This is a genomic window from Pseudomonas sp. NBRC 111139 (assembly GCF_001753955.1).
In the GTDB taxonomy this organism is placed as follows: domain Bacteria; phylum Pseudomonadota; class Gammaproteobacteria; order Pseudomonadales; family Pseudomonadaceae; genus Aquipseudomonas; species Aquipseudomonas alloputida.
In genome coordinates this window covers 1-53665 of sequence record NZ_BCBP01000048.1, presented here as the reverse complement: position 1 = coordinate 53665, position 53665 = coordinate 1, and the positions used below count along the sequence as shown (strand labels likewise).

Sequence of the window (53665 nt, the reverse complement as noted above, 5' to 3'; positions counted from 1 at the left end):
CGGGCTTGGTCATAAGCTTTCGCCAGCTCTCCCGCTCGAGCATCAGCCCGTGTGAGCAGGTCGGAGAGCACCATGGCGGCGCGGGTGGCTGTCTCGCCTCTGGCGACAGCGGCGGTATCCGTGCTGGGGCAACTGACGGCGGCAGCGAGCTGGGCTGCATCACTGCGCAGCCGCTGGCCAGCAGCATCGGCGTCAGCAGCGCCAGCATCCGCAGTCGTTCTTTCTTCATGCCCTTTTACCCTCGCCTCTTGTTGCGCGTCTGCGCTCCGGTGTTCTTCCAGGCGCGCCGATCGTTCGCCAATGACTTCGGCCAATCGATCGCCGCTGTCCCGCTCCGCAGATTGCTGGCCGGCCTGGGCGAGCTCCACTGAACGTCCGTGCTCGTAGGCCACCCAGTGGGAAATCAGCAGTACCATCCCAGCTGCAGCGCCAGCCCACGGGCTCATGAAGCCAGGGCCCGGCGCACACCCTCGTCGATCACTTCCGACTTGTAAGGGTTGCCGCCGTTCTCATGAATGATGATGCCCAGGACAGCCTCACGCAGGACGGCGCGTTTGGAAATGTCGATGGAGTCTCGCACCCCGACCCCGAGCCGCTTGGCGATGGCCTGCGCATAAGCCAACGTGTTGTTCTCGCTGGATGGCGCCCACCGGCTGATGAACTCCAGCGGGGTATCGATTCCAGGGCGTCCTACACCGGGCATGCCATCTTTACCCCGGTAGTTGAGCAGAAGCTTGCCCAGGGCTCGGATACCGTTCTCGGCCTGGTCAAAGCGGGCGAAGCGCGGCTTGGCTACGCCAACCTCAACGCCTAGCTGGCCCTGCCATGCATTGCGCGGATTGAAATCAATGTTACCCGGGTTGTGGTTGCGGACGCCGCGAGGTGTGATCATGGTCTACTCCGGTCGAAAAAAATCCCGCAAAGATGCGGGGCTAGGTAGAATCCGAGGAATGGCTGCGGATGCGAGCCTTGGGAATGATTAACTGGCACTTAAAGGAGCGATCTTGAACAAGCACGAAGTTGCAGCTGCAGAACTTAACGAAGCGTATAAATCGGTCCGATCCGAGCTTTCTTCCAATGGCTACGAATCCGAAGAGTTTTCTACCGACGCTGGGCTAGTCGATTTTTTGTCCTCCTTGGAGCAGGAAGCAAATCGCACAGCAAGCCTGGCTCGACGACTGAGCCTTAAAATTCAAGCCGCAATTGAAAAAGAAGAGATTGCGGGCCCGCGCGCATAAAGAACAGATAGACCCATCTCTACCCGAATACAACTTCTGAGCGAAAAAGAATACAGACCTATGACCGCCATAGAAGAAATTGACATTTCACTATCCCCAAGATTCATTGGATGGCATGGCTCACGAAGCAACCCTCAGCGAAACAGAGTCATTCCTAAAAAGATATGGACGTACTGGAACTCTGAGGAAGCTCCTAAAACTGTCAGGGCCTGCATGAGATCATGGAAGGAAAAAAACCCTGACTATGAGATAACCCAGCTAAGCCCAAATAATCTGAAATCGTATGTAAAAGAAGTACCTGAACAATTCTATAGTGACACCCCCCAAAGGCAGGCTGACTGGGTTAGGCTAGCTGTTCTCCGGGAGCACGGTGGAGTATGGATAGATTCGACAACAGTCACGTTTGAGCGTCTTGACTTCCTTCACCAGATCCAGCAGTCGCACGGGAGTGAGCTGATTGCGTTCTTCAACAAACAGCACACCAGCAACCCTTTGTATCCAATAATTGAAAATTGGTTCATTGCCGCGCCTGAGAAAAGCAAGTTCATCAGCGACTGGTATGACGAATTTGGAAAATCAATCGCAAATGGTGCTGGAAAATATATTGAGCAGCTCAGCAAAGAATTCAACATTCACGAACTAGCTCAGAATCTCAAAAAACACAACTACTTCTCGATGCATATTGCTGCCCAAGCATTAATGAATCGTGAGAACAATTACTCATTGTCGCCAATACCAGCTGACAGCGATGCATTTAAGATCGCACGTCATTTTTCATGGAATCTCGAAAAGATAGCCGATGCAATGTGCAAAGTTGACAACCTAAATGTACCTTGCAATCTTTTCAAGATGACCGGAAAAGTTTGGGAACCAATCAATCAAATGCTCATTAGCGGTGACTACCTGCCGTCCTCAATCATGGGCAAGCTTTACGATTCGACCATTTAAAGTAATTGTTGTTGGGCGACTAATAATCGCCCAACTCACCCTTCTGGTTACACCGAGATGCCGAGCCGCTGCATTCTACGCCGAATTGCGCCGGCAACCTGGTCAGTCTCGGCATCCGTGAGATAGGTGGAATAGATCGCAGCAGCGGAGATATCTGACTCCCCGTTGTAATCAACGGTTCCACTGCCAATCCTGAACATCTGGGCGCACAGAATCCGCTTGGTGACATCAGCACCGGTGTTGGAAACGGCGTTGGTCAGGTCCATGATTTTTGACGAAGATCCTGTTTTGGATCGTGCACATAGCAAGCGCCAGCTGGTGGGCGCCCCACCTACCGCGTTCACCAGCTCAAGGTTGTAGGCCCCGCTGGTGGCCCTCGACATGCCGGAACTGATCACAGAGTTCGCGCGCAGGAAGATACTGGATCCGCCTGACGATCCTGGAAACTCGGGAGTTACCGACGTGCCGCGATACGAGGAGACCGGCGCCACGCCGTCAGTGTTCGACGTAGGAGCAACCAGGGCGCGCACCACAGCGAACAGTGTCACCTCATCAGTGTCGCGCGCCTGAGTGAGGATGTAGTTGGTATTGCCCTTGAACCGACCGTGTGTGGCGAAGGCGGTCGGGGTTCCGATGATGGTGCCGTTCGGCTTACCGATAGCGCGGTTGAACCCGAAGCGCGAAGCGTCGGTATCAAACGTGAACCATGCCTCAAGACCACGCGTCACCGGCGGCACCACTTTGGTGTTCCATGGGGCCAGGGTATCGTTGGCGATCATTTTCAAGCCCATGTGAGGCTCCTTGCTCAGATAATGTTGAGTGCCGCAGCCGCCAAGTAGGGGGCCAGGGTTTGATAGATTTCGACTCGCCCGGAGCCAACCGGGTGAACCGCGTCCGCCCAGTTACCGGAATAGAAGCCATCAGCACCGAGCGAGCCGGTGCTGTAGGCATACGCGCAGTCAGGGTTGGCCATCGCCCACACCGGCGCCACGGTAAGCTTGCTGTCTGCCAGGTTCGCGGCGGCATCAATAAGGGCCTGGATTACAACGGCCCGACTGTTCTGCCAAATCGCATTCGCTCCACCACTTACCGCTGACGGTGGCAAGGTTCGGATGATCTTCGCGGCCGGCCAAGCTGCCCGGATTTGCTTATGCATGAGCAGGTCATTGGAATAGACCTCGCTGTACAGCCCGCTGGCCGGACTAAAGCTCAGGGCGTCGTTTGTGCCCAGGGCGTTGATGACAATGTCGGGCGTATCGAGCCCGAACCGTGCCTGGTAGAAAGCCGGATCGAAGACGTACCCGTTGCGGACCACGCTTGGATCATCCGCGCCGGTGGCAACCCGCAGGAAAGGGTTACGCTCGCGACGCTGGGCCTTCGGCATAGCCAGGTAAGTCGCCTCAGACCCCGGTGAAAACGGGAAGGCTCGGTCGCTGACACTGTAAGTGAACTCTCCGGTCTTCCAGCCTGCATGGCACTCGCCTAGCGGGCCGGTGATGTCCCAAACATCGCTAACCGATGCTGAACCCTCGATGGTGCCGATGAACTGCGGGGTTAACCCAAGCTCCTGCAGGAACTGCTTGAGGTACATACCGCCCTGGCGGTCACCGATGCTGTCACCGATGAACAAAATCTTCGGGCTGCAGGGCACAGACTGCACCGGCACGTTATGCAGCTTCAGTGGCATGAATTTTCGGCTGTCTGGGTTCGCCAGCAGGCGGAGATTGAGTACAGCGTCCTGGCCATATCTGATAGCGCTGATCCCAACCGAGGGCCCAGTCTCGTTGGCCACAGCGGTCATGCTATGCACGGACATGGTTACGTCGGTCGCTAGCTCTCGACGGCGTAGCAGCCCTTGAGAATAGATCCGCCCTTCGTGCAGCGCGCCGGTCACGATGACAGGCGAGAACAACAGCCCGTCCGCAAAAGGCGAGGCTGCAGGCAGCAGCTCAGGCTGCGGCATCTCCAGACATGCGCCCTCAGGGTCGGTAATGTAAATCCCAGGCGCAGCAGTGCGATGCATTTCCAACTCGACCAGGATGACCCGTTTGTCGTCGGCGTACAGTACCTGGCTGCCCTCGGCGTCACAGATCGAGGTCACGCCGGCTTCAGTGGTAACTTCGAAGTTCGACACCTGAATGCGCTTGTCGGTCAGCGTGAAGTGCCTGGCCCCTTCCCCGTCAACGATGACGGCGATCTCCGTCTCTTGGGCCGCCGAGGAATAGTCCTGGATGAGCGAACTGACTTTCTCGATCGCCGCCCGATTAGGATACCGGTCAACTTCAACCGCCACCCCTGTATTGTTCCTATAGAGGATCAGGTACTCATCCTCCTCAACCGAAGGCACGCTGAAGTAGCCGCCCGATACGGTTCCTTCCAGCCCCAGAGAGGTGGACAAGTAGATCATCGCCCCGCTCATCTGGGCCGCTAGGTCGGCAACAGCCTTGGCATTCGTGGGGCGCATGACGCCATCCCCAACATCCATCATTTTGATTTGGTCAGACAGAAAGAGCTCATTTGCAGAGTCGATTGTCTGCGTGAGCCGCGCAAGTTCCGACGCAACTGTCATTTTTCCTCCGGTACTTCCAAAGCGCGGAAGCAAGACCGCCCGCGCAATGGCGGGCGGCATATTCCAGGCACAAAAAAACCGCTCAGCGGCGGTCGGGGTTTCTTTGCAGCGAAAATCTAGGCAGCTTCGAGAACGCGAATGCGCTCTTGTTGATCCGCGATAAGCGATCTGAGGTCAGCGATCTCGGTGTCAATGCGTTCATCTTGATTCGCGATGATCGATCGCAGGTAGGCCGCCTCGAAGACCAGGCACTGCTCATAGCGCAGGCCGAGACGCACCCCTGACGGCTCAGAGGCCTCAAACTCTTCCTCGTGATCCTCCATCACGGGGACCGAGTAGGTTCTCGTTCCGCCCCCTGCCTCTTCGACCGAGTTGCCTTGCTCATCAATCACAGGCAGTAGCTCAAACTGCGGCTGCAGTATTGGGCGCGTGATCTTTTTCACAACAGCCATGCCATCCTGAACCTCAATTTCCTCAATCGACTCCAGCACCTCCACAACCTTTTGCCGCTTGGTAACTCGGCGCTTTGTAACTTGGACGAAGACTTCATCCTCGCACCACAGTGCATATCGAGATGGGTCAAGGCCCTCTGCGATAAAGGCATCTTGGACATCCTGTGCAATGTAGCCAGCATGTAAGCGCGCAGCCTCCTCCCCCTTGGTCTCAATCATGTCGAGGAACTGGAAAACCTTAGTTTGAACCGTCGACCAGGCGCGAATTTCAGGATCGCTGAGAGCCCCACGAATCTTCTTCATGTTGCCGTCGGACGTGCTGATCGCGCCGGTGGCGGCATAAATCACACTGGGCCGACGTGATGCCGAGCCTATCGATCTGGCGTTGTCCTGAGATGGGTAAAGCGCTTCATCGTTGATCGCGAATCGGGATTGCCCGCCTGCAATCAGCGACAACGTATCGTTGCTATGCGTGTATGACATCCCTCCGGACTGCGTTGAACCGGGCCGCGCAAAGAAAATGTTGCCCGAGGCATCAGCCGGCGAGCGAAGGGTCATCCCCACGCCAACCGAGTTTTCGACGACGACGTCATCGGCCAGGCCGTGAGCAGACTCCTCTGCGCCAAAGTCATTGGTTCTGACGTGGAAGTTGCCCTTGATTCGACCTGGCAGAATGTTTACGCCAGCTGCGAAGTCGGTCAGGCGACCAGAGAGCAACGGCAGCGTACCGGAGGGGCCAAGGCAAAACACATTGGACAGTGTGCCACCGCCGATGCTGTTGCCCGCTCCGTGCCCGATCAAAATGCAGTCATTCAGTTCGGTGTAGTCATAGCCGGCAAACGGACCCAGAAGAGTGTTTCGGCTGCCGCGGATCGCATTGCCACCAGCGTTGTAGCCATAGAGGGCGTTACGCTCGCCTTCCTGCCAGAATCGACCCGCCATTGCGCCGGCGCCGACGGAATCCCGTAAGAACACGCCATCGCGAAACACGTCCGTGCCGAGGATGACCATATTCTCAATCGCGTAACACCCAGCACCTGCACGATAACCGATGGCTACGCAATTCCTCGCCATTACCGTGCCGTTGAGAGCATTTCGTCCACCGGCAACAGTTCGGCCACAGTCTGTGGGCTGGGTTGCGAAACCATTGTATGCCGCGATTTTCGCGCCGATCCCGGGGTTTCGGGTTTCCATGCCCTGATAATCCCAGCCAGCTTGCCCTGGGATGAAGCCTCCGGCATTGACGAACCATTCATGCTTGTCGCCCAGCGGGTCGTTGGATCCCAGCCATTGACAGGCAATGCTGCCGAAAGCAGTAACACGCTCGGCATAGCGGGCGTGCTGCATAACTCCGTTGCCGAACATCTCGCAGCGGTCGAGTGATATGGCCTTTTGAGGGGCTCCTGTCCCTACAATCGTGCATCGATTCAGGTTACCGGTTTTCTTTCCGCCAGGGCTGATCATCACCGTCAGGTTGCCTTGGCTGCCACCTGGGAATCCCACTTGCTCCGTATAGGACTCAGGGGTGCAGTAGAGGCTTGTGCGGAAAATGTCGTACAGCAGTTCCGGGCCGGTGAAGATCGCCGAGCCGATTCGGATCTTGCCCCCGCCAACCACCATCTTGGACGGGGTGTAGCCGGTATCGAGGGCATACGTCTTGCCCTCGGGAAGGCGCACCACATCTGACCCAGCCTCGGCGGCCATGTATCGCGAGGTGTCGTTGGCAACGCCGTCGCCTTTGGCGCCGAAGTCACCCGGAGTGCTGCCGATCTCGGCCAGTTTCTGGTTAGTCATCTGGCTTACGGCACCAGGCTGCCCGCTGTTGTGCGGGATCATCTTGGTGCCGAGGTTGTTTATGTCCTGGCGAAGTGCTGCATCGCCGCGCGACACCAGGTGCACTGAATCAGTCGCCCACACACCGGTCAGGGTATAGGGCGCCTCGGTCGCGGTAGCCAGGCCGTACAGCTCGCCCTGGTAGCGCACCACCTGGTTGTAGGTGGTGATAGTCACACCGGGAGCATACTCGCCGAGCAACTTGAAGCCGCTGTTGCGAACCGCGTACTTGAAGGCCTCGTCGCGATAGGACTGCGCTTCCCTGAATGCCACCTCCATCCCGAAGTAGCTGATGCGATATTCAAAGAAGCGATCAGGGTACCCCTGGGCCTTGCCATTCAAGAAAAAATCAAGGTTCTCGGCGTTGTCCAGAAGATCCTTGGCACTCATGGAGCCGAGCGGATTGCCCGTGGCATAGGTGGTCATTCATCAAGCTCCCGGCGCTCATACCACGCCTTCATGTCTTCGCGCACCCCGTCGTTTGCGAGAATGATCTGCGACGGGTCTTCGTGGAATTCGGGCCATTTATCATTCACCGCTATGTCGATGATGTCGGACCCCAAGATGTAGTCGGGCGCATCCGTTACCCACCCGGGAGGCAGAAGCGGACGCTTCAGCAGCTCAAGGCTGGCGGTGAACCGCCAGCTGCTGACCCCGATCAGCTCCGGGCCGCTGTAGATGTCAGCGAACCTTGCCTGGTAACGATCTAGGCCAAGCGGGGTCTTCAGTGGGCACTCGAACCACGAAACCCCGGCGCCGAGCACCTCTTCGAACCACGCCTCAAAAAACTGGGCCTGGGCATCACTCATGATCCAAGATACGGAGGCCACGGTAGGGACGCTTGTGAAGCGCCGCCGCTGGCGGACTCGACCGCTTCTGAGCTCGGACCTGATCAGCGGGCTCACTGGCGTGAACCCGTATCCCTCCCTCAAAGGCAGCGGTAATCCTTTGGGATATGCAAGCATTCCGCATTCCTCAAGTTGGGGCTAAGTTGTCATCGTCGGCGTACACCCGCACGTCGTAGTTCACACCTTCGACATCCGCCGAATAATCGCCAGGGTTTACCGAAGTAATGAGGACCGGGTAGCACCAGCGGGTTGATTCACCAAAGAGCAGGTGCGGCGGCTCAATGTCCCAGGACACATCAGGTTCGAAGTCGAGCAAGGGCACGGTCAGCCGGTAGTCATCGACGCGTGTTGCGGGCCATGGCCCGCTGACCGATCCATCGGGGCGCCGCAGACCAACCACATGGGATGCCCCGTCCTTCCACTGCAGGGGCTCGGAGCTTTCCAGAAGAGCCATCCCATTGCCGGATGTCATGCCCATCAGTACAGCGCTCTGGCCATAACCCGGGATGTCATCAGCCACGGCGCAGTAGCTCAGGTAACCGCTGTTCAGCGCATCCAGCTCAGTGCTCCAGCTGTAGCTCTTGTTCTGGTACAGCTGCATGCGGCGACGCCGGCGCCCATACCGCCAGGCCCTGTCTCGGCTTGTCACCCCTTTCAAGGTGATGGTCTGGACGGTTTGCTTGGTGTCTCCAGGCATGCTGCAGTCGACCGTTTCCTCCGCTCGAGTCACCCGGTCGATGTACTTCACCTCCACACCGTCGTAGTCATCGGGTGCCGGCAGAACGAAGCCGCGTTTAAGGTCTTCCGTGAAGTTCTGCGGGGTGTACATCTGTTCGAAGACAAGCCGCGGCTCATCCCGCACAGGGGTAACCCGGCCACGCTCCAGGGTGAACTCAGCAAAGCCGGCGAGCAGCGCATCGTTCAGGCACTCCTTCACGGTGCTGGCCTCTTCCACCTTGTAGTCGAAGTAGTCACCGCGCGACGCCCAGAGCGCGCCGTAGCGAGAGAACTCGTCAGTATCCATGTCATCGTCAGTGCCGCCCACCGATCGCATGACATAGTTCACCCACGGGCCGATCTCGCGCGTCGCCACCGGCTTGCTCCAGGAGCCGTTCACCAGCACCGGCAGCTTGCGGGTGGCCACCACCGACACCTGGCTCTGCGATTGCGCGGAGAGCTTGTCGCCGCCCTGCACGTACAGCGCCATGACTGTACAGCCGGCGTACCGGTTCGGTGCTTTGTCGATCCGGCCGCGCAGCCCATACCACTGCACGCGGTTGAACTTGAAGCTTTCTGTCGACTCGGCGCCGATCCGGCGGACCCGAACCTCTGGACGGATGTACTCCGGGGCCGTAATCCAGTCCGTGTACCCTTGCTGGTCTGGGCTCATGGCGTTGTAAGTGAAGGTCTTGCTCGTCCACGCGCCTGCTTTGTCGATGTCCCGGTACTGGACTTCGACCTTGGCCCAGTGCGAGCGGATGTTGCCGTTCTTTTCGGTGTACCGAACCAGGCCCTGCGGGAAGAAGAAATCGAATTCGAACCTCCGGACCTTCTCGCCGGGAGGACACACCGCAATCGGGCCGGCCCAGTCACCCTCGGTGGTCGAGTCATCCAAGATGATCCGGGCCGTATTGCTCTCGATGAAATCGAAGCCGGCCCAGTCCGCATCCTCGGCCCCGGTGTCAGTCAGCCGCGTGACCGTTATCGACGACGGCCCATGCTCCTGGCCTTCGGTATCGTCGTCATCATCAGCCACGGCGTTTATCCGGTACCGCAGGTCGCGGTAGCCGATGCTCGACCACAATTCCCCGGTCTGCAGGCCGATGGCGGGGGCGCCGCCATCATAGGCCAGGGTCATGCTGGCAGGGATGTACGGGGTGGCGGCGACGGTCTGCACGCCGGTTACCAACACCGGGACAGCACCGAAGAGGTCAGCCGTCGGACCGGAAAGCACGATCGGCTGGCCGCCAAACGGAGCTGCCTTCTCGGCAATCCGCAGCATCGAGCCGGCCGCGCTCGCCACCAGGTTGGACCCCGTCAGCTGGACATTGATAGCGGAGACCAGCCCCGCGAGGTTCGTGGTCGCTGTCGACAGCGTCAGCGTGTAGGTGCTCGCCCCAAGGCCCACCGAGAACTCCAGAGGCGCGACATCGAAGTCATACCGCGACGGAGCTGATCCACCCGTTGCTGTGGAGGCGCTGCCGGTCACGCCAGGTGTACCCGGATCTTCCGGCGTGTAGCTGGCCACGGTGTACTCACCCGCATTAGCGCCGGTGATTTCCAGCTTCATGCCCACAAACGCGCCGAGCATCGCCACATGCTTGCCGGTAATGACCGTAGCGCTGCCGTCAGTCGGAGCAACAAATGAATAGGGATACAGGGCTTCGATGCGGGCAATCAGCCCTGACGTCCAGCCCACCGGGAACCAGCCGGCCGACACAGGTACCGACACGGTAAACTCGTTGAACTGCACCGTCGGCGCATTGAGCTGCTGCTCGATATCGGTGGTGGTGGTGAGCGTAAGCCCAGCACTGCCTGTGGCGGTCGATCCGACTTCGTCAGAGTTGTGCCACCACAGCCGGGCAGGCTCAGCAGCCAAGGACTCGCCAGGGCCATAGATCACATACCGAGCGGTGTTGCCCAGCGAGGCGATCGGAGTTCCACCAATCCGCACCTGCCCCGGGGGAATGTCAAACTCCCCTACCCCGATGCACAGCAGCATTTCGACCCATTGCGACTTGGGATCGGAGCCGAAGTACCGCCGGGTCGGGGTCAGGTAGTCGGGGAAGATCTCGTTCTCGCCCGCGCACTCCCGGATGATGTCGCCCAGCTTCACCTGGTTGGCGGTGGTTTTCGCCAGGCCCAGCGACTTGCCGGCGCCGATGTTCGCTGAGCTCGGCATTGCCAGCGGCTTTTGAGCGAGCATCATCACGCCCACTGTAACGATTGCCGCCACCACCGCCCATGCCGCGATTTCCAGCCCGGTACCCTTAGGCTCAGGGTAAATCCGAACTAAATCGGAAGGTCCAAATTCAGCGGTCGACCAGTCAGCTGGATCGACCAGTCGGTCATTGACCTCGATGCTGATGGGGGGCGAATGGCGGGCCTGGTAGCTCGGCACATTGGCAATCAGCCAGCCCTCGACAGTCATCACGCGATCGGTCTTATGGCGCTCCAGCGGCTGCCCTTCCAGCTTGCTCGGGTAAAGTTCGATCACGGTGGTAGCTCACTGTCAAATATTGGTCTTGAAACTTCCGCAATGGCTTGATGGTTGCCCCGCAGGGCTTCATCTCCATTCCGTACAGGCGTCCTTCCACCTCCACGATCACGGCGACATGGATGCAGATCAGCCCTCGCCAGATGCAGGCAATCGCGCCACGTTCGGGCTGGCACCTCTCCATGGCGCCAACCACCTCGTTCGCCGCCTTGGTGAACTCCTTCGGCATGGTGTTGCGCACGCTTCCCCAGCTGGCCAGCAGTGGAAGGCCGTACACCTCATGGCGAACCAATCGGGCTAGCCCCCAGCAATCCAGGCGCGCATGGCTTCGCCCGCCGTCCTCGTAGGAAGCGCTTAGGTATTTTTCGAGCATTCAGATGTACCGAAGGCAGGGGGAGAACGCTAAGTCGTACTTGCGCCGCGGCCAGGCGAGATTGATCAGGTCGAAGTAGCCGGCGTTGAGTTGAACGCTTGCGCCCTGCATGAAGCCGCTCAGCACCGTCATCCGGTAAGGGCGTTCTGCGGGAGCAGATAAGTCGGACGAGATGAAAATCCGGAACACCAGAGTGATCCGCTCCCGCGCCTCAAGCGCCTGGTCGATCAACTGCTGCGCCTCTCCCGTGACGTTGTCGATAGCAAACGTCAGCGTCTGGTTGCCGCTGTTGTCCCGGGCAGGTAAGGCCGCGGCGAAGCCAGACGCGGTAAATTTTACCGCCAACCCGGCTTCAGTTCGGGCGGTGATGTCTTCGAACCCCTGGCACAGGTAGATCGGATAGGCCCACGCAGGACAGGTCAGTTCAAGCGTAGGGATAATGACCGCGGCCCCTCCCGACGCATACAGCGTCTCAAGTGCTGTCATCGCCCCCTCCGCTTCAGTCCATAGGTTTCTTCCAGAACCTTGGCTATGTCTCTCTGCCCCCTGATATTCGAAACGAACACATCGACAAGCTGTTTGCCGTCAGGCCCGGTTGAGGTCTTCACTTGCCCAGCTCGGCTGGAATCTTCGTAGATGTTCACTGCAGGTGCGGCCCCCTGCGTCGATGTTTTCGCCACGCTATCGAGTGTCCTGTCGAGCTTCGCGCTGGTTTCAGCCGTGGTTACCCGCTCACCCTTCTTCAGATTCCACGTACCATCCGCAGGGACGTAGTCGATGCCGTCGTGAGCTTGGCCATCAATTGCAGAGCCCACCGCCGTCATCAGCACGCCAGCGGCACCGGCGGCAGCGATCGCAGCGCCGGGCGCAATGGCGGGACCAACGAAGGGGACGCCGATCATTGCGGTGAATGCGCTGAGCGCGGCCATCGCCACCTGAGCAGCGGCGTAAGACAACAGGGCATGCCCCATGGATTGTATGAACGTCGAAGCAAAGCCCTGGACGTCCAGTTTCCCGGTCTCTGCCCACTGGGTCAGCGTGTCGGTGAGGTTTTGGAAGGTGTCGGCACCGACGTTCTGCATGGTGCCGTACAGATCCATCGCCGCTTCAGCCTGAGTGGCGAAGCCGCTGGCAAAGCCGGCAGTGCCGTTCTGCTGGAGCTTGTCGACGTCTTGGTAGTACTTCTCCTGCATCGCCATGCGCTTTTCGAGCGCATCATTGAGAATTGCTGTCTCGCGCTCATACGCCGAATCGGACACGTCGCCGGCTTCATGCCGCTGCCGAAGGTCCTCAAGCTGATCCTGGTAGTCCTGTTCGATTGCCAGCAGATCAAGAGCCCGCTGCTTCATCTCGTCGCTGCTGTAGGCGTTCAACAACGGCGCATCCAGTGCGCGCTGATCAATGTCCAGCTGCTTCTTCACGCTTGCGCCAAACTGGTCGACAGCCTTGTCATCCTCCTTGGCCTGCTTCAGCTTTTTCAGCTGGTCCAGCTCGGCGGCCAGCCCCTTGAGTCTTTCCTGCTGCTTTTCGCTGAGCCCAGTCAGGTTCCCTGACTCCATTTCGAACTGCAGCTTGGCAACCTCTGTTGCTTCCTTACGCTTGTCCGTCTCGGTGTTGATCAGTGCAATCTGCCGCTTGTAGCCTTCCTCAGCCGTGTCGAACTGACCCTGAAGCTTCTTTGCAGCGGCTTCTGCTGCCTTTGCCGCTTGCTGCTGAGCTGGTGTGATAGCTGTGAAGCTGCCCGACTGCCCTTTGCGCATTTCCTCCAGCAGATCCGCAAGCTCTTTCACCTGGTTCGTTGCGCCGGCAGGCTCTTCATCAAAGGACGCCATCAAGTCGCCATAGCCGACGGCCAGCTCTCCCATCTGGGCCTTAGCATCACCGATCGTCTTGCCCATGGCATCGATGTTCTTAAATGCGTTGTAGATCCTCACCGGCGGCAGGTAGCGGTCCCACCATTTGGCATCATCGCCACCGACCATGGCGTTATCGAGGTCGGACAGCGTCTTCAGGCCAACGCCTAGCAGGTGGATGCCGGCAACGGTACCCACAGCAAATTTGCCCAGCGCGCGAAGGCTCGCAGCCAAGTCGTCGGATACCCGCTTGGCCAGCACACCGTTGATGGTGGCGTCGTTCAGCCTGGTGGCAAAGTTCGCCAGCGTCGGCAGCATTGCGCTGGTCAGTTGGTTAGAAAGCCCACTGACCGACTGATCAACCAGCCAGTTTGCTGCGCGCAGTTCTTGAGCGGCACGGATGGTCTTCTCATCCATGATCGACCCGGCAGCTTCAGCTGCCTCACCAAATCTTTTGAATCCTTCGGCATTGTTGCGCAGCAGCGGGAGCAGCGCTGTGGCGTCACTGGCGATCGCCTCAAGATAAAAGGTCATGTCGGACTGACTGACCTTCGCTTTCTCCAGGCTCGACACGTACAAGCCCAAGGCCTGGCTACCACTGAGGTTGCGGAACTGATCAGCAGTGACGCCGACCTTCGGCGCAATCTGCTCAAAGAAGTCAGCCATTGCGCCGCCGCCAGTGTTCAGGAAGTCACCGACCTTGTCGTTCACATCCTTGAGGATGTCAGCAAGCTTGTCTTGCTCAATACCAACGGTCTTTGCCCCCACCGCCAGCTTCTGGAAGTCTGTGGTGCTGACGTTGGCTACGGCAGCCAGGTTGGTAATCTCGGAAGCGGAGTTGACCGCCGAGATCGTCATTGCAGTGATGGCAGTTATACCTGTGGCCAGGCCGGCGCCGATGGCCGTGCCGACGGCTTTGGCATTTTTCTCAACCTGCTTGCGCCATTTCTCCGAACTCCGCTCAGCCTTATCCATGCCGGCGACAAAGCCGCCTACCTGGGCAATGACATCAAGAGTCAAAGTACCAAGAGATCTTGATGCCATCGGTTTCTCCGGACATGAAAAAGCCCGCACTAGAGCGGGCTAAAGTGTTCAAGCAGCACAGCCAAATTCAGCAACCAAGAATCACGCCCAGCTGCTCATTGCCTCTTCCAGGGAAATTGGCCCTTCTTCGTCCTCATGCAGCGCAAATTCCTTCCAGGTGTAGGGTGTAGGCCGCTTTTTCGGGTCACGGTGCAGGTTGGCCGTCAGCGCGGCCAGCATGGCCATGGAGCGCTCTACCCGCATGCCCAGGTGCAGGGATCCGCGGCGCTTCCTGAACTTCACCCACGATCGAAACTCGCTGAGGCTCAAGGTTTCTTTGGCCTGCGCGATCGTCGAGCCCCCGATTCCGAAGAGGACGAGTTCGTGCCAGGTTTCGTCTCGCTCGGTGAGCTCTTCGTCTTTCCCAGGTCGTTGACCTCCTGGATTGCGAGCAGCAGGGCCACGGAAAGGGCGCCATCGAGCGAACCAAGGCGCTGGGTCGTTTTCGGGTCCTTTTCCAGCTCAGCTGGATCAATAGGACCGTGAGTGATGTCCAGTGGGCTGCTGAACACCGGGTATCCGTGCTCATCACAGATCGAAGCCGCAATTTTGCCGGCGATGGTGTCATGCTTGCCGTTGAAAGACAGAACGTCGTTTACGGCAGTCTGATAGCCAAGAGGCCGAACATAGACGGTTGCGGTGTACTTGGTGCCTTCCTGCAACCAGCTGATTTCCTTTTCCACCGGGCGCCCGGTGAACGCCCCAGCGCTTTTGAGTGCGTCGAGTGTCAATTTCATGAAGTGCCTCAGGAACTGGTGGACTTGCGAATCCAGGCGGAGCCGCCGGAGCGCTGGATGGTGGCGGCCGTAGTGACCGCCGCGTTCGCAGCGAAGTCGAACGGGAAGTCGGAGACGTAGCCGTCGAACAGGAACCAGGTGCGGGTAGACGGAAGCACGAAGTCATCCGCATCGCCAAGCACTGCAGAAGCCGCAGCACCAGTACCAGCCCCGCCGGTGAGGGTGACAGTCGGCTTGCTGGTATACCCGGAGCCAGCATTGGTGATGTTGAAACCGACCACCTTACCGTCGGCGATGATCGCGGTAGCCGCAGCGCCGGTGCCGCCACCGCCAGAGAATGCAACGGTGGGCGCCGTGGTATAGCCCGAGCCGCCATTGCTCAGCTCGATCGCGGCCAGCGCGCCGGCAACCCCAACGGTCGGTTTAATGTCTTTGCCATCGGACCAGCCCACCACCCAGCGAATACTCTCGATAGTGTCGTCTTCCGAGATCTGGTGGAGGCGTACGTGGGAGGCGTTGCGGGGGTCGACGTTGAGGGTCAGCGATGCCTGGCCTGGCGTACGCAGGCCGCGCAGGTACTTACGGACGGTGTCGCTGAGGCAGGTCACCTCGACTTGATCAGCCGGGTTGCCGCCTGGGTTGAACGCCGTTGCGCACTCGATCTCGATGACCTCGAACACGTTTCTGTTTGCGGCTGTGGGCACCAGGGCGTAGATCTGGGTGCCTTGTGCGAGAATCGCCATAGGTTTCTCCAATTGCGGGCAAAAGAAAACCCGCACTGGGCGGGCTATTGGGGTTTGTTGCAGCTCTACCGGTGAACCATCCAGTCCACGTCGAAGCTGGCTCGATAGTTTTTGGTTTCTGGGTCGCGGCGTTCAGCACCCCAGCGGGTGATATAAGCCTCCAGCTCTATCGCATCGCGAATGGCGTCCCTGACTTTCCGAGCGGAATCACCGGTGGCGGCGTACACGTCGACCTGCAATGTGAAACCATCCAAATCCGGGCGGCCAGCCAGGTAATTCTCTGGAATGCCGGTGACGATCTGCCAGACGGCATAAGGCCTGACCACGTCCTGCTCTGCTTCGCCAAACGAATAGAGGCGCATGGCAGCACCAGCGCCGAGCAGCGCAGAGACGGCCGGGCTCTGCAGGCAGGACCTTACGATCGGTGGTGTCATGAGGATGCCGCCTTTTTCGCTGCGCGCCGGATAGCGCGGTCGATTGCCTTCTCGTACTCAGTGACGAAGGTGTTGGTCACCAGGCTAATGTTGTCGGCCAGGGCCGGTCGCATGAATGGGGCAGCCGGCATCTTCTCTGTGCCAAACTCGATCAGGCGCCAGTGCGGTGTCGGCGCATTTGTCGAGGTGTCGACTACCTCGCCCTTCTTCGCCAGCACAGCACCATGTAGCACACCGATCCGAAACCCAAGATCACCGGTGCGCTTGAATAATTGTCCATTCCATCGCAGGGCGATGTTGTCCGAGATGGAGCGGCCAGTGGCACTGTCGTCGATGCGCTCGGCACCCTCCTTGGCCTTTTGCACTACCACCTGCGCAGCCTTTCGAAGCGCTGCACGACCACCCTTTCGGCGAACGTCAAGGCTGACCTCCTTCAGCTTCCCCAGCAGGCTGTCCAGGCCGAGTATGCTGAATTCAGCACCGTCAGCCATCCTTCACCCCCCTCGAGACCAGAATGGTCAGGTACTCCAGACCGGAGTCGGCATCTTCAAGTGGCCGACCTTCGATGCTGTACACTTCGCCTCGGTAGGCAATTCGCATGGTTGGCAAAACGCCTGGGCGGTACCTGATTACCACTCGGGCAGTTGCTTCTGACTGGGCGGCCTGTGCTGCAAGCAGATCTCGGGCAGACAATGGCGTCACTTCGGCCCACACTTTGGCGAACACCTCCCATGCAGGCTCGCCATACTCCAGTGTCTCAGGGTTGCGGGGAGTGACCTTGTGCTGAATTTCGATTCGATGCCGCAATTTCCCTGCTTGAATGCTCATGCCAGTGCCGGATCGCGAAGGTGGTAGAGAAGTGCGGTCACAGGCCTGGGCAGCATGCCTTGCTCAAATTCCCTGTCCTGGTCGTTGTCACGCTGGCTGTAGAGATAGCCCAGCATCATCTTGGTGGCAGCCTTGACCGCATACGGGACCTTGCCCGGAATAGCCTCGCCAGCTGCGTCGAGGTAAACGTCAGCAGCAGACTTGAGGTAACCCCTGACCAGATCGCTGGCTTCATGAATCTTGTCGGTGATATCTGTGTCGTCTGCGTCGTCATCAACCCGCAACTGAATCTTTGCCTGCTCCAAGGTAATGAACATCATGATGCCGATACCCCTTTGGTCAGATCTTTGCCGTCACGACCACGCTTCACGGCCAGCCGCCACCCCTTGCTGCCTAGCTCTCCCGGCTTATCGCTAGTGGCGCAATCGCAGTGCCATAGGCTTCCGCCCCAGGTGACAGTGTCCCCCGGAGCGTAATCACCAGGCGCGAACACACCTCGGTAGATCATCACCGGCAAATCCAGGCATTTTCGGACCTCGCCACCACTGGAAAGCACCAACGCCAGCTCAAACCCTCGCTCCCCTGACTGCTCAACCGACGCCGAGCTCAGCCCTTCGACGATGCACTCCCAGCCCTTCATTCCGTAAGTGCGTTCAAAGGATCGCCACAGGCCGCCAAGGTGCTTGGCATAAGTGCCCCGGGTATAGGACTTATCGGTGACGATCTCCGGCAGAATTTCAAGCTGGAGGGCATCACGGCCTGGCTCACCGTCTTTCGGAATGGTGATCGCCTCCAGGGCCTTGGCAACCTCTTCGGCAATAACCGGGCGAAGGTCTTCAGCAGTGACGCCGACGCCCGGCTCAGCCGGCGGCAAGGCTTCCACAGCCGATTTCACAGCATCAACTATCACTGGCCTGACGTCTTCCAACGTCACCGAAACGCCATCCTTTGGAGTTGGAAGCTTGGCAACCTCTTCAACAATGACTGGACGAAGGTCTTCAGCGGTGACGCTGACGCCAGGCTCAGCCGGCGGCAAGGCTTCCACAGCCGATTTCACCGCATCAACAATCATCGGTTTGACGTCATCCAGCGTCACCGAAGCTCCATCCTTGGGAGTCGGAAGCTTGGCCACCTCTTCAGCCACAGCGAGTCGGACCAATTCGGGGTCGGCATCCTTACCATTTTCCGGGACTGCGATGCGTCGGGCAGCCTCAGCTGCGATTTCCGTGGGGTCGAGAACAGGAATGTTGCCAATCGACTCGCCGAACTCCTTGCGCAAGCCAGCATCACGCTGATCAAGATCCTTGCACAAGTTTTCACGGAAGACGGCCAAGGCCTTTTCCACCAGACCTTTCAACACCGGAGCAAGCGCCTTGGCCTGTGCTTCAAGTTCACGCAGATTCAAGATTCAACTCCTTCTCGATCAGCAGCGCGAACATCCGCGCCTGGTCCTCCAGGCCTTCTTCTGAGGGCTCATCGGGCTTAGGTGGCGGCAGCGCCGTGGCTGCGGGCGGGGTCTTACCGAACGGGTCGGCTTGAGCATCACGCCGAGCGATAGCTGCAAGGCTGTAGTTCTGCTGCTGGATCATTGGCGAGTCACCGCCCTCGACGGGCGCCAAACCAGCCCGCCGACGAGCCTCGTTAGGCTTCATCCAGCCTCCGCTGACGGCATCATTGTTCGCCTTGAAAAGAGTGGGGGTATCCATGCGCAGCAATCCATCCAGGTCGAACTCAGTGCCATATGGCGTCGGCAGTTCAAGCCCTTCGTCCAGGCACAATTCAGCAGCCTCAATCAGCGACTGAAGGCAGTCCGAGTAGTAAGCCTGGTTGGAAACCTCGGCGTTCGCGTTGGTCGGCGCGGATCCAACTCCAACCTTGTAGCCAGGAACATGAAAGGCAGAGCAAACCGTTTCAGCTGACCAACGCAGTTGCTCGATCAGCTGCGAGTCAGCTGCAGAAAGCGCCATAGACTCGTACTTCAAGCCATCGCCCAGGACGGCCACCTTGCCAGCGTTATCGCCTGAAAAGTTGGCGTCCCAATGCTCCTTGAGCCGCTTGGCGGTGTCTTCGCCGATTGCGCCTGGCGCCGTCAGCACACCCCCAGGCTTCGAGCCGTTCTGGAAGAAGCGCGCCGAGTTGTTCTGGATGGCATTTCCCTGCATGGCAGCAAGGCCGCACGCAAAAATGGGAGATATGCCCACCAGCGGGTGGAACAGGCAGTTCATCCGGTCATGGATGATCTCGCTTGCCGGAACGGTCAATCCTTCTTCCAGGGTCGACAGGTTGTCCGCCATCAGGCGGTAGAAGACACTCCCGTCATCCCCGACAAGGGGAACAACGCGGCGCGGATCAAGGACGAACATCTTGATCACCACGCCCCGGCCGTCCCTGATTTTCAGCACATAGGTGTTGCCGCTGGTCAGCTTCGACAGTACCCAGGTCTCGTAGAACTGGATGCGGTTCTGATAGTGATTGGGACGCTTGATCACCGGCGAGAATGAAGGGCTCGTCGCCTCTTGCCAGACACCATCGTCGGTCAGCTTCACCAGTTTCAGGCGAAGCTTCGCAATATCGGAGGCGATCAGGGTGATGCACGCAAACACCGCAGAGAACGCCAGGACAGTGTCCTGCTCAACCTCGACGTTCTTTTGCCAGGCACCGGCAAACGCTTCGCGCACCACACCGAGCCAGCCACCGCGATTATCAGCCGGGCGCAGGCCCTTCTCTTCGGACTTCTTGCCCCAGTTGAAAAGTCTCATCGCGGCTCCACCGGTTATTCAGCCTTCATGTCGCGGCGCTTGTAAGGGCGCTTTGCTGGACCACCAGGCCCTTTTTGTCGGTCTTCACCGTCCGAGTCGGGATCATCGACGCCGTCGGCCAGCTTGGCATTCTTGATTGCCCGTAACACCCTTACATCGCGGGCATGGGCTTCGAAGGAATCACCGGCCAAAAGCTGCTTACCGCCGTATCGAAACTCCTTGAGTGCAACCATTTTCATGGCGTTTTCCTCGAAGAAAGGGCCGGGTATTTCCCGGCCCAGGTGGATCAGGACTCGTAGTTGGCCGAGTCGATGTAGCCCACCGCCTGCAGGCGACGACGCTTCCAGTTGATGAAGCGTTCGGCTCGCAGAGCCACCATATTGTTCTGCCAGAGGCTGACCAGCTCAGTGGCACCTGCAGTAGGAGAGCTGTCCATCTGCAGGGACGCTTCACGACTTACGTCAATGGTGACCCCACCGTCATCCGCAAGCAGGATCTCGGAGGCCTTGGCCAGGATTAGCCGCTGGCCGGCGCCGGTAGCCGGGCTACCCGAACCCGGGTTAGCAGGCACGCTTTCCGACACGATCACCGGCAAGCCCATGAAGGTGCCGCCGTTCATGTCGATGGTCGGGAATTCCAGCTGGCCAAGGGCATTGGTCATCATGCCGATGGTCAGAGCCATGGTCGGGGTCATGATCCAAACCGCACCAGCTGGGGTCATGTTGGCAGCCAGGAACGCAGCAAACAGTCGCTTCACGTCAGACTTGAGGGCATCCGCGGTGGTACCGCTGGCTACGATTGGCGTCACGCCATGAGTGATCGAGGCGGGCGACACCTCAGCCACCTCGGCGATGGCTGGGTCGACGAAAGCAACGTCGAGGAACTGAGCCATAGACGCGGTGAGGTCAGTCTGCACCAGCGCCTCGGCGCTCGGGTTGCTGAAGCGCACCAGTTCGTCGGTCAACACCACGATGCCGGCCGCCTTGGTGAAGCGCAGCGTAGTGGTATCGAACGCCAGGGACGATACCGGCTTCGGCTTACCCTCACCCACCCAGTTGACGCTGGAGCCTGAGGTCTGACCCGGCATTTTGATGTTGAATGGGACCTGGCGTAGGCCCTGGATCTTTCCGATGATGGTCTGAGGACGCAGCAGCTCGATGAACTCGCCTGCCATGGTCTGGTACTCGACCAGCGGGCCAGCCCAGGCCGGGTCGGTGGTGGTGCCGGCCGCCACAGCAGCCTTGAGCACGGTTACCACTTCCGGGGTCGACTCCTCCCAGCCCTTCGCGACCTCGACCGCCTGCATCAGGTTGCCTTTGGAACGCGCCAACGCGATGGCATAGCGAGTGAACGCCGTACCTTTCGGCAAGGTGCGCTCGACGCGGATCACCGCATTGTCACGTACTTCATGGCCCTTCGAAACGCTCATGACACGACCAGACTCAACTGGCTTGGCGCCGGAAGCCATGGATTTTTCCAGGCCACGCAGACGGCCCAGGTGGCCATCGATGGACTTCAGCTCGCCCTCGATGGTGTCGTATTCCTCAGACTCGGAAGCGTCGAGGGTGCGGCCCTCTTCGGCGGCCTTGCTCATGATTGCTTCGAGACGAGCCGCTTTGGCGCCGCGAGTGCTCTCGAAGGACTTGATCTGTTCTTGAATGTTCATGTCGCCCTCCTCGGGCTTCGCAGATTTTCTGATGGTTGCCGAAGCGCCGGCAGGGGTGATGCGCACGACCGGGAGCGCGCTGGTGCCTGTCGCGGCCCGCAGCTCACGGTCGATGGATTTGATGGTCTGGATACTGGCACCGGCGTTAGCCGGAACCGTCACGGCAGAAAGCTCCAGCCACTCCCACTTGAGGAAGCGGCGGCCCCAGCTGCCGTCGATGTTGGCCGACTCGATCGGTGAAAAACCGATGGAAAGGCCGCGGACAAGCTTGGCTTTGATCGACTGCCAGGCTTCATCGAGCCGATCCTTCAAGGTGCCGGGCTCGTCGACCTTGGCCAGTTCCACCGTGACTTCGATTCCCGCGTCAGTCACGGTGGCCTTGGTCACCTGCCCTACCGGCTGGTCGTGGTTGTGCTGCCAGAGGAAGGGGATCGGCAACTTGAATTGCGCGCCCTTTGGCTCAACCACATCGTCCATGCGGTCAGGCGATGGCGTGGTGGCGATGCCTGTAATTACCCGCGCGTCATCGTCCACCGCCTTGATCTCAAGGAGGCTATAGGCTCTGTTCATTGGGTACCCCAGAAATGCAAAGGCCCGCACTTGGCGGGCCTGGCTTAGCCTGTTGGCTACGAGTTGAGGAAAAACATCTGGTACTTCTTGGCCGGCGGCGACGGGTTGGTCGCCATCAGGGACACGGCATTGAGCAATGCCATTACCGGGTCGATCTTGGCGGTGCCGCTGGCCTGCTTGGTGATCAACACCGAGTTGGCACGCGACTCGATGCGGGCATTGCCAACACACCAGTCCATCAGCGGCTGGTCGGCATGAAAAAGCTTACGCTCTGCCAACCTTCTCTCGGCGATGCTGATCGCCCCCACCAGCTTCCACCCCTGCGGAATGCCGAAAATGATCTTCTCGTCGATCTTTCGCTTCAGCAGCTCCTCGAGCATGACCTTGTGGGTTTTCTCAGGATCCATGCCGACGCCAGCCAGAAGTCCGGTGCCATCGATCATTTCAACCACATCAGCAACGGCGGCGACATCACCTGGCAGCTCTTCGATAATCACCAGGTCGCCATCCCGCTCGAAATCGCGGTACTTCGATTCCTCGGATTTTCGACGGTCCAGCGCAATTGGATGCGCCCAGGCAAGCGAACAAGAAAGCCAAACGTCGGAGCCGGATTTGCGCCCCAGCACGGTAAGGCCAAGCAGGTCGTCGAGCCCGCCGCCGTCGATACCCACCGTCACAACTTCCGACTGGTCGAGCAGCGCTTGTAAGCTCAGCGAATCGTCTGCCTGAACCTTCCAGAAGTCCGCGCCGGTCCATCGATCCGAGCGAAGATTCAGGCCGATCTCGATGTTTAAGTGCTTCGCCAGGAATTTCTGTAGCGACCCATCTCCGGCGTTCTGCTTCTTGCGCAGTTCATCCTGCAGCCACTCGGCGCTCACCGAACGCCCCAGGTTGGGGTTGGTGATGTAGAAGTTTTCGGGTTCCAGGTACGACTTGTCCTGAATCATGCTCTTCGGGAACTCATAGAGAATCCCGAGCGTTTTTCGGTCCTCGATGACTCCATCGCGAATGTCACGCCAGTACTGCAGGCGCTCCTTGAAGACGCCAGCCGGCGGCTCATCACTTTGCGTAGTCAGGTAAATGACCCAACCCTCATCCCGCGAGACCTGGCCGCCCAGCGCTTCCATGAACATGGCTTCGGCACCTGGCTTTTTGCCAAACACCCAAAGCTCGTCCACCAGCACCTTGCCAGACTTTTTGCCCGATACCGTGTCGGTATCCGCGGCGACTACTTTCAGGCTGTTCTTCGTCGTGCGATCCGTAATGGTGCGGATGTGATCCTGCACATGGAACATCGCTGAAAGCTCTTCATCTGCACGCACCATGGCGGCTGCCGGCTTGAAAGCGTTATCGGCAACTTCCCTGGTCGGGGCCAGGATCAAATGTTCCTCTTCTTCCCTCCAGCACAAGATCAACGCCGTCAGCATGATCCCTGCGGCAATTGTCGACTTGGTGTTCTTCTTGCTGATCAGCAGGCCGAACTCGCGAATCAGCTGTTTGCCTGTCTCCGAGTCGTATCCGCCGAAGATTGCCCTGACAAAATCGAGCACCCACTCATCACAGCAATCAGCCATCCGAGGCTTGCCAGGCAGATCAGGAACCCTCAGTTCCTTGAAGATCTGTACGGCTCGCTCGGCCTCTTCGACAAAGATGGGAGGCGGAATGATCGACTGCCTACGAACCAACCGCCTTTCCCAGTCCGGGCATGCGGTGGTCCAATCCATCGCTATACCTTCTTACCGTTCGCTGCCGCCAGCCGAGGCGGCGCCTGGCGGGAAAATTTGCTCGCCGCTTTCTCCGCCGCCTTTTGTCGCTCGTCCTTCTTTCCGCCCTCCCCCTTGCGTGGATGGAGGAACGGCATCAGTGCTTTTGCGGCATCGACCCGAAGCTTGGGTTCAGACCCGGCGTCGTTCATCACAGCCAGCAGGAAATCCTTTGGATCTCGATGCAGCAGCGCAGCGCCCAGGTCAAAGCCAGCCTGCTCAGTGTCAGCATCGGGTTCGTCATGGGTCTCTTGAGGCGGTTCCCTGTTAACACCACCTTTAACAGGGTGAAGGGCATTCAACTTGTGCAGTTCATTAACCACGTCCGGGTCTTTCGCCAGCCTTGAACCAGCGGCGGAGGCCGACTTTTCGGGGCATCCAGCTGCAATGGCCGCGTCTCGATTGGACGCACCTCCCCTGACAGCGTCAATGAACCGACGCTTTTTGGGTGTTAAAGCCATTAACAAAAAACTCCAGGGAGGAAAAAATCTGCGAATGAGTTGGGCGCGGTGTCCGAGCGAAAAGGATTTTCAGATCAGACCCACCCCCCACCCAAAACGCCCCAAAAAGGGGCAGAAATCGGGGGTCTGGCGTGCTGCAAATGACCTATCGACGACCTCTAGCCGCCTCGGCTGCAGTCTTCTCCTGGTGGCACGGCACGCACAGGGCCTGAAGGTTGCTGTCATCATCCGAGCCGCCCTCGGCGACGTTGATGATGTGGTCGACCTCAAGGTCTTTGGTGACATGGCCGCAGGCGCGGCAGGTGTACTGGTCGCGCAACAGGATGCGATCCCGAATTCGGCGCCAAGGGCGGCCACCACGACCAGAACCCCATTGAGTCTCGGTGACCTGGGCTACCGGGGCGGACTGCAGCATCGTCACGTTCTGCTTGAGGATATTGAGCTTGGCCATCAGTAACCGCCATTAATGGGCGAGCCGTTTAGGTAAGCAGATGGAGGCTCACCCTCGTCATCCGAACCACCATCAGCCAGAGCCTCGATCAGCGCCAGGTTCTGGGTCGCGATCTGTTCGAGCAGGCCGGTCTGCTTCTGCTGCTGGTCCAGGATCTGCTGGAGCAAAGAGATTGCTTGCTCGTTCACGGGCCACCTTCATCCACTTGTTGATCCATTCGCGCCGAGAGGCGCATCCGCTGCAAGCCATCAGTCACCATCCAATCGGACATGAGTCCCATCACAGTTGAACTCGACTACGAGGCGGGTCACCTCATTGGGCTCCTGGATCAGCTGGACCTTGGCCTGACCAGCCAGAACCTCGCCGCTGAATGCGTCGTGCAGGCAGACATGGCTACCGTGGCGCTTGACCACCAGTGGTCGAGAGGACAGCAGGTAACTCAGCCGTGATTGATCTTCTTTCTTCATGGTCAGCCCTGCGCCTTGCGAGACAAGAAAATGTCGGAGTAGCCGCGAAGCTTCTCCACACCCATGAAGCCAACCATACCGCCGGCGAAGGTGGCCATGCCCTGCGGCAGGCCCATCCATTCGAGCAGCGGCACCAGAGCCAGGGTGATGAGGCCGCACAAGGCGCCCTCCAAAAACATCTGCCGTCGGGTTCCGCCGCCATACACCACCCGAAGAACGGCGATCGCTACGGACAGGCCGGCAGCATACAGCTGAGGCTGGTGGGCAAGCACCCAGGCGATTACTGCGGCCCACAGGCCAGGGTCCTTCTCGGGCATGTTTGGCATCTCGGTTCCTCCCTTTTGGGGAGCGGATTAGGTTCGGCCCCAACAGCACTCCCAGCTCGGGGCGATGGGTGTGGTGGAGCCGAAAACGAAAAAGCCCCGGGCAAATGCCGAGGCTTGGAATTGGTGCGGAGGGCCGGTGCTTCCCGGCTTAATGGTCTGGATCGCTGGGTCACGTACCCCAGACTCTCATCGCGTAGCCGATTAGGGAGCGCACGGCTTTGATCGACGCCACTACCGACTTAGCCCAGCTGCCTGGGCGGGTCATCCGCAGAAGCGAAAAACCCCAACACAATGGTCGGGGTTCGTCTGTGTCGCGTTGCTTGCAAGCTGGACACGCTGCTATGAAAACAGGTGTTTATCCGCGCGGAAAGCTTTTTATGCAGCCTCTCGCAATTGCTCCATTGCGCAGTCGATCCAGGCCACTCCAGTGTTGATCAGCTCGCGTGCTTTGGCTTCACCAATGTTGTGCTCGCGAGCGATCCGGAGCGCCGGCCACTTAGCACCGAAGTACAGCCACACGAAGCCGCCCATCTGCGGGTTGCGCTTGTTCAGCCTGGCTACAGCGCCGTCCACCGCGAGCGCCAGATCATCCGTGATCACGTATTGCTTGAGACCTCCTTCCGCAGGCGCGTGCTCCTTCATAAGCGCATACAGCGGGCATACATACTGAGGCACGCCCATACCGTCCATGCGCCACCATCCCCATTGCTCGAGCATGTACGCGGTGTCACCAAGGGCCTTGTCTACGTAGGTGCGTTTTTTCATGTCCTTCCCCCTCAATCCCCGGTGTAGTTGGTGCCGCCGGCGCCGCGCCGGTTGCTTCCCTGATATGTAGCCTCAGGCCCGGATGCCTGAGGGTTCTTCAACTGCTCGATCTGCCGGTTCGCGGCCTGCAACTTCAGGCTGAGCTGGGTCACCAGTTCATCCAGGGCCAGGGCCTCGCCAGTTGCAGCCGCTACCCAGCCAGAGGCGTTGCAGTGGTCGCATGGCAGTTCGTGAAACAGGCCCTGAGTGACCGCTCTCCCACGGCACAAAGGGCATTTATCCAACTCGATCACGGCCTTCTTGAAGGCTGGGCCGTGGGTCTTCTTCATTCCTTAGAATCCTCGACCTTTTCGCAGCGGAAGGTCTTGCTACCCACGTAGAAACCACCCAGGCGCTCGCACTCAGCAGCGACCGTGTAATGGGCACGAACCCAGCCGATGTAGTAGGCCAGCAACAGGCCCGAGGCCTGGTATGCGAATTCGCCAATAGTCATTTCGAATCCTCGCTTATGGTGGATACCGGAAGTCCGTCGAAGCCCGCACGCTCTACGGCCTTGCAGAGAATCCATGAATCCATTGATCTATCACCGGTCAATCCGTGAACCGAGGCGAAACCCTTCTGATCAAGGTGGGCGTGCCACTTCTCTAGCGCCTCACGCTTGCGAGCCATGACGTCGGACTGGATGTACACCTTCACGTTGTGGCCCATGGCATGGTTGATCAGCAGCTCCCCCACCAAGTGGTCGACGCCCAGGTCAGCCCAACCGGTTCGGGCCAGCTTGCGCAGGTCGTGGCTGGTCCACTCGCCCTGCCCCATGACCGTAAACACGGCGGATGCCTTCGCCTCGCTCATGGGCTTGCCCTGGCGCCCCGGGAACAGAAACTCGCCGTCGTAGCCTTCGTTGCGCTGGATCTCGCGGTAGGCCATCAGCAGGAAACGCACTTGGTCGGTCAGGGGCAGACGGTGCTGCACGCTGGTCTTGGTGTGCTCGGCGGGAATAAACCACTCTCGCTCGGCCAGGCTGATGTGGCTCCAGCGGGCCAGGCGGGTTTCGCCCAGTCGGGTGCCATGGCACAGCATCATCAGGGCCAGCACGCCATGCTGCGGCCGGTTGGCCAGCGTGCTCTTCATCCGGGCCATCAGGTCGTCGAGGTGCACACCACGCAGGCGCGATGGCTTGACCGTGACCTTGGCCTTGGAGAAGTCACCAAAGCGGATGCCGGCCATGGGGTTGGAGCTGATCAGGCCTAGCTTGAAGGCCTGACGGAACGACAGAGCCAGCAGCTGGAACACCAGTCGCACATAGTCGATCGACAGCGACTCTTGCAGCGGCCACATCAGCTCGCGGTCGAGCAGCGCCTTGTCGATCTGGGCCAGCGGGATCTGGCTGAGGCGCGGCACCAGATGCTGCTTAATCGCCGACGCCGCCGTGCTCTTGCGCTTGGTCGACAGGTTGCGGTCGCGGGACATGCGCTCAGCGAACCAGGCCAGCAGCTCACCGGTGAGTACCCAGCTCGACAGGCTCGATCCTTCGCCGGCTTCCAGGCGCAGGCGGATGTCGGGCAGCGCAGCGGCCACCTTGGCAGCGCTCAGCTCAGGGTATGAGCCGATCAGGTTCCACTTGCCCTTGTGGATCAGGTACCACGACCCGCGCTCGCGGGAGCGGTGAAAGCGGAAATACAGGCCGTGGTTGCCCAGGGCGCGCAGGTCGCGCACCTGGCCGGCGGCCTGCCGGCGAATCTCTGCATCGCTGATCTTCACAGCGGCGGTATTGGTCATGCTGCAACCTCCGTTTTTGGCAGGGCCAGGTACGCCCTCAGGCACTCCATGGCGTCGAAATGCCCCTGACACACAACTGCCAGGTAGCCTTGGTCGTTCAGCCGGCGAATGCATGCTTGCTGACTGGATGAGACGGGCGCCGGATCGACTGTCGCCTTGAACTCGATGTACAGGCCGAAATACCCGCCGCGGGCCATGGTCAGGACCAAGTCGGGAATGCCGGCCTTCACGCCCTGCGCCTTGAGCTTGAGAGCCACGCCCTTGTGCCGGTGGCCGCCATTCGGGACGTGGTAAATCAGCTCGTACACCTCGGGATAGCGCAGCTGGATCTCTTCGAGCAGGGCAGCCTGCTCCTGCCCTTCCCGGTCGACGGGCTTGGCGCGAGCCAGCTTGGCCTTGAACGGGCGAATGGCGGGCGAATTCATGCGATCAGCACCCCCTCATTGAGCAGCAGCGCCTGGGTGCGCATGACGCCCTCGGCGTGGTACCGGCGTGCGGTGTCGCGGTCCACTGCCCGGCTGCGTCCGTCGCAAGCGTCGTGGCAAGCGCTGCAGCACCAGGCGCCTTGCAGGTCGTGCGGCTTCTTGCCAACGCCGCAGGTGCCGGCCAGGCGGTAGTGCGCAAGGACGGTGGTCTCGGGGTTGCCGTTGCACACGCCGGGAATGCGCACCTGGCACTCACGCCCCCGCGCGGCCTTGGTCAGCTTGGACTGGCGCATCAGATCGCCTCCCGGCCGCGGTGGGACGCCCAGTCGAACGGCAGGACGATACCGCCGCCCTCCCGCAGCCGGTCGGCCGATCGCTCGCCCATAGCCGCTGGCAACTCCTTCGCGCCAAGGTTGGAAATCACGATGGTCGGCAGCATCCGCTCGTAGCGACCGTTGATGATCGAGAACAGCCGGCTCAGCTCGAAATCGCTCGGGGCCTCCTTGCTCGCTCCGACTTCATCGAGAACCAGCAGTGACGGGCGAATCAATGCGTCAAGGATGCTCCCCTCGCTCTGGCCGGAACCGCCATCGAACGTGGCGCGGATGGCCTGCAGGATTCCACCAAGGGTCCGATAGGCAGCCGTATGGGTGGAATTGGCCATCACGGCTTGGGCGATAGACACGCCAAGATGCGTTTTGCCGGTGCCGGGGTTACCTGATCTACAGGGGGCCGCGATGAGCAAGCCGCACGCACGAACCAGCACCGGCGCAAAAGTCACTATCACCATTGAGATGACGAATCTCGGCTCATGGGGCCCGGACTGCACCCTGGACCAGGTCTACCGCCAAGCACGCGAAGCGGCAATTGGGCGATTGAATAACGTCTTCAAGGCTCACGTCGCCACAACCCGCATCCTGGGCCCGGTGATCGTCGAAGCCGTCACCACCGACCTCGAGAAGCGCTAACCCTCCCCCTACAACTCAAGCCCGCTGACATGCGCGGGCATGGAGAGACTCATGCTCAATTTCTTGGCTCGCATGTTCAAGCGAAAGAAGAAGCCCGAGGCGCGCCCGTTTATGGCACCGACAGGGTTCGCACGCGTACACAGCCCGGCAGCCGGCAGGCAAGATCCGATGCTTGATCCGCTCAACCCGTTGAGCCCCGTCAGCCCGCTGCATCCAGCCTACCAGGCCGACAACTACGAACCATCGCGCAGCACCAGCAGCTCCTGCTCCAGCCGTGACTACAGCAGCTACGACAGCGGCGGCAGTTACTCGTCAAGCGACAGCAGTAGCTCCAGTGATAGCGGCGCCAGCTCCAGCAGCTGCGACTAACCCAGAACCTGCCGCCACCGGCGGCGTGGAGACCATCCCATGGAAACCGAGATCCTTTCGGACGAAGAGCTGGTGGCGATCACCGGCTACAAACCCCGGGCGTGGCAGCGCCGCTGGCTCACTGAAAAAGGTTGGCACTTTGTCGAGAGCCGCGGCGGCCGGCCACTAGTAGGCCGCCAATACGCCCGCCAGAAGCTCAGCGGCGTAGTGATCGACACCGTTCCAGTTACTGCAGCCCCGCCACCGGCGCCAGCGTGGACCCCTGATTTTTCCCGAGTAAAGTGAAATGCGCCCAAGGAAGACCGAGAATCGCGACCTGCCGCCAGGTATGTATCGCCGCAAGAGACCAAAAGCCAACGGCAAGGTGTGGGAGGCGCTGTACTACAGAGACAAGTCAGGCAAGGACATCTTCCTCGGCAATGACTTGGTGAAGGCCAAGCTGAAGTGGGCGGAACTGGAGGCCAAGTCGGTACCGAAAGAGCTGACCACAATGAAGGGAATCTTCGACGAGTACTTGCTGAAGATCATTCCGGGCAAGGCCGCCAGAACCCAAAAGGACAACATCTACGAGCTCAAGCAGCTGCGAACCGTGTTCGACTCGGCGCCAATCGATGCCATCACGCCGGCGATGATCGCGCAGTACCGCGATTCGCGGTCGGCCAAGACCAGGGCAAACAGGGAGATCGCCCTGCTCTCCCATGTGTTCAACACAGCAAGGGAATGGGGCCTCACTACCAGGGATAACCCGTGCCTGGGCGTGAGGAAGAACAAGGAAAAGCCGCGCGACTTCTATGCCAACGAGACGGTGTGGCAGGCGGTGTATGAGGAAGCTCCACCGGAGCTCAAGGATGCGATGGACCTGGCGTACCTGACTGGCCAGCGACCGTCAGACGTGCTGTCCATGCGAAAGGACGATGTGGAGGGGATCTACCTGATGGTCAGCCAAGGCAAGACTGGCAAGAGATTGAGGATCGTCTTGGAAGTGGACGGGGTGAAGAACAGTCTGGGTCAGCTGCTCGAGCGAATCATGCGCAGGACCAGCGAGCACCTGTCGCCGTTCTTCATCCTCAACGAGCACGGCAAGCGCATGAGCTGGCCGATGCTGCGCAACCGGTGGGCAGACGCCCGAGAGGCGGCCAGGGTGAAAGCTGAAGTCGAGAAAAAGCCAGACCTCGCCAACCGAATCGCCCAGTTTCAGTTCCGCGATATCCGACCGAAGGCTGCCTCGGAAATCAACGACCTGAGCGATGCGAGCGTGCTGCTGGGGCACTCGAAAGAGGGAATCACCGAGCGCGTTTACCGGCGCGTCGGGGCCATTGCCAAGCCTTCAAAATGAGGAAGTTTTGGGACTGGTTGCAATTTGTTTTGGGACTTCGGCATTTTCTGGCGCACAAAGAAAAACCCCGCAGACGTTAATCTGCGGGGCTTTCGAATGGTGGAGGCCGAGGTCGGAATCGAACCGGCGTAGACGGATTTGCAATCCGGAGCATAACCACTTTGCTACTCGGCCTCAAAGGTCGGATCTAGCTGCTTGCGCTTTGCTATCTCCTTGAAACGCTGAACCTTTTTCAAAGTTTGCTGCGTTTCGATGGGCGCCATTATGTCTTCATTCTTTTAACCTTGCAACCCCCTGAACGAAAAAAAATTTCAACGGGTTCAAGGTGTTAGCGCAGGCGGCTGAGTTTACTCCACAAGCCTACCACCGTGTTCTCCACGGTACCGCTGGCGGCCATGCCAATACGCTCCTGCAGGCTCTTGCGTTCGGCATAGTGCAGGTGGAACAGGTTGGCGTTGCGTGCGCGCTCGCTCAGGTACTCGTCACTGGTCTGCAGCTCGTCCACCAGCTTGCGGTTCAAGGCGGCCACGCCCAGCCAGACTTCGCCAGTGGCCACTTCATCGATGTGCAACTGCGGACGATAGCGGGATACGAAATCCTTGAACAACTGGTGAGTGATGTCCAGGTCTTCCTGGAACTTCTCCCGGCCCTTCTCGGTGTTTTCGCCAAAGACGGTCAGGGTGCGCTTGTATTCGCCAGCAGTCAGCACTTCGAAGTCGATGTCGTGCTTTTTCAGCAGGCGGTTGACGTTGGGCAACTGCGCCACCACGCCAATAGACCCCAGTACGGCAAATGGGGCACTGACGATCTTCTCGCCGATGCAGGCCATCATGTACCCACCGCTGGCAGCCACCTTGTCAATACACACGGTCAACGGGATGCCCGCCTGGCGAATACGCGCCAGTTGCGACGCAGCCAAGCCGTAACTGTGCACCAGGCCACCGCCGCTTTCCAGGCGCAGTACCACTTCGTCACGCGCGGTGGCGAGCGTCAGCAGCGCGGTGATTTCGTTGCGCAGGCTTTCGGTGGCTGAGGCTTTGATGTCGCCATCGAAGTCCAGTACGAATACCCGGCTCTTGTCCTCGGCCTTGCCCTTCTTCTGCTGTTTTTCCGCCTTGGCCTGCTGCTTGCGCAGGGCCTTGAGCTGAGCCTTGTCGAGCAAGCCGGACTCCAGGCGCTCACGCAGGTCCTTGTAAAAATCGTTCAGCCGGGTGACCTGTAATTGCCCGCCCGATTTGCGCCGACCTTTGCCACGCAGCCCGGCGATCGCCGACAGCACCACCAATATGGCGATGACCAGGGTGGCGGTTTTGGCGAGAAAGCTTGCGTATTCGGCAAGAAACTCCACGTTGACTCCTTAAATACCTGCGCCACTACGGCGCGTCACTGTTGCAAGCATACCGTTGCGTCTGTGGTGCTGCCAGCGGGTGTAAACGCTGGCAACACCTTTCAAACAACCTTTTCAAACGCTTGTATGTTTTTTCGTTGACAGCCCGTGAGCCGCATCCTAACCTCGCAGCAACCTCCAACAGGCCGGAACCTTTCGTGGGCAATCTCTACCTGATTCGACATGGCCAAGCCTCCTTCGGTGCCGATGACTACGACGTCCTCTCGCCCGTGGGCGTGCGCCAGAGCCAGGCCCTGGGTGAGCACCTGGCCCAGTTGGGCGTGCGGCTGGACCGCTGCGTGGCTGGCGACCTGCGCCGCCAGCAGGATACCGCGCGGCTGGCGCTGCAGGCGCTGCACGCCAACGGCTGCCCGGTGCCGGCGGTTGAGACCGACGCCGCATTCAATGAGTTCGATGCCGACGGTGTGATCCGCGCCCTGTTGCCCGACTTGCTGCCCGAAGAGCCCGATGCCCTGCATGTGCTGCGCAATGCTGCGCAGCACCGCAGCGAGTTTCAGCGTCTGTTCGCGTTGATGGTGCAACGCTGGCACGATGGCGAGCATGCCGATAATGGCCTGGAAACCTGGCGTTCGTTTACATCCCGCGTACAAGGTGGGCTGCAACGCGTGCTGGATACCGCCGGCAGCGGCGATCATGTTGCTATCTTCACCTCGGGTGGCACCATTGCCGCCCTGCTCCACCTGGTTACCGGCATTACCCCCAGCCAGGCGTTCGCGCTGAACTGGCAGATCATCAACACGTCGCTCAGCCAGCTGAAGTTTCGCGGCCGCGACGTGGCACTGGCCTCCTTCAACAGCCAGGCCCATGTGCAGCTGTTGAGGGCGCCGGAGCTTGTCACTTACCGATAAGCCCGGCTTGTTGTGTCCCTGCGGGGACGTGTAAATCACTCTATAAGGAATGCGCCATGACCTCCGTAGCTGATGCCGTCAAAAAGATGCAAGAGAAATTCAACCCATCCGCTGCCGCCGGCCTGGACCTGGTGTTCGGCTTCAACATCACCGACGAAGACAAGCACTACGCGCTGATCGTCAAGGACGGCACCTGCGACCTGCAGGAAGGCGAAAACCCGGATGCCAACTGCACCCTGGTGATGGACGCCGAAACCCTGAAGGGTATCGTCAGCGGCGAAACCGACGGCATGCAGGCCTTCATGGGCGGCAAGCTGCGGGTTGAGGGCGACATGATGCTGTCGATGAAACTCAGCGAGCTGTTCCCGTCCTGAAGGCTGGGACTACCGGATGATCGAAAAACCGAAGCCTGACGGCTTCGGTTTTTTTTGCCCTGCATTCGGTGCAGTGATCCACCAGCAACACCCTCACCTATTTGGCACATGGGACGATTGTTCCAATCCTGACGGACCATTAAATTACCCAATAGTACTTGCTATCGAGAATAAGGAAGACGCATGACGCTCACCGACCAGTCCACCCAGGTACGCCCCGGCGAAGAACTCGACGCGGCCGTCATCGACCCTTACTTCAAAGCCAATATCCCCGGCCTGCACGGCCTGCCGAGCATCAGCCAGTTTCCTGGCGGCGCCTCCAACCTCACCTACCTCGTCAGCTACCCGGGCCGCGACTTCGTGCTGCGCCGCCCCCCCTTCGGTCAAAAGGCCAAGTCGGCCCACGACATGGGCCGCGAGTTCCGCATCCTCAACCAGCTGAACAGCGGCTTCCCCTACTGCCCCAAGGCCTACGCACACTGCACCGACACCGGCCTGATCGGCGGCGAGTTCTATGTGATGGAACGGGTCAAGGGCATCATCCTGCGCTCGGACATCCCGCCCGAACTGAACCTGGACGCCAGCCGGACCGAAGCCCTGTGCAAAAGCTTCATCGACCGCCTGGTCGAGCTGCACCAGGTGGACTACACCGCCTGCGGCCTGGCCGACCTGGGCAAGCCTGAGGGCTACGTGCAGCGCCAGATCGAGGGCTGGACCAGCCGTTATGAAAAAGCCCTGACACCGGATGCGCCACGCTGGGAAACGGTAACCGCCTGGCTGCACGAAAAAATGCCCGCCGACCACCCGCGCCCTAGCATCGTGCACAACGACTACCGGTTCGACAACGTCATCCTGGACGCGGACAACCCCATGCGCATCATCGGTGTGCTGGACTGGGAAATGGCCACCCTGGGCGACCCACTCATGGACCTGGGCAACTGCCTGGCCTACTGGATCGAAGCCGGCGACCCGGCGCCAGTGCAGTTGATGCGCCGCCAGCCGAGCAACGCGCCGGGCATGCTCAACCGTCGCCAGTTCGTCGATTACTACGCCGAGCGCGCCGGCATCCGCCTGGACAACTTCGATTACTACTATTGCTATGGCCTGTTCCGCCTGGCAGGGATCGTTCAGCAGATCTACTACCGCTACTACCACGGCCAGACCCAGGACAAGCGTTTCGCCCAGTTCATTCACATGAACCGCTTGCTGGAACAAATGACCTTGCAGGTCATTTCCAAGTCCAGCCTCTGAGCACAGCCCACGACGACGGATAACAAGGAAAACAGCATGTCCAAGACCCACCTGTTCGACCTCGACGGCAAGATTGCCTTTGTTTCCGGCGCCAGCCGAGGCATCGGCGAGGCCATCGCCCACTTGCTCGCGCAGCAAGGGGCCCATGTGATCGTTTCCAGCCGCAAGCTTGACGGGTGCCAGCAGGTAGCCGACGCCATCATTGCCGCCGGCGGCAAGGCCACGGCTGTGGCCTGCCACATTGGTGAGCTGGAACAGATTCAGCAGGTGTTCGCCGGCATTCGCGAACAGTTCGGGCGACTGGACGTGCTGGTCAACAATGCTGCCACCAACCCGCAATTCTGCAATGTGCTGGACACCGACCCAGGGGCATTCCAGAAGACCGTGGACGTGAACATCCGTGGTTACTTCTTCATGTCGGTGGAGGCTGGCAAGCTGATGCGCGAGAACGGCGGCGGCAGCATCATCAACGTGGCGTCGATCAACGGTGTTTCACCTGGGCTGTTCCAAGGCATCTATTCGGTGACCAAGGCGGCGGTCATCAACATGACCAAGGTGTTCGCCAAAGAGTGTGCACCCTTTGGTATTCGCTGCAACGCGCTACTGCCGGGGCTGACCGACACCAAGTTCGCTTCGGCACTGGTGAAGAACGAAGCCATCCTCAATGCCGCCTTGCAGCAGATCCCGCTCAAGCGCGTGGCCGACCCCAAGGAAATGGCGGGCGCGGTGCTGTACCTGGCCAGCGATGCCTCCAGCTACACCACCGGCACCACGCTCAATGTCGACGGTGGCTTCCTGTCCTGATCAGGCTTTGACGGCGACCAAGGTGTAACTCAGGGGCAGGCGTGCAGGCTGCTCGCGCAGGCGATATTCGCCGTCTTCGCCCTTGACCATCTGCCCCGGCAGCGCCTCCCAGGGGATGCTCTGGTGCTCGACCAGCGCTGTCAGCTGCAGGCCGTGGGCCAACAAGGCAGTGATCACTTCTCCCAGGCCGTGGTTCCATTCATGGGTTTCGGTGTGGGTCAGGCGTTGATCGGTTTCGACGTAGGTCTGGTCGGTGTGCCACACCGTCGGCGCTTCGTGCTCGAAATACGGATATTCGAGCTGCAGGCGGTCCTGATGATCTTCGTTGACAGCCATCAGCATCGGGTGCCCGTCGCGCAGGAACAGCCGCCCGCCCGGTTTCAGCAATGCTGCGACGGTGCGTGCCCATGGCTTGATGCGGGGCAACCAGCAGAGCGCGCCAATACCGGTGTAGACCAGGTCGAACGTACCCGCCGGCAGTACCTTGTCGGCGGCATAGACGTCAGACTCGACATACTGGATGGGCAGCGCGCATCGCTCGGCCAATGCCCGTGCCTCGGCCAGCGAAGCCTTGGAATAATCCAGCCCGCAAACCTTGGCGCCAAGGCGCGCCAGCGACAGGGTGTCGGTGCCGATGTGGCACTGCAAGTGGACCGTATCAAGCCCGTCGATGTCACCGAGCAATGGCAGGTCGAAGCGTACGGTTTCGGACAAGTGCCCGTGTTGCTGGACCAGGCGTTCGACCTCGTAGTCCTTCGAAGCGGCGTGCAACGGGGCACGCTCATCCCAGCTTATACGGTTGAGTTGCAGTGAACGGTCCATGGTGTCGTCCTTGCGTGGAAGCACCTTATGCTAGCCGTCACCCCGCGCCCTGCGACACAACTGACTTGATAAAAATTGTAAAGCCCGCGCGCCTCTGCTGTGGCAACAACTGCCTTGCTCAGTACCCTGAATGCACGGGCCCTTACAGGAGCGGCGATAGCGCCAGCCGTTACAGGCAGGTTGCAGCAGCCGCTCGGCGCTGCAGGGCCACGCCGTCGTTCTGCTTCGCATAGTAATCCACACGCGTCCCGCCCGGCTGCGGGTAAACGTCCACAAACGCTTCGGCCTCACGGGTAAACACGGTAAACCCGCCCTGCTTGCGCGGCTCCAGGTAGCCGCTGGCGTCATCACCGAACACCTTCTCTTCCTGCCAGCTGAACTGGATGCACTGGGCCACCAGCTCTGGCGCCTTGTGCGAGTCGAGCTGCGCAGTCGGCTTGCCGCCACGCGCCGTTTCCATGGTCGCAGAAGCACAACCGGCCAGCATCAGCACCGCAGCCAACGGCAGAATCGCACGCATGTTCCATCCTCGGGGTCGCGAAAAAGAAGGCGACTCTAGCACTGGCAGGCATCCCGAGTGAATTGCCACGCACTTGCCGCTGTCGCAGATAAGACATGCCATCACGAGGAACGCATCATGAAACTGCACTACCTGCTACTCGCCGCCCTGCCTTGCCTGCCCCTGAGCGTCAGCGCCGCCCCCTCGAGCGAAGAAAGCATCACCGCCCCCGAAACCCACAACCGTGAACTGAACGTCGGCGACAAGGCCCCGGACCAGTACAAACGCGATGACCAGGCCGTCAAGGACTGGAAAGCCAAGGGCCTGCCCGAACCGGAAAAGGAAAGCCACTGGGTGCGCATGGGCAAGCATTACGTGCTGGTGCAGATCACCAATGGCGTGGTGCTGGCGATTCAACCGGCATCCTGATTCAGCATGCCCTGGCCAAGGCGACCCATTGCAGAGCACCTCGCCGCCGGCCAAGTGCGCTTGGAACGCGTCGATACGCCAGGGCTGGTCGATGCCGGTCAGCGCCACAGCCCATTGTTGCAGGCGGGCGCATTGGCGCTGATCGCTGGACGCACAATTTTTTTTGCCCGCCCGGGAAACCAAATCGATCGGCCCCAGTCTTAAAAGGTGCCCCGTAAACCTATGCGGATCAAGGACCTATATCGTGCTCACGCGTCTTGCAAGCCTTTCTCTGGTTGCTGTTGTTCTGCTGACCGCAGGTTGCCATAGCCATCGCTACCATGATGACGACGGCTGGCGTGACCGCGATCGTGACCATCGCCACCACCACCGCCATGACCGCGACGACGATGACGATCGGCAATACCGCGGTGACCGCTACTACCGCTGAAGCGTCCTTTCAGCCCTGACCTGCCGCTCGTTGCGCGGCAACTTATCCTGATGATTCCTTTGAGGTTCGTATCATGCGTCTGACTCTGCCTTCCCTTGCCCTCGGCCTGCTGCTGTGCCAGGGCGCTTTCGCCGGTGACGGTACTGCCGCCATTGGCGGTGGCCTGGGGGGTGTCCTGGGCAACGTTGTTGGTCAACAGCTCGGCGGCAAGACCGGCGCAGCCATCGGTGCCGGCGTTGGCGGCGCAGCCGGCAGCGCTGTCGGTGCGCGCAAGGGCAACCGTACCGAAGCCGCCATTGGCGGTGGCCTGGGCTCGGCTGGCGGCTCGCTGCTGGGCGGCGCAGTAGGCGGCAAGACCGGTTCGACCGTGGGTGCCGGCCTGGGCGGCGCGGCCGGTGGTGCCCTCGGCAACCATCTGGGCGACGACAACCGCGGCAGCAAGAAGCACCACCGCCACCGTCACTGACCCCGTGACCGGAGGGCCGCATAGCGGCCCTTTTTGTTGCAGCACATCAACACCCCCTTCACGACAAGCTGGCACACTGACTGCTACTGTCTATCGTGCCCCGTGTGAAGGAACACCCCCTCCCCATGAACCATGAGTTGCTCTGGGTCCTCGGCCTGCTGGCCATCGTGATTACCCTGTTCGTCATCAACCGCCCACGCATGGACGTGGTCGCGCTGCTGGTGATTCTCGCCCTGCCACTACTCGGCATCCTTACCGTGGAACAGGCCCTGGCCGGGTTCAGCGACCCCAACGTGGTGCTGATCGCCGCCCTGTTCGTGATTGGTGAAGGCTTGGTGCGCACCGGCATTGCCTATCGCATCGGCGAATGGATGAGCGAGCGGGCCGGCAATAGCGAGGCGCGCCTGCTGGTACTGCTGATGGTGGCGGTGGCCGGGCTGGGATCGATAATGAGCTCCACCGGCGTGGTGGCCATTTTTATCCCGGTGGTGCTGAGCATCGCTGCGCGCCTGCAGCTCTCACCCAGCCGCCTGATGATGCCACTGGCTTTTGCCGGCCTCATCAGTGGCATGCTCAGCCTGGTCGCCACACCGCCCAACGTGGTGGTGCACAGCGAGCTGGTACGCCATGGCGAAGCAGGGTTCAGCTTCTTCAGCTTTACCCCGTTTGGCCTGGTGGTGCTGGTGCTGGGTATCGGGTATATGCTGCTGACCCGCCACTGGCTCAACGGTGAAGTGCGCAAGGACGGCCGGGTGGAAAGCCGCCGCACCTTGCTGGACCTGGTCCTGGACTACAAGCTCAACGGCCGTGAACGACGCCTGCGCATCCGCCCTCAGTCGCCGCTGATCGGCCACAACCTTGGCGAGCTGAAACTGCGCACCAGACACGGCGCCAACGTGATCGGTATCGAGCGCCAACACAAGTTCACCACGCGCGTGATCGCGGCCGACTCGGGCACCGTGCTGCATCAGGGCGACGTGCTGCTGCTCGACCTGTTCGCCAAGCATGACGACCTGCGCAGCCTGTGCCAAACCATGCACCTGGAGCCGCTGCACTTCAAGGCCGCCTACTTCATCGATCAATCCCAGGATTTGGGAATGGCTGAGGTCTCGCTGCCACCCGGCTCGCAGTTGATCGGCAAGAGCATCCTCGAACTGGCGTTTCGCACCCGCTATGGTCTCAACGTGGTGGGCCTGCGCCGCGATCAGGCCGCTATCGAAGAGCAACTGGTGGAAGAAAAGCTGCGCCTTGGCGACACGCTCCTGGTGGTCGGCCCGTGGAAGGCAGTACGCCAGTTGCAAAGCAAGCCCAAAGACTTCCTGGTCCTGAGCCTTCCCGCCGAGATCGACCTGGTCGCACCAGCCCGCACTCGCGCGCCGCAAGCGTTGCTTAGCCTGGCGGTAATGGTCGGGCTAATGGTCAGCGGCGCCGTACCCAATGTCATGGCAGCGTTGATCGGCTGCCTGCTGATGGGCGCAGGCCGTTGCATCGACATGAACAGTGCCTACCGCGCCATCCACTGGCAAAGCCTGGTGCTGATCGTGGGCATGCTGCCCTTCGCCCAGGCGCTGCAGAAAACCGGCGGCATCGACCTGGCGGTGGGTGGGCTGGTGAACGTGCTGGGTGGTGCCGGCCCCAGCGCCATTCTTGCCTGCCTGTTCGCCGTCACCGCAGTGATCGGGCTGTTCATTTCCAACACCGCCACCGCGGTTCTGATGGCGCCGGTGGCTGTCAGCACTGCGGCGCAGCTGGGCATGTCGCCCTACCCGTTCGCCATGACCGTCGCGCTAGCCGCGTCGGCGGCATTCATGACGCCGGTGTCATCACCGGTCAACACGCTGGTACTTGGGCCCGGGCAATACCGCTTTGCTGACTTCGTCAAGATTGGCGTGCCGTTCACCGTGCTGGTGATGCTGGTTACCGTCGTGATGGTGCCGTGGTTCTTCGGGCTGTGAGGAAAGTGGCCAGAAATAGAGGCAATTTGACATTATCGCAACCAATCGCGGCAGATTGACATCAACCACCCTGAGCCAACACACTGCAGGTAATTGCCCCAGGTGCTCTATCGCGTTGTCCTGGATTTCGTTTCCGCTTGCCGGTCGAGTTCATGGTTTTTCCAGCCCAATCGCGCGTATTGCCTTATGTCGTTGTACTTGGCGTGACCTTCGCCCTCACCCTGGACGGCATCCTGGCACGCCCGATCGAATCGCTGTCGCTGTTCTGGCCAGTGAATGCGGTACTGGCCGGCGTACTGCTGCGCTACCCCCGTCAAGCCACGTTTACGGGCTTTAGCCTGGTGTGGCTGGCCATGGTCGGGGCCGACCTGCTGTGTGGCAGCGCCTGGGGGCCGGCTCTGTGGTTCAACCTGTGCAATCTTGGCGTGGTGGTCACCCTCTGGCAGCTGATGTCGCGCTTGCCTCGCATGCACCGGCGCATGCGCAGCCCGCGCGGCGTGCTTAGCGTGTTCGCTGCCTGCGCCGCCGCTGCCATGGTGGCGGCCAGCATGGCAGCGGTAATGGCCGCACCGTGGTTCGAACAGTCGTTGCGCGCCACCTGGCTAGCCTGGTTCAGCGAACAGTTCTCGACCGGTGTGCTGGTACTGCCGGTGCTGCTTACAGCGCCCTCGGTGCGGGCCTTGGTGCGCGGCGGCGCGCAACCCATCCGCCTGGCGCCGTTGCTGGTGCTGCTGGCCTCGCTGGCATTCAGCATCGCCTTTGGTGGCCCTGGGGCCATTGCCTTCCCGATTGCTGCGTTACTGTGGTGTGCCTGGACCTACTCACCGTTCCTGGTTTCATTGCTGACGCTCACGGCCGGCAGTACGCTGATTGTGGCCGTGGCGCAAAACCTCATGCATTTCAGCGTGCCGCAGAGCGAACCTGGGGTTACCACGCTGATGTCGGCGCGCCTGGGCATCGCCATGCTGGTGCTCGGGCCGCTGGTGGTGGCCTGCGTCAGCCAGGCCAACCGTAGCCTCATGGCCCGCCTGGCGCACCAAGCCACCGTCGATCACCTCACCGGTGTGCTCACCCGCAGCGCCTTCACACGCCGCGCCAACGCGCTGCTGGAGAGTCGCCAACAGCACGCCCAGGCGCTGCCGCTGACCCTGATGATGCTGGACATCGACCACTTCAAGTCAATCAACGATGCCCACGGCCATGCAGTCGGTGACCAGGTGCTGCGCCAATTCGCCAGCACCCTCCAGGACCAGCTGCACAACGATGAGCTGATCGCACGCCTGGGTGGCGAAGAATTCGTTGTCATCCTGCCCGGACTTGCGCCAGAGCGGGCCAACTTCATCGCCGAACGCCTGCGCCGCGCCATCCAAGACCTGCACGTGGTACAGGCCGACCAGCGCCTGCAGATTACCGTGAGTATCGGTGTGGCAGGCTGCGACGCAGACATGCCGGCCCCCAGCCTCGACGAACTGCTGGCGAGTGCCGACCAGGCGCTGTACCGGGCCAAGGCCCGGGGCCGCAACCGCGTCGAACAGGCCGAAGCACAGCGCCTGGTGATCTGAACTAACCGGCCAGCAGGTCCCACGAAAGCTTGGCGATCAGCACACACAACAGCACCAGGAACAGCCCGCGGACAAACCCGGCACCCTTGCGTACCGCCAGCCAGGTACCGGTCAGCGCGCCGAGAATGTTGCACGCCGCCATGGGCAAGGCTATGGCGTACAGCACGTTGCCTGTCGGTACGAAGAACACCAGTGCCGCCAGGTTGGTGGCAATGTTCACCACCTTGGCCGAAGCCGAGGCGTGCAGGAAGTCCAGGGCGAAGAAGCGGATGAACAGGAAGATCAGGAAGCTACCGGTACCCGGGCCGAACAGGCCATCGTAGAAGCCGATAGCGCCGCCGATCAGCACTGCCAGGCACTGCTCCTTGCGGCCGACCTGGGCAGGTGTGTGCAAGGTGCCGAAGTCCTTCTTGCAGAAAGTGTAGACAGCCATCAGCACGATCAGCACCAGCACCGCCGGGCGCATGACGCTGGGGGGTACCAGCGACACCGTGGCGGCCCCCGCGAACGACATGACAAAGGCACTGAGTGCCGCCGGTACGATCAACCCCCAATCCAGCGTCACTTTACGAATGAACGAGCGGGCCGCGAAGGCCGTGCCGCACACGGACGCCAATTTGTTGCTGCCGAGCAATGCGGCCGGTTGCGCGGAGGGCAATACGTTGAACAAGGCCGGGATCTGGATCAGCCCGCCGCCACCCACCGCAGCGTCGATCAACCCAGCGGCGAAAGCGAACACAGAAAGCACAGCAATATCCATCATGACGCGGTTCCAGGCAGTGAAGACGCCTGCAAGGCTAATCAAAGTGGCACACTTGTGTTGAAATGCCATATTGCGATAACTGCAACGAGGAGCAGGCAATGGCACTGGACATGCTGCGGGAAATCCAAGCGTTCGTCAGCGTGGCACACAAGCGCAGCTTCGTTGCTGCCGCCCGCGCCCTGGGGCGTTCACCCAGCGCAGTTACACGCGCGGTGCAAACCCTGGAAGACAATGCGGGAAGCAAACTGCTCAACCGCAACGCCAACGCCGTCACCCTGACCGAGGCCGGCGAGCGCTTGCTGCCGCATGCCGAACGCTTGCTGGATGTGCAACGCGATGCAGCCGACGAATTGGCCGCGCTCAGCGGCAGCGCCCAAGGCTGGATTCGCTTTGCCGCGCCGCAACTGCTGGGAGAGCATGTGCTACCGCAAGTGCTTGCCGAGTTTTCCCGCCGCCACCCTCAGGTGACCCTGGACGTGCAGTACAGCGACGAAGCCCTTGACCCGCTGCAAGGTAAATTCGATTTCGTGGTGCGCGGTGCCTTCCCGCAATCGAGCGAGCTGATCGGCTACCCGCTTTGGCCCTACCAGCGCCACCTGTATGCCAGCCCGGCATATCTGGCCCTGGCTGGTACACCGCAACACCCGGAAGACCTGGAGGGACACACCTTGATCCTGCATACCGCGCCACGCATCCTCAAGGCCTGGCACTTTTGCCACGATGACCAGATCACCAGCCTGCGCCCCAGGCCCAGGCTTCGCTTGGGCTCAGGAGGCGCGGTATACCACAGCACCCTGGCTGGCGCCGGCATCGCCCGCCTTGCCGCCTGGGTCGGCGAAGCACAGGTCAAGGCCGGCCGCCTGGTGCGGGTGTGTCCGCAGTACCGCCTGACGTCCAGCAGCGGCCAGGACCCACAGATGCACGCTGTGTACCCTGCCGGCGAGTTGCCGACGCGGGTACGTGACTTGCTGGCAGCCATACGCCGAGCCGGCCCGCTCCACTGAAACAGGCCATAAAACAACTGTTCAATTTCTGCTCAATTTAACAGAGCCCGCCGCGGGTCTGGCTTGCAGCACCTTATCCACAGACCTACCCACGTTTTTTGTGGACAGATTTCCCAGCGTAAAGAACGACTTATCGCACAAGCAGACACGCCGAATTGGCCAATTTGGCCAGCTCGATCCACGCCTGCGTACCGCGCGTATCGACGCCAAGGCCAAACTCCACCGAATGCGCGGCGGCGGGAGGCTAAACGAGGCTTCTGCACTTGAGAATGACTTGCACCTACTGCTGATCCAGCAGTGCAATCAAAGAGATTACCGGCCATTTGCCGATGGATTGGGCCCGTCGCTTGAAGTGGACGGGCCGCGCAGGGGAAAAAGCAGTGAACTCAGCTTGGCGGAATGGTGCCAAGAATACCAATCAGAATGGTCAGCAGCAGAAAACCACCCAGGAACAGCGCCAGCTTGCCCATTGGAACCTCTACAGTTGTGATGCGGGAATGGGCACATTGTCGAGCTTGGGCTGATACGGTTACAGATTCAGGTTTATGGAAAAAAAGCGGATCAGATGTGATGCGCAGATGCCGCTGGGGTGAATTCAGCCGCAGTGGTTGACGCTGAGCACCTGCCGCTCGCGGGCCGGGAATTGATACATGAAGTTTCTAAACACGCCTGCAGTACCTGCGTTAAGTGCGCTGCCCCTCGAAAGCGCCTGAACCCAGCCAATACGGTAGATTGAGCTTGCTTGGGGGGACACGATCTGAAACACGGCTTGTAGGATTGTTTACCGCACGCCGTAGGAAATGGCGTGGCAATGAGTCTTGCCTGTATGAAACATCAGTTTCTCCGGCAAATTCGAGCTGCTACGGTCCATTTTTCCTACAACGGTACGGAAGCCTACAGCGTGAGAAAAGCATGGACTCGTTCAAAACCTCTGCACTGAAGTTGCAGAAAAATCTGCTTAACCTGCGCGTTGAGCGTGAGCGCTTAAGAGGTGAAGGCAAGGACAAGGAAGCGGATCAACTCACTGGGCCGATCGCGCGGCTTGAGGAGGCCCTTCGGCAACTGCCAGATAGCCTGAAGCCCGACACCTTGCAGTGACCTGCAAGAGCCATTGTCATGCTCCACAGCTCAAACCTACCCATCACCGTGCAGGAGCAGCCTTGCGCTGCGAAGAGGGCGGTCAGGCAAACGACTGCCTTAGGCCGTGATTGCTTCTTCGCAGCACAAGGTTGCTTCGGGAACCGAGCTGGCGCCGGGCCATCTACCCCCTCAGAACACCTTGATCGTGTAACTCAGAATCAAGCGGTTCTCATCGATATCTGTCCGGTAGTTGGAGCGCGCCATCACGTTGCGCACCCGTATCCCAAGCCCGGCCAACGGCCCGCTTTGCACCACGTAGGCCAGGTCCAGGTCACGCTCGCGGTCACGCCCTTCAAAGCCCAGCCCTGTGTCCACGTCCCGCCCCTTTACATAACGCAGGGTCGACGTCAGCCCCGGAAGCCCCAACGCGACAAAATTATAATCATGGCGCACCTGCCACGAGCGTTCACCCGGCGCCGAGAACTCATAGGTCGGCAGCGTATTACCCATCGGGTTGGTGTTGGCGCCTACCTGGATAAAGCCGTCATCGCCGCCGATCTGCTGATAGCCCACATAGAAGGTATGCCCGCCGGTCTTGGCCGAGAACAGGCTGAACAGCGCATGGTTATCGTAGTCGCCAGCCACCTTGCTCCCGTCCTCGCGGGCATCGAAGTAGCCGGCATTGACCCCCAGCGTCCAGCCCCCGATCGGCTCGGCATGCTTGAAGCTGTAGAAGCGCTGCTGGTAGATATCCTCCAGCTGCGCCTGCCAGACACCGACGCTGGTACGGTTGTCGTTGAAGACATAGTCGGCCCCCACGTAGTTGAACCGGTCGCTGGTAAAGCGCGCCAGCCGCGCCGGGTTGATCGGGTCGTTGACCAGCGCGTACATCTTCTGGCTGTTGGACGAGTCGCGCAGGCTGGTGGAGCGGAACTGGCCGGCGTTCAGGGTCAACCCGGCGAACTCGCGCGACTCCAGCATCGCGCCCTGGTAAGTCGGCGGCAACAGGCGCAAATCGCTGAACAGCAGCACCGGCAGGTTGGGCATCAACTCGCCCACCTTCAGCTCGGTTTGCGACACCTTGAACTTGATCGCCGCACCCAGGCGGCTGTATTCGTCCGCCGACTTGCCGCTGTCCAGGCTGGGCAGCAAACCGGACCGGGCATGTTCCGGGCTGCTGTCGAGCTTGAAACCCAGCAGGCCGGTAACATCCACACCCACGCCAAGGGTGCCCTGGGTATAACCGGAGCTGGCATTGAGGATAAACCCCTGCGCCCATTCCTGGGTGCGCGACTGGGTGCTGGCGCCCTTGATATCGGCATAGTCGCGGCTGAAGAAGTAATTGCGCGCCTGCAGCGTGGCGCGGGCACCTTCGATGAAACCGGCCTCTTCTGCCGTGGCCTCTGCACACAAAGCGGCGGCAATACAACCGCCGGCCAGGCGTGCAGACGAAGAAAAACGCGGCGCAGTGAAACCTTGCATAGGGCTACTCCTGGATTTGGGCAACAGCAACCCGGCGCGGCGGCACTGCATGGCCACCGGCGTGCGGGTTGCATCGAGAGAGGTCGGCAGGTGGGCCCCGGCCCGCCTGCCCTGCCGTTGCGTGAAGCGCTGGGCCGCTAGCGGTTGACCAGCTTGGCCGGCAAGGCGATGACCAGGAAGCAGCTGAGGATCAGGCAGCCGGCAAACACCCACAGCGCAGCGTGCGAGGTGCCGGTGAGGTCGGTGACCACGCCCATCAGTGAGTTGCTCACCAGGCCGGCGATGTTGGCTACCGAACAGGCCAGGGCAAAGCCGGTGGCGGCTGCGGTACCTTTGAGGAAGGTCGCCGGCAGGCTGAAGAACACCGGCACCGCGCCGATGATCGCCGCCGAGGCAATGGCGAACAGCACCACGGTCATCACCAGGTTCTGGCTGAACAAGGTGCTGCTGGCCATGGCGATTGCACCAATGATGAACGGCACGATGATGTGCCAGCGGCGCTCGCGGTGGCGGTCGGAGCTGGCCCCGATCATGAGCATGCCAGCCAGCGCGGCCAGGCTTGGAATGGCCGTGAGCAGGCCGATATGGAAGGTGTCGCTGACGCCCGCATCGCGGATGAAGGTCGGCATCCAGAAGCCCATTGCATAGGCGCTGAGCAGGATCGAAAAGTCGATACCACCGAGCATCCACACCTTAAGGTTGAAGAAGCCATCGCGGAAGCTGTGTTTGCTGTCCTTGCCCTCGGCATCGTCGGCGGCCAGGTCTGCCGCCAGTTGTGCCTTGTCGTCAGCCGACAGCCACTTGGCCTGCTGAAAATGGTTAGGCAATGCCCAGAACGTGAGGATGCCGAGCAAAACGCTGGGGATCGCCTCCAGCAGGAACAGCCACTGCCACCCATGCAAACCTTGAACCTGGTCGAAATGCCCCATGATCCAGCCAGAAATCGGCCCGCCAATCACGCTCGACAACGGCAGCCCGATCATGAACAGGGCAATGATGCGCCCGCGGCGATAGGTGGGGTACCACATGGTCAGGTAGTACAACACGCCTGGCAGGAAGCCGGCCTCGGCCGCACCCAGCAGGAAACGCAGGATATAGAACTGGGTGGTGCTGGTGACGAACATGGTGCAGGCCGACAGCAGGCCCCAGGTGATCATGATGCGGGCGATCCACAGCTTGGCGCCAACGCGCTGCAGGATCAGGTTGCTCGGCACTTCGAAGATGATGTAGCCGACGAAGAACAGCCCTGCACCCAGGCCATAGGCCGCTGTGCTGAACTGCAGGTCTTCGAGCATCTGCAGCTTGGCGAAGCCGACATTGATGCGATCCAGATAAGCTGCAAGGTAGCAGAAACACAAGAAGGGGATGAGCCTCCAGGTGATCTTGCTGTACAGCGCTTTCGTGCCATGGTCGATGTCACTGTGGACCGTGGTTGCATTCGCAATTGGCATTTCCTGTCTCCTGGCGGGCGACTTTGTGGTTGTTTTAAGGCCAGCAGTTTTCGACGCGCCGGGCACGCCGCGCATTCTACGCGGCGGGCCTGGACAGCGCCTGAAGACCCCGAGTGCTCCTGCGGGGCGACCACCCGGACAGCAGGCGGTCATGGACGGGCTTCCCGCACCGGTCCTTGATTGTTATTGGGTAGGCGCTGCCCGGCGTTCAGCCGGCCAGGTGCCTGAGTTGCTGCATGGCATCCTGCCGGGTGACGACATCGCCGTACTTGCTGTCGATGTCGAACAGGTTGGCTTCGTGCGGGTCGCTGTGGCGGTCACCGACACACTCGCGCACCACGATGGTTCGAAACCCGTGCTGCATGGCATCCACCGCACTGGCGCGGATGCAGCCGCTGGTCGAGCAGCCAGCCAGCACCACGGTATCTACCCCCTGTGCATGCAGCAGCGGGGCCAGGCTGGTGGCGAAGAAAGCGCTGGCGTACTGCTTGCTCAGCACCACCTCCCCTGCCTGTGGCGCAACGGCCTCGCAAAAGGCTGCCAGCGGGTTGCCTTCGACCATGTCCTTCATCACCGGCGCCTTGCGCACCCACACGCCGCCGTCAGCAAAATGCGGCGGCTGGTAACGGATGTTGGTATGCACCACCAAGGTACCGCAGTCGCGGGCCAGCGCCAGCAGGCCGGCGGCCTGCTCGACCGCTGCGACCACGCCCGGGGCGTACAGCGGTGCGCCCGGGGTGGTGTAGCCCTGCATGAAGTCGATCATCAGCAGGGCCGGCTTGCGGCCAAAGCCGATGCGCTGGCCCCACACACCCTGGTAGTTGTCACGGGCACTTTGTGCGTCGCTCATGTCCGTCTCCCGATTTCAGTAGGCGCCCGACAGCAAGGCACCGGCCCCAGGCACGATCGGCTCCAGGTCCAGCGCCTTGAGCATGGCGTAGGTGGTAGCGATTGCTGCGGTGACCACCGGCTTGCCGGTTTGCGCCTCGACCTTGGCCACTGCCGGCAGCGATTGCATCTGCACGCACGCCGACAGCACCACCACATCGACGCCTTCAAGGTCCATGCCGGCGACGATGCCCGGCAGGTTGGCCGGGTCGTGACGGGCCACGGCGAGGTTGTCGGGGATTTCCAGCGCGCGCCAGTCCTGCACCTCGAAGCCTTCCTCGCGGATGTAGTTCACCACCAGCTCGGTCAGCGGCTTCATGTACGGTGCGACGATGGCAATGCGCTTGGCCTTCATCACATGCAAGGCCTCGACCAGCGCCCCGGCGCTGGTGATCACCGGTGCCAGCGCATCATTGTCGGCGGTGGCCTGCTGCAGGCGCTTTTCAGATTGGCGGTGATAGCCCAGCCCCATGGCCATGATCGCCACAAGGCAGGCATAGCCCAGCACATCGACCTTGGCGTCGGACAGCTCCACTGCGCAGCGGTCGGACTCGGCGTCCATCGCGGCCAGTTCTTCCTTCTTCACCTGCTTCATACGCATGCGGCTGGAATGGAAGGTGAACCGCTCGGGGCGGATCGCCTGGCGTGCGTTGAGCATCGCCGGAATTTCGGTTTCCATGGTGGTGTTCGAACTCGGCACGATCTGGCCGATGCGGTATAGCTGGGTCATGTCTCGTGCTCCGTCAGACGAGGGGGTGGTCAAGGAAGTCGCCAAAGGCGGCGAAGAAACCGTCCAGGTCATCCCAGGGGATCATGTGGCCGGCGTTGTCCACGTACGCGACCTGGATATCCGGCTTGAGCTCGCGCATTTCAGCAATGTCACGGGGCTCGATCACTCCACCCCGCCCGGCCACCATCAGCAATGCCGGCTGGCGCACCGCGGGCAGGTACTGGTGGATATCGACCTCGTGGAAATCGTCGAAGGCCCGCACGATCGCCGGCTCGTAGCAGGTGTGCAGCCACTCGGCACGCAGGGCCAGCTGCGCGTCGCTCCAAGTGGCGCAGAAGGCGCGCATGTCATCGCCGCTCATGCCAACCGTGGCTTGGCGGATCGAATCGACGTACCACGGCAACTTGCTCGGGTAGGCGCGGCGGCCCGGCCCGGACACCGGTGGGTCGACCAGCACCAGCCGCTGCAGTCCCGGTGCCCCTTGGGCGGCAGCGCGGATGGCAAAACGCGCCCCCATCGAGTGCCCGACCAGATGGTAGCCATCCAGGCCCAGCGCGGCGGCAAAGGCGGGAATATCCGCAGCACAAGCGTCGGTGCCGTAGTCCAGTTCGGGGCCGCTTGAAGACAAGCCGCGCCCGCGCACATCCAGCACATAGGTGTCGAAATACTGCCCAAGGCGCTCGGCAACAAAGCCCCAGGTGATCGCTGGGCTGGTGATGCCCGGCACCAGGATCAGCGCATGGCCCTTGCCGCCATAGCGCAGGTAATGCTGGCGGATGCCATTGGCGCTCACGTTACCGCCAGCGACGAAGGTGCTCATGCCGCCTCCCCGCTTTTAAGCTGCTGCCCATAGAGGTCGTAGCCGTAAACCCAGGCTGGGTCTTCCTGGGTGTAGAGCCAGGTGTTGGCGTTGGATACCGATTGCACCTGCGATGCCCGCTCTTTACGGTTGGCCTCGTAGAGGGCGAACGCCGTGCGGTGGTCGGACAACCCGGTCTCCTGCAGGCAGCGGGTCAGCATGGCCGCGTCCTCGATGGCCATGCACGCGCCCTGGGCCATGTGTGGCTTCATCGGGTGGCAGGCGTCGCCCAGCAGCACCAGGCGGCCACGGCTCCACAACGGCAACGGGTTGCGGTTGCGCAGCGGCCACTTGGTAATCGATTCGGTAGCGTCGATCAGCTTCTGTACGGTGGGGTGGTAGCCTTCGAAGGCTGCGCGCATTTCTTCCTGGCTGCTGTCGACGAACGCACCCTGGAAGTCCCAGGCTTCATGTGGCACGCCGGTGACGAAGTAATACTCGTCGCGCTTGCCGGTGGTGTAGTAGACCATCATGTGGCGGTCTTCGGACCACCATTTGACGCAGGGCTCGAACACATCGGCATGCGGTGCCAGGTTCACCCCGCGAATCAGTGCACGGTGCGCGACCCAGCCGCTGTAGATCGGCGCTTCAGCCCCCAGCAACGCTTCACGGATCTTCGAGTGGATGCCGTCGGCCCCAATGACGATGTCGGCCACGGTGTGGGTGCCATCGGCAAAGTCCAGGCGTACCCGATCACCTTCGTCGACGATCTTTTCCAGGCGCTTGCCGAAGTGCACGGTGCCCGGCTTGATGGCCTCGATCTGCAGGGCGTGCAGGTCGCCACGGTGGATGGTGATGTAAGCGGCGCCGTATTCGCGGCGGGCAAACTCGCCCAGCGGAATGCGCGACAGGTAATCACCGGTATTGCCGTCGCGGCTGAACCAGAAGTCCGGGTGCGAGCCCATCAGCTCCAGCTTCTGCTCCAGCCCCATGCGGCGGAAGATTTTCATCACGTTAGGGCCGATATGAATGCCCGCGCCCAGGCGGGTGAACGCCGGAGCCTGTTCGAATACCTCGACATCGAACCCGGCCTGTTGCAGCAACGTGGCGGCGGCTGCCCCACCCAGACCTGCACCGACGATTGCGATTTTCTGCCTACCCCGCATGGGTATGTCTCCTCTTGTTCTGATAGGTGGCCAGCGGTTCAACCGCCTGACGATTTAGAGCGTATACGCTATAAATGACCTTTGAAAAGAGCCCGCTGAAAATATTTTTCAAACAGCTGATCGAAACAGCACCCGGCTTACTGTTACCGTAAATACTGGATAATGTGTGGATAGGTAACGTTTGAACAGATAACTTGCGCTCGCTGGCAGGATGCGTTTTCATCTGCAAAAATAGGGTGTACACACTATTATTTTGCACCGAGATGAAGCACCAGGCACTGCCATGGTGCGCCCCTGTCAACGCCACCCAGGAGAACCCCGATGCCGGTGAGCAATGCACAACTGACCCAGATGTTCGAGCACGTACTGAAGCTGTCTCGCGTGGACGAAACGCAGAGCGTGGCCGTGCTCAAGAGCCACTACTCCGACCCGCGCACGGTCAACGCCGCCATGGAGGCCGCCCAGCGTTTGAAGGCCAAGGTGTATGCGGTAGAGCTGCCGGCGTTCAACCACCCGACCGCCATGGGCAACGACATGACGGCCTACTGCGGCGACACCGCGCTGACCGGCAACCTGGCGGCGCAGCGGGCGCTGGAAGCAGCCGACCTGGTCGTCGACACCATGATGCTGCTGCACTCACCCGAGCAGGAGCAGATTCTCAAGACCGGCACGCGCATCCTGCTGGCCGTGGAGCCACCCGAGGTGCTGGCGCGCATGCTGCCGACCGAAGACGACAAACGCCGGGTGCTGGCTGCCGAAACCCTGTTGAAACAGGCGCGCAGCCTGCATGTGCGGTCCAAGGCCGGTAGCGACTTCTACGCCCCGCTCGGCCAGTACCCGGCCGTGACTGAGTACGGCTATGCCGACGAACCGGGGCGCTGGGACCACTGGCCCAGCGGCTTTCTGTTCACCTGGCCGAACGAGGACAGCGCCGAGGGCACGCTGGTGCTGGACGTGGGCGACATCATCCTGCCGTTCAAGAACTATTGCCGCGAGCGCATCACCCTGGAAATCGAAAAAGGCTTCATCACCGGCATACATGGCGGCTTCGAGGCCGAGTACCTGCGTGACTACATGAAGTACTTCAACGACCCCGAGGTATACGGCATCTCACACATAGGCTGGGGCCTGCAGCCGCGCGCGCAATGGACGGCCATGGGCCTGCACGACCGCAACGACGGCATGTGCATGGATGCCCGTGCGTTCTACGGCAACTTCCTGTTCTCCACTGGCCCCAACACCGAGGTCGGCGGCAAGCGCAAGACCCCGTGCCACCTGGACATCCCGCTGCGCAACTGCGATATCTACCTGGATGACAAGGCGGTCGTGCTGGCCGGCGACGTGGTTGCACCAGAGGAGTCGCGAGCGCGATAGGGGTTATACTGGCCGGGCGCTCCGCTATTGGCGGCCGGCCAGCCTCTTTCCACCCAGCCCAAGCCATCCTATGTCGAAAAAAACCACCCCCAGCAGCGCCCCGCTCGACAACACCCCCTACGACGTTACCGAACAGGTCGGGCACTTGCTGCGCAAGGCCTACCAACGGCACACGGCGATTTTCCAGCAGCAGGCCTGCGACCCGCAGCTTACCTCGATCCAGTTCGTCACCCTGTGCGCCCTGCGCGACCACGGCCCCAGCTCCCAGGCTGAGCTGATCAAGGCCACCGCGGTGGACCAGGCAACCATCCGCGGCATCGTCGAGCGCCTGAAGGCGCGTGAGCTGGTGCAGCTTTCGCCAGACCCAGGCGACCGGCGCAAGGTCATCGTCGAACTCACCGAAAGCGGCGCGGCATTGCTCGATGCAATGATCCCCTGCGCCCGGCAGATCAGCGAACTGAGCATGGGCAGCTTGAATGCCGGCGAACGTGTAGCCATTTTGTACTTGCTGCGCAAGATGATCGACAGCGACGAAAACGCGGGCTGAAATTTGTTGTGACTGCCGCAGTGGCCGTCACAGATACGCGGCCTGAGAGATCGAGCGCCGCCCGCGCGGCGCATCGCGAGCAAGCTCGCTCCTACACACGCATCGATGGTTCGGCACAGGCCGTCGTAGGCGCGGGTTTACCCGCGAAAGGGCCGGGTCTGCCAGCCAATTTCCACCGGCCGTTCACCGTTGCCGCCGCCACCGTATTCGCGGGTAAACCCGCTCCTACACACGCATCGGGGGTTCGGCATAGGCCGTCGTAGGCGCGGGTT

The 53665-nt window shown here is 60.7% G+C and carries 62 protein-coding genes, 1 tRNA gene and 2 pseudogenes (1 of these 65 cut by a window edge); 19 read left to right on the top strand and 46 right to left on the bottom strand.

Annotation, left to right across the window (positions count from 1 at the left end; translation table 11 throughout):
* A protein-coding gene (locus BJQ17_RS19350) for a DUF2514 domain-containing protein (protein WP_070096500.1) crosses the window boundary here: on the bottom strand, positions 1–446 show its 5' portion. 49 nt of this gene lie to the left of the window's left edge; 446 of the gene's 495 nt are visible here — the first part of the coding sequence; it begins with the start codon at positions 444–446; the stop codon falls past the left edge of the window.
* Positions 443–892: a structural protein P5 gene (locus BJQ17_RS19345; RefSeq protein ID WP_070096499.1), complete on the bottom strand. Its 450-nt coding sequence runs from the start codon at positions 890–892 to the stop codon at positions 443–445. Before BJQ17_RS19345 ends, BJQ17_RS19350 begins: the two co-directional genes overlap by 4 nt.
* A gap of 112 nt (positions 893–1004) precedes the next feature.
* Here BJQ17_RS19345 and BJQ17_RS31260 point away from each other — a divergent pair, with 112 nt between their 5' ends.
* Entirely contained in the window at positions 1005–1238 is a 234-nt protein-coding gene (locus BJQ17_RS31260; protein WP_139139798.1) for a hypothetical protein, read from the top strand.
* A 60-nt stretch (positions 1239–1298) separates the two neighbouring features.
* Positions 1299–2186 (top strand): glycosyltransferase family 32 protein, encoded by an 888-nt coding sequence (locus tag BJQ17_RS19340; protein ID WP_083285084.1) that lies wholly within the window; start codon positions 1299–1301, stop codon positions 2184–2186.
* A 47-nt stretch (positions 2187–2233) separates the two neighbouring features.
* Here BJQ17_RS19340 and BJQ17_RS19335 read toward each other — a convergent pair whose 3' ends face one another.
* The 33 genes and pseudogenes from BJQ17_RS19335 to BJQ17_RS19190 all read right to left on the bottom strand — a co-directional run.
* A complete protein-coding gene (locus tag BJQ17_RS19335; RefSeq protein WP_070096497.1) occupies positions 2234–2977 on the bottom strand; it encodes a hypothetical protein in 744 nt (247 codons plus the stop codon).
* 14 nt (positions 2978–2991) lie between these two features.
* A complete protein-coding gene (locus BJQ17_RS19330) occupies positions 2992–4755 on the bottom strand; it encodes a hypothetical protein (RefSeq protein ID WP_070096496.1) in 1764 nt (587 codons plus the stop codon).
* A 116-nt stretch (positions 4756–4871) separates the two neighbouring features.
* Positions 4872–7466, bottom strand: a complete 2595-nt coding sequence (locus tag BJQ17_RS19325) for a tail fiber domain-containing protein (RefSeq protein WP_070096495.1) — start codon at positions 7464–7466, stop codon at positions 4872–4874.
* A complete protein-coding gene (locus tag BJQ17_RS19320) occupies positions 7463–7849 on the bottom strand; it encodes a hypothetical protein (protein ID WP_307572077.1) in 387 nt (128 codons plus the stop codon). Before BJQ17_RS19320 ends, BJQ17_RS19325 begins: the two co-directional genes overlap by 4 nt.
* A gap of 166 nt (positions 7850–8015) precedes the next feature.
* Positions 8016–11105 carry a host specificity factor TipJ family phage tail protein gene (locus BJQ17_RS19315; protein WP_070096493.1) on the bottom strand — a complete coding sequence of 1030 codons (3090 nt, stop codon included), beginning with the start codon at positions 11103–11105 and terminating at the stop codon, positions 8016–8018.
* Positions 11053–11478 carry a hypothetical protein gene (locus BJQ17_RS19310; RefSeq protein WP_070096492.1) on the bottom strand — a complete coding sequence of 142 codons (426 nt, stop codon included), beginning with the start codon at positions 11476–11478 and terminating at the stop codon, positions 11053–11055. Before BJQ17_RS19310 ends, BJQ17_RS19315 begins: the two co-directional genes overlap by 53 nt.
* Positions 11479–11964 (bottom strand): DUF1833 family protein, encoded by a 486-nt coding sequence (locus BJQ17_RS19305; protein WP_070096491.1) that lies wholly within the window; start codon positions 11962–11964, stop codon positions 11479–11481.
* Entirely contained in the window at positions 11961–14375 is a 2415-nt protein-coding gene (locus BJQ17_RS19300) for a phage tail tape measure C-terminal domain-containing protein (RefSeq protein WP_070096490.1), read from the bottom strand. Before BJQ17_RS19300 ends, BJQ17_RS19305 begins: the two co-directional genes overlap by 4 nt.
* Positions 14376–14456: 81 nt before the next feature.
* Entirely contained in the window at positions 14457–14657 is a 201-nt protein-coding gene (locus tag BJQ17_RS30290; RefSeq protein ID WP_083285085.1) for a hypothetical protein, read from the bottom strand.
* 23 nt (positions 14658–14680) lie between these two features.
* Complete coding sequence (locus tag BJQ17_RS19295) at positions 14681–15151, bottom strand: phage tail assembly chaperone family protein, TAC (protein WP_070096489.1); 471 nt, start codon at positions 15149–15151, stop codon at positions 14681–14683.
* Between the two features lie 8 nt (positions 15152–15159).
* Complete coding sequence (locus tag BJQ17_RS32600) at positions 15160–15606, bottom strand: phage tail tube protein (protein WP_375731040.1); 447 nt, start codon at positions 15604–15606, stop codon at positions 15160–15162.
* A 93-nt stretch (positions 15607–15699) separates the two neighbouring features.
* Positions 15700–15894: pseudogene (locus tag BJQ17_RS32595) on the bottom strand (phage tail tube protein); the annotation flags it as partial.
* A gap of 65 nt (positions 15895–15959) precedes the next feature.
* On the bottom strand, positions 15960–16328 hold the full coding sequence (locus tag BJQ17_RS19285) for a DUF3168 domain-containing protein (RefSeq protein WP_070096487.1): 369 nt from the start codon (positions 16326–16328) through the stop codon (positions 15960–15962).
* A complete protein-coding gene (locus BJQ17_RS19280) occupies positions 16325–16819 on the bottom strand; it encodes an HK97-gp10 family putative phage morphogenesis protein (RefSeq protein ID WP_070096486.1) in 495 nt (164 codons plus the stop codon). The genes BJQ17_RS19285 and BJQ17_RS19280 overlap by 4 nt, the downstream gene beginning before the upstream one ends.
* Complete coding sequence (locus tag BJQ17_RS19275; protein ID WP_070096509.1) at positions 16812–17150, bottom strand: phage head closure protein; 339 nt, start codon at positions 17148–17150, stop codon at positions 16812–16814. Before BJQ17_RS19275 ends, BJQ17_RS19280 begins: the two co-directional genes overlap by 8 nt.
* 2 nt (positions 17151–17152) lie before the next feature.
* Entirely contained in the window at positions 17153–17476 is a 324-nt protein-coding gene (locus BJQ17_RS19270) for a head-tail connector protein (protein WP_070096485.1), read from the bottom strand.
* On the bottom strand, positions 17473–18561 hold the full coding sequence (locus tag BJQ17_RS19265; RefSeq protein WP_070096484.1) for a phage portal protein: 1089 nt from the start codon (positions 18559–18561) through the stop codon (positions 17473–17475). The genes BJQ17_RS19270 and BJQ17_RS19265 overlap by 4 nt, the downstream gene beginning before the upstream one ends.
* Positions 18548–19915, bottom strand: a complete 1368-nt coding sequence (locus tag BJQ17_RS19260) for a phage portal protein (protein WP_070096483.1) — start codon at positions 19913–19915, stop codon at positions 18548–18550. The genes BJQ17_RS19265 and BJQ17_RS19260 overlap by 14 nt, the downstream gene beginning before the upstream one ends.
* A 14-nt stretch (positions 19916–19929) precedes the next feature.
* Positions 19930–20148, bottom strand: coding sequence for a hypothetical protein (locus BJQ17_RS19255; RefSeq protein WP_070096508.1), 219 nt, complete (start codon positions 20146–20148; stop codon positions 19930–19932).
* Between the two features lie 53 nt (positions 20149–20201).
* A complete protein-coding gene (locus BJQ17_RS19250) occupies positions 20202–22151 on the bottom strand; it encodes a phage major capsid protein (protein ID WP_070096482.1) in 1950 nt (649 codons plus the stop codon).
* A 56-nt stretch (positions 22152–22207) separates the two neighbouring features.
* Complete coding sequence (locus BJQ17_RS19245) at positions 22208–23875, bottom strand: terminase large subunit (RefSeq protein WP_070096481.1); 1668 nt, start codon at positions 23873–23875, stop codon at positions 22208–22210.
* Positions 23876–23877: 2 nt separating this feature from the next.
* Positions 23878–24375, bottom strand: a complete 498-nt coding sequence (locus tag BJQ17_RS19240) for a terminase (protein ID WP_070096480.1) — start codon at positions 24373–24375, stop codon at positions 23878–23880.
* Between the two features lie 145 nt (positions 24376–24520).
* On the bottom strand, positions 24521–24826 hold the full coding sequence (locus BJQ17_RS19235; RefSeq protein WP_070096479.1) for an HNH endonuclease: 306 nt from the start codon (positions 24824–24826) through the stop codon (positions 24521–24523).
* Positions 24826–25014 carry a hypothetical protein gene (locus tag BJQ17_RS19230; RefSeq protein ID WP_070096478.1) on the bottom strand — a complete coding sequence of 63 codons (189 nt, stop codon included), beginning with the start codon at positions 25012–25014 and terminating at the stop codon, positions 24826–24828. The genes BJQ17_RS19235 and BJQ17_RS19230 overlap by 1 nt, the downstream gene beginning before the upstream one ends.
* 60 nt (positions 25015–25074) lie before the next feature.
* Positions 25075–25293, bottom strand: a complete 219-nt coding sequence (locus BJQ17_RS19225) for a hypothetical protein (protein ID WP_070096477.1) — start codon at positions 25291–25293, stop codon at positions 25075–25077.
* Positions 25294–25295: 2 nt separating this feature from the next.
* On the bottom strand, positions 25296–25619 hold the full coding sequence (locus BJQ17_RS19220; RefSeq protein ID WP_070096476.1) for a phage holin, lambda family: 324 nt from the start codon (positions 25617–25619) through the stop codon (positions 25296–25298).
* A gap of 375 nt (positions 25620–25994) precedes the next feature.
* The gene (locus tag BJQ17_RS19215; protein WP_070096475.1) at positions 25995–26384 is read right to left on the bottom strand and encodes an antiterminator Q family protein; all 390 of its coding nucleotides are present in this window, start codon (positions 26382–26384) and stop codon (positions 25995–25997) included.
* An 11-nt stretch (positions 26385–26395) separates the two neighbouring features.
* A complete protein-coding gene (locus tag BJQ17_RS19210) occupies positions 26396–26713 on the bottom strand; it encodes a hypothetical protein (protein ID WP_070096474.1) in 318 nt (105 codons plus the stop codon).
* Entirely contained in the window at positions 26710–26877 is a 168-nt protein-coding gene (locus tag BJQ17_RS31725; protein WP_175442744.1) for a hypothetical protein, read from the bottom strand. Before BJQ17_RS31725 ends, BJQ17_RS19210 begins: the two co-directional genes overlap by 4 nt.
* Complete coding sequence (locus BJQ17_RS19205; RefSeq protein WP_070096473.1) at positions 26874–28163, bottom strand: site-specific integrase; 1290 nt, start codon at positions 28161–28163, stop codon at positions 26874–26876. The genes BJQ17_RS31725 and BJQ17_RS19205 overlap by 4 nt, the downstream gene beginning before the upstream one ends.
* Positions 28160–28588, bottom strand: a complete 429-nt coding sequence (locus tag BJQ17_RS19200; protein WP_070096472.1) for a VRR-NUC domain-containing protein — start codon at positions 28586–28588, stop codon at positions 28160–28162. Before BJQ17_RS19200 ends, BJQ17_RS19205 begins: the two co-directional genes overlap by 4 nt.
* On the bottom strand, positions 28585–28881 hold the full coding sequence (locus BJQ17_RS19195) for a DUF1364 domain-containing protein (protein WP_070096471.1): 297 nt from the start codon (positions 28879–28881) through the stop codon (positions 28585–28587). Before BJQ17_RS19195 ends, BJQ17_RS19200 begins: the two co-directional genes overlap by 4 nt.
* A pseudogene (locus BJQ17_RS19190) lies at positions 28881–29306 on the bottom strand (ATP-binding protein); the annotation flags it as partial. The pseudogene BJQ17_RS19190 and the gene BJQ17_RS19195, both read right to left, overlap by 1 nt.
* Before the next feature lie 19 nt (positions 29307–29325).
* Between BJQ17_RS19190 and BJQ17_RS19185 the strand changes: the two are divergent.
* Genes BJQ17_RS19185 through BJQ17_RS19170 form a run of 4 tightly spaced genes read left to right on the top strand, consistent with a single transcriptional unit; the run spans position 29326 to position 31261 of the window.
* The gene (locus tag BJQ17_RS19185; RefSeq protein WP_070096470.1) at positions 29326–29556 is read left to right on the top strand and encodes a hypothetical protein; all 231 of its coding nucleotides are present in this window, start codon (positions 29326–29328) and stop codon (positions 29554–29556) included.
* Positions 29557–29607: 51 nt separating this feature from the next.
* Positions 29608–29925 carry a hypothetical protein gene (locus BJQ17_RS19180; RefSeq protein WP_070096469.1) on the top strand — a complete coding sequence of 106 codons (318 nt, stop codon included), beginning with the start codon at positions 29608–29610 and terminating at the stop codon, positions 29923–29925.
* Between the two features lie 39 nt (positions 29926–29964).
* Entirely contained in the window at positions 29965–30210 is a 246-nt protein-coding gene (locus tag BJQ17_RS19175) for a DUF4224 domain-containing protein (protein WP_070096468.1), read from the top strand.
* Between the two features lies 1 nt (position 30211).
* Positions 30212–31261: a site-specific integrase gene (locus BJQ17_RS19170; protein WP_070096467.1), complete on the top strand. Its 1050-nt coding sequence runs from the start codon at positions 30212–30214 to the stop codon at positions 31259–31261.
* Between the two features lie 100 nt (positions 31262–31361).
* On the opposite strand, the gene BJQ17_RS19165 is transcribed toward BJQ17_RS19170, so the two are convergent.
* Together BJQ17_RS19165 and sohB are read right to left on the bottom strand one after the other, a co-directional pair.
* A tRNA-Cys gene (locus tag BJQ17_RS19165) sits at positions 31362–31435 on the bottom strand.
* Between the two features lie 154 nt (positions 31436–31589).
* On the bottom strand, positions 31590–32609 hold the full coding sequence (sohB, locus tag BJQ17_RS19160; RefSeq protein ID WP_003251061.1) for a protease SohB: 1020 nt from the start codon (positions 32607–32609) through the stop codon (positions 31590–31592).
* Between the two features lie 197 nt (positions 32610–32806).
* Here sohB and BJQ17_RS19155 point away from each other — a divergent pair, with 197 nt between their 5' ends.
* The 4 genes from BJQ17_RS19155 (at position 32807) to BJQ17_RS19140 (ending at position 35946) form a co-directional block, all read left to right on the top strand.
* Positions 32807–33517 carry a histidine phosphatase family protein gene (locus BJQ17_RS19155; protein ID WP_003251075.1) on the top strand — a complete coding sequence of 237 codons (711 nt, stop codon included), beginning with the start codon at positions 32807–32809 and terminating at the stop codon, positions 33515–33517.
* A 56-nt stretch (positions 33518–33573) separates the two neighbouring features.
* Entirely contained in the window at positions 33574–33891 is a 318-nt protein-coding gene (locus tag BJQ17_RS19150) for an SCP2 sterol-binding domain-containing protein (RefSeq protein WP_003251077.1), read from the top strand.
* A gap of 183 nt (positions 33892–34074) precedes the next feature.
* Positions 34075–35142, top strand: a complete 1068-nt coding sequence (locus BJQ17_RS19145; protein WP_070096466.1) for a phosphotransferase family protein — start codon at positions 34075–34077, stop codon at positions 35140–35142.
* A gap of 36 nt (positions 35143–35178) precedes the next feature.
* A complete protein-coding gene (locus tag BJQ17_RS19140) occupies positions 35179–35946 on the top strand; it encodes an SDR family oxidoreductase (protein WP_003251082.1) in 768 nt (255 codons plus the stop codon).
* Here BJQ17_RS19140 and BJQ17_RS19135 read toward each other — a convergent pair whose 3' ends face one another.
* On the bottom strand, positions 35947–36768 hold the full coding sequence (locus BJQ17_RS19135; RefSeq protein WP_070096465.1) for a bifunctional 2-polyprenyl-6-hydroxyphenol methylase/3-demethylubiquinol 3-O-methyltransferase UbiG: 822 nt from the start codon (positions 36766–36768) through the stop codon (positions 35947–35949).
* A 169-nt stretch (positions 36769–36937) separates the two neighbouring features.
* The gene (locus BJQ17_RS19130) at positions 36938–37288 is read right to left on the bottom strand and encodes a hypothetical protein (protein WP_003251087.1); all 351 of its coding nucleotides are present in this window, start codon (positions 37286–37288) and stop codon (positions 36938–36940) included.
* Positions 37289–37405: 117 nt separating this feature from the next.
* Between BJQ17_RS19130 and BJQ17_RS19125 the strand changes: the two genes are divergently transcribed.
* From BJQ17_RS19125 to BJQ17_RS19110, 5 genes are all read left to right on the top strand, one after another.
* Complete coding sequence (locus BJQ17_RS19125; protein ID WP_003251088.1) at positions 37406–37696, top strand: RcnB family protein; 291 nt, start codon at positions 37406–37408, stop codon at positions 37694–37696.
* A 244-nt stretch (positions 37697–37940) separates the two neighbouring features.
* Positions 37941–38126 carry a hypothetical protein gene (locus BJQ17_RS30285; protein ID WP_004577263.1) on the top strand — a complete coding sequence of 62 codons (186 nt, stop codon included), beginning with the start codon at positions 37941–37943 and terminating at the stop codon, positions 38124–38126.
* A gap of 73 nt (positions 38127–38199) precedes the next feature.
* Positions 38200–38592 (top strand): glycine zipper domain-containing protein, encoded by a 393-nt coding sequence (locus BJQ17_RS19120; RefSeq protein WP_003251091.1) that lies wholly within the window; start codon positions 38200–38202, stop codon positions 38590–38592.
* Between the two features lie 125 nt (positions 38593–38717).
* A complete protein-coding gene (locus BJQ17_RS19115; protein WP_070096464.1) occupies positions 38718–40547 on the top strand; it encodes an SLC13 family permease in 1830 nt (609 codons plus the stop codon).
* 137 nt (positions 40548–40684) lie between these two features.
* Positions 40685–42109: a GGDEF domain-containing protein gene (locus tag BJQ17_RS19110; RefSeq protein ID WP_070096463.1), complete on the top strand. Its 1425-nt coding sequence runs from the start codon at positions 40685–40687 to the stop codon at positions 42107–42109.
* A gap of 1 nt (position 42110) precedes the next feature.
* Here BJQ17_RS19110 and BJQ17_RS19105 read toward each other — a convergent pair whose 3' ends face one another.
* Positions 42111–42872: a TSUP family transporter gene (locus BJQ17_RS19105; RefSeq protein ID WP_003251098.1), complete on the bottom strand. Its 762-nt coding sequence runs from the start codon at positions 42870–42872 to the stop codon at positions 42111–42113.
* A gap of 98 nt (positions 42873–42970) precedes the next feature.
* Here BJQ17_RS19105 and BJQ17_RS19100 point away from each other — a divergent pair, with 98 nt between their 5' ends.
* Together BJQ17_RS19100 and BJQ17_RS19095 are read left to right on the top strand one after the other, a co-directional pair.
* The gene (locus BJQ17_RS19100; protein WP_014861711.1) at positions 42971–43876 is read left to right on the top strand and encodes a LysR family transcriptional regulator; all 906 of its coding nucleotides are present in this window, start codon (positions 42971–42973) and stop codon (positions 43874–43876) included.
* Positions 43877–44788: 912 nt separating this feature from the next.
* Positions 44789–44974 (top strand): hypothetical protein, encoded by a 186-nt coding sequence (locus tag BJQ17_RS19095; RefSeq protein ID WP_004577268.1) that lies wholly within the window; start codon positions 44789–44791, stop codon positions 44972–44974.
* 171 nt (positions 44975–45145) lie between these two features.
* Here the strand turns inward: BJQ17_RS19095 and BJQ17_RS19090 are convergent, their stop codons facing one another.
* The 6 genes from BJQ17_RS19090 to nicC all read right to left on the bottom strand — a co-directional run bounded on the left by BJQ17_RS19090 (position 45146) and on the right by nicC (position 51472).
* Positions 45146–46438, bottom strand: a complete 1293-nt coding sequence (locus BJQ17_RS19090) for an OprD family porin (protein ID WP_070096462.1) — start codon at positions 46436–46438, stop codon at positions 45146–45148.
* Between the two features lie 137 nt (positions 46439–46575).
* On the bottom strand, positions 46576–47889 hold the full coding sequence (locus tag BJQ17_RS19085; RefSeq protein ID WP_003251108.1) for an MFS transporter: 1314 nt from the start codon (positions 47887–47889) through the stop codon (positions 46576–46578).
* A 208-nt stretch (positions 47890–48097) separates the two neighbouring features.
* Positions 48098–48739, bottom strand: coding sequence for an N-carbamoylsarcosine amidohydrolase (locus BJQ17_RS19080; protein WP_003251109.1), 642 nt, complete (start codon positions 48737–48739; stop codon positions 48098–48100).
* Positions 48740–48754: 15 nt separating this feature from the next.
* A complete protein-coding gene (locus BJQ17_RS19075) occupies positions 48755–49507 on the bottom strand; it encodes a maleate isomerase (RefSeq protein WP_003251112.1) in 753 nt (250 codons plus the stop codon).
* Between the two features lie 13 nt (positions 49508–49520).
* Positions 49521–50327: an N-formylmaleamate deformylase gene (gene nicD / locus BJQ17_RS19070; protein ID WP_014756038.1), complete on the bottom strand. Its 807-nt coding sequence runs from the start codon at positions 50325–50327 to the stop codon at positions 49521–49523.
* Positions 50324–51472, bottom strand: a complete 1149-nt coding sequence (gene nicC / locus BJQ17_RS19065) for a 6-hydroxynicotinate 3-monooxygenase (protein ID WP_047604721.1) — start codon at positions 51470–51472, stop codon at positions 50324–50326. The genes nicD and nicC overlap by 4 nt, the downstream gene beginning before the upstream one ends.
* Before the next feature lie 321 nt (positions 51473–51793).
* On the opposite strand from nicC, the gene BJQ17_RS19060 reads away from it, so the two are divergent.
* Positions 51794–52846, top strand: coding sequence for a 2,5-dihydroxypyridine 5,6-dioxygenase (locus BJQ17_RS19060; RefSeq protein ID WP_014861705.1), 1053 nt, complete (start codon positions 51794–51796; stop codon positions 52844–52846).
* A 70-nt stretch (positions 52847–52916) separates the two neighbouring features.
* Positions 52917–53393, top strand: a complete 477-nt coding sequence (locus BJQ17_RS19055; protein ID WP_003251120.1) for a MarR family winged helix-turn-helix transcriptional regulator — start codon at positions 52917–52919, stop codon at positions 53391–53393.
* Positions 53394–53665: the final 272 nt, after the last annotated feature.

Coding starts and splice junctions, on each gene's coding strand:
- BJQ17_RS19175 (WP_070096468.1), top strand. CDS start 29,965: ATGGAAACCGAGATCCTTTCGGACGAAGAGCTGGTGGCGATCACCGGC.
- BJQ17_RS19115 (WP_070096464.1), top strand. CDS start 38,718: ATGAACCATGAGTTGCTCTGGGTCCTCGGCCTGCTGGCCATCGTGATT.
- BJQ17_RS19215 (WP_070096475.1), bottom strand. CDS start 26,384: ATGAAAAAACGCACCTACGTAGACAAGGCCCTTGGTGACACCGCGTAC.
- BJQ17_RS19220 (WP_070096476.1), bottom strand. CDS start 25,619: ATGCCAAACATGCCCGAGAAGGACCCTGGCCTGTGGGCCGCAGTAATC.
- BJQ17_RS19140 (WP_003251082.1), top strand. CDS start 35,179: ATGTCCAAGACCCACCTGTTCGACCTCGACGGCAAGATTGCCTTTGTT.
- BJQ17_RS19170 (WP_070096467.1), top strand. CDS start 30,212: ATGCGCCCAAGGAAGACCGAGAATCGCGACCTGCCGCCAGGTATGTAT.
- BJQ17_RS19245 (WP_070096481.1), bottom strand. CDS start 23,875: ATGGATTGGACCACCGCATGCCCGGACTGGGAAAGGCGGTTGGTTCGT.
- BJQ17_RS19130 (WP_003251087.1), bottom strand. CDS start 37,288: ATGCGTGCGATTCTGCCGTTGGCTGCGGTGCTGATGCTGGCCGGTTGT.
- BJQ17_RS19080 (WP_003251109.1), bottom strand. CDS start 48,739: ATGAGCGACGCACAAAGTGCCCGTGACAACTACCAGGGTGTGTGGGGC.
- nicD (WP_014756038.1), bottom strand. CDS start 50,327: ATGAGCACCTTCGTCGCTGGCGGTAACGTGAGCGCCAATGGCATCCGC.
- BJQ17_RS19305 (WP_070096491.1), bottom strand. CDS start 11,964: ATGACAGCACTTGAGACGCTGTATGCGTCGGGAGGGGCCGCGGTCATT.
- BJQ17_RS19310 (WP_070096492.1), bottom strand. CDS start 11,478: ATGCTCGAAAAATACCTAAGCGCTTCCTACGAGGACGGCGGGCGAAGC.
- BJQ17_RS19100 (WP_014861711.1), top strand. CDS start 42,971: ATGGCACTGGACATGCTGCGGGAAATCCAAGCGTTCGTCAGCGTGGCA.
- BJQ17_RS19185 (WP_070096470.1), top strand. CDS start 29,326: ATGAGCAAGCCGCACGCACGAACCAGCACCGGCGCAAAAGTCACTATC.
- BJQ17_RS19055 (WP_003251120.1), top strand. CDS start 52,917: ATGTCGAAAAAAACCACCCCCAGCAGCGCCCCGCTCGACAACACCCCC.
- BJQ17_RS19225 (WP_070096477.1), bottom strand. CDS start 25,293: ATGAAGAAAGAAGATCAATCACGGCTGAGTTACCTGCTGTCCTCTCGA.
- BJQ17_RS19285 (WP_070096487.1), bottom strand. CDS start 16,328: ATGACACCACCGATCGTAAGGTCCTGCCTGCAGAGCCCGGCCGTCTCT.
- BJQ17_RS19090 (WP_070096462.1), bottom strand. CDS start 46,438: ATGCAAGGTTTCACTGCGCCGCGTTTTTCTTCGTCTGCACGCCTGGCC.
- BJQ17_RS31725 (WP_175442744.1), bottom strand. CDS start 26,877: ATGACTATTGGCGAATTCGCATACCAGGCCTCGGGCCTGTTGCTGGCC.
- BJQ17_RS19075 (WP_003251112.1), bottom strand. CDS start 49,507: ATGACCCAGCTATACCGCATCGGCCAGATCGTGCCGAGTTCGAACACC.
- BJQ17_RS19205 (WP_070096473.1), bottom strand. CDS start 28,163: ATGACCAATACCGCCGCTGTGAAGATCAGCGATGCAGAGATTCGCCGG.
- BJQ17_RS19320 (WP_307572077.1), bottom strand. CDS start 7,849: ATGAGTGATGCCCAGGCCCAGTTTTTTGAGGCGTGGTTCGAAGAGGTG.
- nicC (WP_047604721.1), bottom strand. CDS start 51,472: ATGCGGGGTAGGCAGAAAATCGCAATCGTCGGTGCAGGTCTGGGTGGG.
- BJQ17_RS19135 (WP_070096465.1), bottom strand. CDS start 36,768: ATGGACCGTTCACTGCAACTCAACCGTATAAGCTGGGATGAGCGTGCC.
- BJQ17_RS19240 (WP_070096480.1), bottom strand. CDS start 24,375: ATGGCTTTAACACCCAAAAAGCGTCGGTTCATTGACGCTGTCAGGGGA.
- BJQ17_RS19280 (WP_070096486.1), bottom strand. CDS start 16,819: ATGGCTGACGGTGCTGAATTCAGCATACTCGGCCTGGACAGCCTGCTG.
- BJQ17_RS19295 (WP_070096489.1), bottom strand. CDS start 15,151: ATGAAATTGACACTCGACGCACTCAAAAGCGCTGGGGCGTTCACCGGG.
- BJQ17_RS19335 (WP_070096497.1), bottom strand. CDS start 2,977: ATGGGCTTGAAAATGATCGCCAACGATACCCTGGCCCCATGGAACACC.
- BJQ17_RS19125 (WP_003251088.1), top strand. CDS start 37,406: ATGAAACTGCACTACCTGCTACTCGCCGCCCTGCCTTGCCTGCCCCTG.
- BJQ17_RS19180 (WP_070096469.1), top strand. CDS start 29,608: ATGCTCAATTTCTTGGCTCGCATGTTCAAGCGAAAGAAGAAGCCCGAG.
- BJQ17_RS19095 (WP_004577268.1), top strand. CDS start 44,789: ATGGACTCGTTCAAAACCTCTGCACTGAAGTTGCAGAAAAATCTGCTT.
- BJQ17_RS19105 (WP_003251098.1), bottom strand. CDS start 42,872: ATGATGGATATTGCTGTGCTTTCTGTGTTCGCTTTCGCCGCTGGGTTG.
- BJQ17_RS19120 (WP_003251091.1), top strand. CDS start 38,200: ATGCGTCTGACTCTGCCTTCCCTTGCCCTCGGCCTGCTGCTGTGCCAG.
- BJQ17_RS19145 (WP_070096466.1), top strand. CDS start 34,075: ATGACGCTCACCGACCAGTCCACCCAGGTACGCCCCGGCGAAGAACTC.
- BJQ17_RS19150 (WP_003251077.1), top strand. CDS start 33,574: ATGACCTCCGTAGCTGATGCCGTCAAAAAGATGCAAGAGAAATTCAAC.
- BJQ17_RS19195 (WP_070096471.1), bottom strand. CDS start 28,881: ATGCGCCAGTCCAAGCTGACCAAGGCCGCGCGGGGGCGTGAGTGCCAG.
- BJQ17_RS19210 (WP_070096474.1), bottom strand. CDS start 26,713: ATGAAGAAGACCCACGGCCCAGCCTTCAAGAAGGCCGTGATCGAGTTG.
- BJQ17_RS19255 (WP_070096508.1), bottom strand. CDS start 20,148: ATGGTTGCACTCAAGGAGTTTCGATACGGCGGTAAGCAGCTTTTGGCC.
- BJQ17_RS19260 (WP_070096483.1), bottom strand. CDS start 19,915: ATGAGACTTTTCAACTGGGGCAAGAAGTCCGAAGAGAAGGGCCTGCGC.
- BJQ17_RS19270 (WP_070096485.1), bottom strand. CDS start 17,476: ATGATGTTCATTACCTTGGAGCAGGCAAAGATTCAGTTGCGGGTTGAT.
- BJQ17_RS19345 (WP_070096499.1), bottom strand. CDS start 892: ATGATCACACCTCGCGGCGTCCGCAACCACAACCCGGGTAACATTGAT.
- BJQ17_RS19300 (WP_070096490.1), bottom strand. CDS start 14,375: ATGGCATCAAGATCTCTTGGTACTTTGACTCTTGATGTCATTGCCCAG.
- BJQ17_RS19085 (WP_003251108.1), bottom strand. CDS start 47,889: ATGCCAATTGCGAATGCAACCACGGTCCACAGTGACATCGACCATGGC.
- BJQ17_RS19060 (WP_014861705.1), top strand. CDS start 51,794: ATGCCGGTGAGCAATGCACAACTGACCCAGATGTTCGAGCACGTACTG.
- BJQ17_RS19325 (WP_070096495.1), bottom strand. CDS start 7,466: ATGACCACCTATGCCACGGGCAATCCGCTCGGCTCCATGAGTGCCAAG.
- BJQ17_RS19200 (WP_070096472.1), bottom strand. CDS start 28,588: ATGAATTCGCCCGCCATTCGCCCGTTCAAGGCCAAGCTGGCTCGCGCC.
- BJQ17_RS19235 (WP_070096479.1), bottom strand. CDS start 24,826: ATGGCCAAGCTCAATATCCTCAAGCAGAACGTGACGATGCTGCAGTCC.
- BJQ17_RS19330 (WP_070096496.1), bottom strand. CDS start 4,755: ATGACAGTTGCGTCGGAACTTGCGCGGCTCACGCAGACAATCGACTCT.
- BJQ17_RS19340 (WP_083285084.1), top strand. CDS start 1,299: ATGACCGCCATAGAAGAAATTGACATTTCACTATCCCCAAGATTCATT.
- BJQ17_RS19250 (WP_070096482.1), bottom strand. CDS start 22,151: ATGAACAGAGCCTATAGCCTCCTTGAGATCAAGGCGGTGGACGATGAC.